The sequence below is a fragment of the Streptomyces sp. YPW6 genome, from assembly GCF_018866325.1.
GTDB lineage: Bacteria > Actinomycetota > Actinomycetes > Streptomycetales > Streptomycetaceae > Streptomyces.
In genome coordinates this window covers 6971143-7028813 of record NZ_CP076457.1, presented here as the reverse complement: position 1 = coordinate 7028813, position 57671 = coordinate 6971143, and the positions used below count along the sequence as shown (strand labels likewise).

General features: G+C 70.9%; 40 protein-coding genes and 3 pseudogenes (1 of these 43 running past the window's edge). 28 read left to right on the top strand and 15 right to left on the bottom strand.

Going from position 1 to position 57671, the window contains the following annotated elements; all coding sequences use genetic code 11:
- Positions 1 to 239: pseudogene (locus KME66_RS30840) on the bottom strand (transposase) (it extends 941 nt beyond the left edge of the window).
- Between the two features lie 278 nt (positions 240 to 517).
- On the bottom strand, positions 518 to 1039 hold the full coding sequence (locus KME66_RS30835; RefSeq protein ID WP_216328191.1) for a hypothetical protein: 522 nt from the start codon (positions 1037 to 1039) through the stop codon (positions 518 to 520).
- A 360-nt stretch (positions 1040 to 1399) separates the two neighbouring features.
- Between KME66_RS30835 and KME66_RS30830 the strand changes: the two genes are divergently transcribed.
- Together KME66_RS30830 and KME66_RS30825 are read left to right on the top strand one after the other, a co-directional pair.
- Positions 1400 to 5515: a polymorphic toxin-type HINT domain-containing protein gene (locus KME66_RS30830; protein ID WP_253208519.1), complete on the top strand. Its 4116-nt coding sequence runs from the start codon at positions 1400 to 1402 to the stop codon at positions 5513 to 5515.
- Between the two features lie 85 nt (positions 5516 to 5600).
- Positions 5601 to 6770: a DUF6183 family protein gene (locus tag KME66_RS30825; protein ID WP_216328189.1), complete on the top strand. Its 1170-nt coding sequence runs from the start codon at positions 5601 to 5603 to the stop codon at positions 6768 to 6770.
- A 7-nt stretch (positions 6771 to 6777) separates the two neighbouring features.
- On the opposite strand, the gene KME66_RS30820 is transcribed toward KME66_RS30825, so the two are convergent.
- Positions 6778 to 7911, bottom strand: a complete 1134-nt coding sequence (locus KME66_RS30820) for an IS630 family transposase (RefSeq protein ID WP_216328188.1) — start codon at positions 7909 to 7911, stop codon at positions 6778 to 6780.
- 4 nt (positions 7912 to 7915) lie between these two features.
- Complete coding sequence (locus KME66_RS30815) at positions 7916 to 8347, bottom strand: hypothetical protein (RefSeq protein WP_253208518.1); 432 nt, start codon at positions 8345 to 8347, stop codon at positions 7916 to 7918.
- A gap of 187 nt (positions 8348 to 8534) precedes the next feature.
- Between KME66_RS30815 and KME66_RS30810 the strand changes: the two genes are divergently transcribed.
- Positions 8535 to 9158: a helix-turn-helix transcriptional regulator gene (locus tag KME66_RS30810; RefSeq protein WP_216328186.1), complete on the top strand. Its 624-nt coding sequence runs from the start codon at positions 8535 to 8537 to the stop codon at positions 9156 to 9158.
- 40 nt (positions 9159 to 9198) lie between these two features.
- On the opposite strand, the pseudogene KME66_RS30805 reads toward KME66_RS30810, so the two are convergent.
- Positions 9199 to 10331: pseudogene (locus tag KME66_RS30805) on the bottom strand (IS630 family transposase).
- 325 nt (positions 10332 to 10656) lie between these two features.
- Here KME66_RS30805 and KME66_RS30800 point away from each other — a divergent pair.
- The 6 genes and pseudogenes from KME66_RS30800 to KME66_RS30775 all read left to right on the top strand — a co-directional run bounded on the left by KME66_RS30800 (position 10657) and on the right by KME66_RS30775 (position 19881).
- Positions 10657 to 12059 (top strand): annotated as a pseudogene (locus KME66_RS30800) (IS1380 family transposase).
- A gap of 145 nt (positions 12060 to 12204) precedes the next feature.
- Positions 12205 to 12822 (top strand): SMI1/KNR4 family protein, encoded by a 618-nt coding sequence (locus KME66_RS30795; protein WP_367303636.1) that lies wholly within the window; start codon positions 12205 to 12207, stop codon positions 12820 to 12822.
- 1039 nt (positions 12823 to 13861) lie between these two features.
- Positions 13862 to 16123, top strand: coding sequence for a transglycosylase domain-containing protein (locus KME66_RS30790; RefSeq protein ID WP_216328182.1), 2262 nt, complete (start codon positions 13862 to 13864; stop codon positions 16121 to 16123).
- 72 nt (positions 16124 to 16195) lie between these two features.
- Positions 16196 to 17482 carry a hypothetical protein gene (locus KME66_RS30785; protein WP_216328180.1) on the top strand — a complete coding sequence of 429 codons (1287 nt, stop codon included), beginning with the start codon at positions 16196 to 16198 and terminating at the stop codon, positions 17480 to 17482.
- A 148-nt stretch (positions 17483 to 17630) separates the two neighbouring features.
- Positions 17631 to 18809, top strand: coding sequence for an amidase domain-containing protein (locus KME66_RS30780; protein ID WP_216328178.1), 1179 nt, complete (start codon positions 17631 to 17633; stop codon positions 18807 to 18809).
- Positions 18810 to 19377: 568 nt separating this feature from the next.
- Positions 19378 to 19881, top strand: a complete 504-nt coding sequence (locus KME66_RS30775; RefSeq protein WP_216328176.1) for a hypothetical protein — start codon at positions 19378 to 19380, stop codon at positions 19879 to 19881.
- 289 nt (positions 19882 to 20170) lie between these two features.
- On the opposite strand, the gene KME66_RS30770 is transcribed toward KME66_RS30775, so the two are convergent.
- Together KME66_RS30770 and KME66_RS30765 are read right to left on the bottom strand one after the other, a co-directional pair.
- On the bottom strand, positions 20171 to 22045 hold the full coding sequence (locus tag KME66_RS30770; RefSeq protein WP_216328175.1) for a TerD family protein: 1875 nt from the start codon (positions 22043 to 22045) through the stop codon (positions 20171 to 20173).
- Between the two features lie 344 nt (positions 22046 to 22389).
- A complete protein-coding gene (locus KME66_RS30765) occupies positions 22390 to 22827 on the bottom strand; it encodes a secondary thiamine-phosphate synthase enzyme YjbQ (protein ID WP_073224838.1) in 438 nt (145 codons plus the stop codon).
- Between the two features lie 448 nt (positions 22828 to 23275).
- Here KME66_RS30765 and KME66_RS30760 point away from each other — a divergent pair, with 448 nt between their 5' ends.
- A complete protein-coding gene (locus KME66_RS30760; protein WP_253208516.1) occupies positions 23276 to 24406 on the top strand; it encodes an NAD(P)-binding domain-containing protein in 1131 nt (376 codons plus the stop codon).
- A 176-nt stretch (positions 24407 to 24582) separates the two neighbouring features.
- Here the strand turns inward: KME66_RS30760 and mltG are convergent, their stop codons facing one another.
- Positions 24583 to 25443 carry an endolytic transglycosylase MltG gene (mltG, locus tag KME66_RS30755; protein WP_216328173.1) on the bottom strand — a complete coding sequence of 287 codons (861 nt, stop codon included), beginning with the start codon at positions 25441 to 25443 and terminating at the stop codon, positions 24583 to 24585.
- 633 nt (positions 25444 to 26076) lie between these two features.
- Entirely contained in the window at positions 26077 to 27894 is a 1818-nt protein-coding gene (locus tag KME66_RS30750) for an ABC transporter ATP-binding protein (protein WP_216328170.1), read from the bottom strand.
- Between the two features lie 114 nt (positions 27895 to 28008).
- Here KME66_RS30750 and KME66_RS30745 point away from each other — a divergent pair, with 114 nt between their 5' ends.
- The 5 genes from KME66_RS30745 (at position 28009) to KME66_RS30725 (ending at position 37101) form a co-directional block, all read left to right on the top strand.
- Positions 28009 to 28551 (top strand): MarR family winged helix-turn-helix transcriptional regulator, encoded by a 543-nt coding sequence (locus KME66_RS30745; protein WP_216328168.1) that lies wholly within the window; start codon positions 28009 to 28011, stop codon positions 28549 to 28551.
- 51 nt (positions 28552 to 28602) lie between these two features.
- Positions 28603 to 31557 (top strand): FAD-binding and (Fe-S)-binding domain-containing protein, encoded by a 2955-nt coding sequence (locus KME66_RS30740; RefSeq protein WP_216328166.1) that lies wholly within the window; start codon positions 28603 to 28605, stop codon positions 31555 to 31557.
- Positions 31558 to 31822: 265 nt separating this feature from the next.
- Positions 31823 to 33307, top strand: a complete 1485-nt coding sequence (locus KME66_RS30735; RefSeq protein ID WP_216328165.1) for a Gfo/Idh/MocA family protein — start codon at positions 31823 to 31825, stop codon at positions 33305 to 33307.
- Positions 33308 to 33463: 156 nt separating this feature from the next.
- Positions 33464 to 35323 (top strand): ABC transporter ATP-binding protein, encoded by a 1860-nt coding sequence (locus KME66_RS30730; RefSeq protein WP_216328163.1) that lies wholly within the window; start codon positions 33464 to 33466, stop codon positions 35321 to 35323.
- A complete protein-coding gene (locus KME66_RS30725) occupies positions 35320 to 37101 on the top strand; it encodes an ABC transporter ATP-binding protein (protein ID WP_073224822.1) in 1782 nt (593 codons plus the stop codon). Before KME66_RS30730 ends, KME66_RS30725 begins: the two co-directional genes overlap by 4 nt.
- A gap of 129 nt (positions 37102 to 37230) precedes the next feature.
- Here the strand turns inward: KME66_RS30725 and KME66_RS30720 are convergent, their stop codons facing one another.
- Positions 37231 to 38811 carry a fused MFS/spermidine synthase gene (locus KME66_RS30720; RefSeq protein WP_216328161.1) on the bottom strand — a complete coding sequence of 527 codons (1581 nt, stop codon included), beginning with the start codon at positions 38809 to 38811 and terminating at the stop codon, positions 37231 to 37233.
- A gap of 388 nt (positions 38812 to 39199) precedes the next feature.
- Between KME66_RS30720 and KME66_RS30715 the strand changes: the two genes are divergently transcribed.
- Positions 39200 to 40561, top strand: a complete 1362-nt coding sequence (locus tag KME66_RS30715; protein WP_073224818.1) for an FAD-dependent oxidoreductase — start codon at positions 39200 to 39202, stop codon at positions 40559 to 40561.
- Positions 40562 to 40604: 43 nt separating this feature from the next.
- On the opposite strand, the gene KME66_RS30710 is transcribed toward KME66_RS30715, so the two are convergent.
- Together KME66_RS30710 and KME66_RS30705 are read right to left on the bottom strand one after the other, a co-directional pair.
- The gene (locus KME66_RS30710; RefSeq protein ID WP_216328151.1) at positions 40605 to 42140 is read right to left on the bottom strand and encodes an ATP-dependent DNA ligase; all 1536 of its coding nucleotides are present in this window, start codon (positions 42138 to 42140) and stop codon (positions 40605 to 40607) included.
- A gap of 206 nt (positions 42141 to 42346) precedes the next feature.
- A complete protein-coding gene (locus KME66_RS30705; RefSeq protein ID WP_073224814.1) occupies positions 42347 to 43138 on the bottom strand; it encodes a metal-dependent hydrolase in 792 nt (263 codons plus the stop codon).
- 147 nt (positions 43139 to 43285) lie between these two features.
- Here KME66_RS30705 and KME66_RS30700 point away from each other — a divergent pair, with 147 nt between their 5' ends.
- Positions 43286 to 45799: an RNA helicase gene (locus KME66_RS30700; protein ID WP_073225116.1), complete on the top strand. Its 2514-nt coding sequence runs from the start codon at positions 43286 to 43288 to the stop codon at positions 45797 to 45799.
- Positions 45800 to 45833: 34 nt separating this feature from the next.
- Positions 45834 to 46709 carry an acyl-CoA thioesterase II gene (locus KME66_RS30695; RefSeq protein ID WP_073224812.1) on the top strand — a complete coding sequence of 292 codons (876 nt, stop codon included), beginning with the start codon at positions 45834 to 45836 and terminating at the stop codon, positions 46707 to 46709.
- A 7-nt stretch (positions 46710 to 46716) separates the two neighbouring features.
- Here the strand turns inward: KME66_RS30695 and KME66_RS30690 are convergent, their stop codons facing one another.
- The gene (locus KME66_RS30690; protein ID WP_073224810.1) at positions 46717 to 46971 is read right to left on the bottom strand and encodes a DUF6011 domain-containing protein; all 255 of its coding nucleotides are present in this window, start codon (positions 46969 to 46971) and stop codon (positions 46717 to 46719) included.
- Positions 46972 to 47139: 168 nt separating this feature from the next.
- Between KME66_RS30690 and KME66_RS30685 the strand changes: the two genes are divergently transcribed.
- From KME66_RS30685 to KME66_RS30670, 4 genes are all read left to right on the top strand, one after another.
- Entirely contained in the window at positions 47140 to 48105 is a 966-nt protein-coding gene (locus tag KME66_RS30685; protein WP_216328149.1) for a DUF389 domain-containing protein, read from the top strand.
- Positions 48106 to 48263: 158 nt separating this feature from the next.
- Entirely contained in the window at positions 48264 to 48842 is a 579-nt protein-coding gene (locus tag KME66_RS30680) for an XRE family transcriptional regulator (protein WP_073224806.1), read from the top strand.
- Positions 48843 to 48913: 71 nt separating this feature from the next.
- Positions 48914 to 49438: a GNAT family N-acetyltransferase gene (locus KME66_RS30675; protein WP_073224804.1), complete on the top strand. Its 525-nt coding sequence runs from the start codon at positions 48914 to 48916 to the stop codon at positions 49436 to 49438.
- A gap of 38 nt (positions 49439 to 49476) precedes the next feature.
- A complete protein-coding gene (locus tag KME66_RS30670) occupies positions 49477 to 49965 on the top strand; it encodes a glutathione peroxidase (RefSeq protein ID WP_073225114.1) in 489 nt (162 codons plus the stop codon).
- A 117-nt stretch (positions 49966 to 50082) separates the two neighbouring features.
- Here the strand turns inward: KME66_RS30670 and KME66_RS30665 are convergent, their stop codons facing one another.
- Positions 50083 to 51309 carry an acyl-CoA dehydrogenase family protein gene (locus KME66_RS30665; RefSeq protein ID WP_073224802.1) on the bottom strand — a complete coding sequence of 409 codons (1227 nt, stop codon included), beginning with the start codon at positions 51307 to 51309 and terminating at the stop codon, positions 50083 to 50085.
- 185 nt (positions 51310 to 51494) lie between these two features.
- Between KME66_RS30665 and KME66_RS30660 the strand changes: the two genes are divergently transcribed.
- On the top strand, positions 51495 to 52169 hold the full coding sequence (locus tag KME66_RS30660; protein WP_073224800.1) for a TetR family transcriptional regulator: 675 nt from the start codon (positions 51495 to 51497) through the stop codon (positions 52167 to 52169).
- Positions 52170 to 52355: 186 nt separating this feature from the next.
- Here KME66_RS30660 and def read toward each other — a convergent pair whose 3' ends face one another.
- A complete protein-coding gene (gene def / locus KME66_RS30655) occupies positions 52356 to 52901 on the bottom strand; it encodes a peptide deformylase (protein ID WP_073224798.1) in 546 nt (181 codons plus the stop codon).
- A gap of 114 nt (positions 52902 to 53015) precedes the next feature.
- On the opposite strand from def, the gene KME66_RS30650 reads away from it, so the two are divergent.
- The 5 genes from KME66_RS30650 (at position 53016) to KME66_RS30630 (ending at position 57539) form a co-directional block, all read left to right on the top strand.
- On the top strand, positions 53016 to 54254 hold the full coding sequence (locus tag KME66_RS30650) for a MurT ligase domain-containing protein (RefSeq protein ID WP_073224796.1): 1239 nt from the start codon (positions 53016 to 53018) through the stop codon (positions 54252 to 54254).
- 34 nt (positions 54255 to 54288) lie between these two features.
- On the top strand, positions 54289 to 55014 hold the full coding sequence (locus KME66_RS30645; protein WP_216328142.1) for a type 1 glutamine amidotransferase: 726 nt from the start codon (positions 54289 to 54291) through the stop codon (positions 55012 to 55014).
- Between the two features lie 212 nt (positions 55015 to 55226).
- The gene (locus KME66_RS30640; protein WP_018516056.1) at positions 55227 to 56252 is read left to right on the top strand and encodes a 6-phosphofructokinase; all 1026 of its coding nucleotides are present in this window, start codon (positions 55227 to 55229) and stop codon (positions 56250 to 56252) included.
- 111 nt (positions 56253 to 56363) lie between these two features.
- A complete protein-coding gene (locus tag KME66_RS30635; RefSeq protein WP_216328141.1) occupies positions 56364 to 57314 on the top strand; it encodes a cytochrome c oxidase assembly protein in 951 nt (316 codons plus the stop codon).
- A gap of 66 nt (positions 57315 to 57380) precedes the next feature.
- Positions 57381 to 57539, top strand: a complete 159-nt coding sequence (locus KME66_RS30630; RefSeq protein ID WP_176734595.1) for a hypothetical protein — start codon at positions 57381 to 57383, stop codon at positions 57537 to 57539.
- The last annotated feature ends 132 nt before the right edge of the window (positions 57540 to 57671 follow it).

Below are 57671 nucleotides of genomic sequence, written 5' to 3'. Positions count from 1 at the left end.
CATCCCGACATCCGCGAGGCAGTCCCCGCCGCGACCGCGAGGGCCACGCCCAGCAGGACCTTCCCCGGATCGTGCACCGCCCGCGGACGTCGCCACGGCGCAAGCGCTGCCGATATCGCCTGGTCCAGCCCGGCCTTGCGGACGGTCTCGACCAGCAGCACGGCCCCGGCCTGGGACACCACCCCGCGGCCACCGCCCTCGATGCGGACGCGTGGATAGGACCCGATACGCTTCTTCACCTGAGAAGCCTCCGACGGTGGCAGGAACAAGGACCCCGGCAATTCTCATTCTTGCTGGTCAGAGGTACTTTTCGCTTACCTGACCACCCGCCGGACAGCCCGCTTCATGAAAGAGCGAGGCTAGATGGATGGCCGTCTCCCCGGCCGCCGTGAGGCGGCCGGGGAGACAGAACCCGGCGTACCGGTCGGCTCGTCTGCCATTCCCCCGCTTCAGCTGCCGAGCCCCTCCGGGCCGGCAGGCTGCTGTGCGAGGACGCCACCGGGACGGACCGGGAGCCTCAGCCGGTGACGCGGAGCTCGACCAGTACGGTGTCCGCCCCCTCGACACCCTCTCCGACGCCCTGGAGCGTGTCCTTCGCCACGTCCACGGTCTTCGTCTTGCCTGCGCTGGAGAGATCCGCGCTGACGGGGCGGTCCGACGTCTGGACGGCGAAGACCTGCGGTACTTCGAGCGTCAGGAAACCACTGCTCGCCGTCGCACGGAAACAGAACCTCGACCCCTCGTCGCCCTGACGGCTCCAAATCCGGATCTGATCGGGCGTCTCGTCGCAGGTGGCCAGGATGATGTGGCCGTCGCCCTTGAACAGCTTGAGCCCACGGGTCTGCTCGATCTTGTCGGCACCGGGGTAGGCGAAGTCCTCGATCGCGTACGGCAGAGCGTCCGCCGCGGCCGCTACGCCCTGCTGCGCCTTCTCGTCAGGAGACACCGCGTTGGCGACGGCGAGCGTCGAGAAGCCCAGTGCGGCGGTGGCGGCGCCCGCGAGCGAGGGGATCAGAATTCTTCGGAGGCGGAACGCCACGTTTTGTCCATTCGTCTGGCCGGGCGGTGCCCGGTTGGCGAGGTATCCCCAGGAATGCAGTTGGGGAGAATGTGAAGGAAAGGTATCCCATCGCGATGCAACGTCAACGTGACTGGAGTCACATTTTGGCCAATTGGCAGGTGAGGGCGAGTGGTTGCCGCAGGTAGTATACGCGGGATTGAGGGGGAAGGCCTTCCGGGGGATGGCAACACAACGCCTTTCAGGGCAGTTTGCTGCCTTTATGGCTCTGAACGGTCGTTGGTGTGCCTTGCGTGCGGTTCGCCATCTTCACGGGTGTGAGGAAAGTGTGCCAACCCTTTCGCTCCGTCACAATGCGAACCAATCGAAGGAGCACGTAAATTGATAGAGAGACAGCGAGGACCGGGCGAGGGCCGGGCGGCGCTCCCCGAGCCGGGCGGGGCCGCCGTCGGGCGGTCGGCGCGCGGTCGTGGACCGCGGGTCGGGCTCGGCGCCCTGTGCCTGAGCCTGCTGCTGGCGCTCCTTGTAGGACTCGTCGGTCCGAGTCCTTGGGCCGGGCAGGCGGTTGCCGCAGACAGCGGGGAGTCCCAGGAGTGGGACCACCTTCCCGCGACCGACCGCGGTCGGGTGATGGAGCTGTGGAAGTCGGGCGGGCCCGGAGTCAAGGCGGCCGCCGAGGTGGCCCTGCTCGGCTCGGACGCCGACGTACGCCAGTTCCTGGACCACGAGAACGAGATCGCCCGACTCAGCGACGCGCGCGTCGAGACGGTTCAGATCTTCTCGGCCGGAGGCCGCGCCGTACGTGAGGCCGCGCAGACAGCACTGGCCGGATCGCCCGCGGACCTGACCGCGTTCCTGACGGACGGTTGGAAGGCGCCGCTCGAGGAGGACCAGCGGGTCCGTGCCGTCCAGCTCGTCTCCGCCGGCGGACGGGGCGTGAAGACCGCCGGTACGAAGGCACTGAACGGCACCATCGAAGACGTGCGCGCGTTCATCGCCGAAGGGCAGTACGCGGCCCGGGATCAGGACGACCGTGTCCTCGTCGTCCAGATCCTGAGCACCGGCGGACCTGCCGTGCAGCAGGCGGCCAAGACCGCGATGAACGGTTCCATCCAGGACGTACGCGAGTTCCTGCTCGTGGGTCAGCACATCGCGCGCGGGCGTGACCAGGAGCTCGCCACCATCTCCGAACTGGTCGCGCTGGCCGAGGAAGCCGGCCGTCAGGCCAAGGCGGAGACCGAGGCGGCCAAGGAGGCCTCGGCGCGGGCGATCGCCGCCACCAAGCTCGCCAAGCAGGCTGCGGAGACCGCTGCGGCGGAGACCACAGCCGCCCGGGACGACGCGAAGCGGGCGTCCAACGCCGCAGGGCGCGCAGCGGACGCGGCGAACGGGGCCGCGAAGGCCGCGCAGGAAGCCATCAGTTCGGCGCGTGCCGCGAACACATCTGCTCGCATCGCCGCCAACGCCGCATCGCAGGCGGCGTCCGCAGCGGCCGCGGCCGCGCAGGCCGCGTCCAACGCCCGCAACGCCGCCGCCGCGGCAGCCACCGACGCCGGCAAGGCGTCCGCCGCACGTGCCGCGGCCGAGGGAGCCCTCAAGGCCGCGGAAGGAGCCAAGAAGGCAGCCAAGGCCGCTGAGTTCGCCGGAACCGCCGCAACCGAGGCGGGTAAGGCAGCGGATGCCGCCACCGGCGCCGGAGCGCACGCGGACGCCGCCGCAGCCGCCGCCGAGGCGGCCAGCGGCCACGCGAACGTGTCCAGCGCGCAGGCGCAGCGGGCGAAGGCCGCAGCGGCCGACGCGCGCCGTCAAGCGGCCGCGGCCAGCGCCGCCGCCGCGCGGGCGAAGTCTCTGGCGGCCAAGTCCGCCAAGGCCGCCTTCGAGGCTCGCGACGCTGCCAACGCGGCCGCCGACCACGCCGAGAAGGCAGCGGCCGCCGCCAAGAAGGCGGCCGATCACGCCGGGGACGCGGCCACCGCCGCCACCGAGTCGACCAAGCACGCTGCTGCGGCCAAGACCGCCGCAGACGCGGCGACGGCCGCTGTGGCCAAGGCCCGCGTCACCTTCGACCTTGCGCGCGAGGTGGAAGCCGCAGAACTGGCGGACCGGACCACCACCGCCCTGGAGGAGGCCAAGACGGCCAAGGCCGCCGTCGACGAGCGCAGGGCCGCCGCGCAGAAGGCGGTCGCCCAGGCCAAGGAGAACGACCGGGAGGCCGAGCAACTCGCCACGGAGGTCTCACAGCCGGACGTGGATGTCGCCGCCGCCGCGCCCAAGGCCCGCAAGATCGCCCTGCACATGGCCAGAACGGCACGCGCCGCGGGCGCCACGGCCGCAGAGGTCGCTCTGTCGGGCTCCGACAGCGAGGTCGTCGAGTACGTCCGTGCGGGCCGTGAACAGGCACGTCGGATCGATGAGTTCGACCGAGTCTCCCAGCTTGCCTGGGACTCGGAGTATGACGCGGTGCGGACGGCCGCACAGGCGGCGCTCGGCAAGGACACCTCCGCCGTCAGCGCCTTCCTGGAGACCGGACAGCACCAGGCGGCCGCCACCGACTACCGCATCAGGGTCGTCCAGCTCATGAACGGCGCCGGACCGGACGTCAAGAAGGACGCCCAGGCCGCTCTGGACGACGGCACGATGGAGGCGCTGCGGGACTTCGTCGCGAAGGGCTACTATAGCGCCCGGAGGACGGACGAGCGCGTGCGTGCCGTCCAGCTCATGGAGAGCGGTGGCCCCGAGCTCAAGGCCGCCGCCCAGATCGCCCTCGCCGGCCCCGCCGAAATGCTGCACGACTTCATCGAGGTCGGGCAGTACCGCGCGACGCGCGCGGACTTGCTGACGGTCACCCACGTGGGACGCGTCCAGCGGCTGATCGCGGGCGCCGCGAGCGTCGCCGCGACGGCGCAGAAGAACGCCTCGCTGGCCGCCAAGGTGGCCGCCGAGGCCCGCAAGGCCGCCGCGGAAGCGCAGGAACACGCGCGCAAGGCCTCGGAGTCGGCGTCGAAGGCCGGCCAGTACGCCGAGGACGCCCGCAAGTCCGCGCAGGATGCCGAGGCTTCGGCCGCGCAGGCGGCCAATTCCGCCAAGACGGCCCGCGACGCCGAGGCCCAGGCTCACAACGCCGCACAGCGGGCGACCAACTCAGCCGCCCAGGCAGAGAGGTCCGCCGCCGGCGCTCAGAGGTCCGCCAGCAACGCATGGGCCTCGGCCAATGCCGCGCGCGCCTCCGCGGAGGCCGCGGGCAAGGACGCCGCCGCCGCCGAGAAGGCGTGGAAGGACGCGCTGATCGTCGCGGTCCAGAAGAAGCAGGCCGAGGAGGAGGCCAAGCTCAAGAGCGAGGAGGCCCGGCAGTACCGGGAGGAGGTCAAGGACTTCAACAAGTGGCTGGCGGAGAGCGACGACATCGACTGGGGTGCGATCCTCTCCGAGGGCGGTCACTTCGCGCTCGACGTCCTCGGGCTCATCCCCGGCTTCGGTGAGATAGCCGACGGTGCCAACTGCGCCTGGTACGGGGGAGAGGCCGCGTCCGGCAAGTCGGACGCCCTGGGCGATGCCGCGCTGTCGTGCGCGTCCGCGATTCCGGGCCTCGGGTACGGTGCCAGCGCGGTCAAGTTCGGCAAGTGGGGCGACAAGGCCAGCGGCTTCTTCAAGGCGCTGTTCAGCAAGGGCAGCAAGGCCCTCCGCAAGTGCAACAGCTTCACTCCGCAGACACCCGTCCTGATGGGTGACGGCCGCACCAAGCCGATCAAGGACCTCCGTGTCGGGGACCGGGTCCTCGCCACGGATCCGGTCACGCAGAAGACCGGACAGCGCCCGGTCGACAACGTGTTCACCAGCAAGGGCCTGAAGAGCCTGGTGACCGTCACGGTGGACGAGGACGGTTCGGCGGGTGACGCCGTCGGCACGTTCACGGCCACGGCGGGGCACCCCGTCTGGGCCGCCAACCGCAAGCACTGGGTGAACGCCGGGGATCTCGTCGCCGGAGACCGGCTGCGCACGCCCGAAGGGAAGAACGCGACCGTCATGGGGACTCGGGGTGAGACCCGGGTCCAGCAGGTGTTCAACCTGTCGGTGCAGGACATCAACACCTACTACGTGCTCGCCGGTGAGACCCCGTTGCTCGTGCACAACGCGACCTGCCCCGTGGCCTTCGCCGACCTCGGCGACGGCAACTTCATGTCGCCTGGGGGCCTGATCTACGGTGCGGACAGGAAGCACGGGCACAAGATCGACCACATTCTCGCGCACACGGTTGCGGACCCGAACCGGCCGACGCACACCGTGTTCACCGAGATCGACCCGATCAAGCTCCTGGACCTCCTGGACGACGCGTGGATCAGGAAGGGGCGGGCCATCACGGACCCGAACGACTCCTTCAAGTTCACCATTCCGATGGACAAGGTGGTCGGCACGAAGGGAGAGGACCACATTCAGTTCGCCATCAATCCCGACACCAACCAGATTCTCAGTGCCTACCCGATCGCCGTAACGAAGTAGTCGCCGAATAGGCTCCGTTATACTTGGCCGACGCCTAGGCGTCGGCCAAGTCATCGGCGCATCAAGTGAAACGAGGTTCCTCGGGGTGAACACGGAACTGTCCCGGACGGTGGCCGGGTTGTCCGCGGCAGGCCCGGCGGACATCTCCGCCCTCGGCAGGGAAATCCGTTCGCGCGTCTCGGCAGGCGACTGCGGATGGGCCGGCGAATTGGGTGCCGAGCTCGCCACCCGGGCGTCCGGAGCGGACTCCCGCGAGAACTACGGGTCGGTCCTGGGCAACGTTCTGCGGGCCCTGGCCGCTGAACCGGGACCGGACAGCCTCCGTGAGCTGCTGCGGGTACCGGCGTCGCTGAGTACCGATGCGACGGAGCAGGTCCTCGCCGAGCGGCGACTCGCGTTGCTGATTGCCCACGGGCACCGGATCGAGGACGTCGAACGTACTGTCTTCGCCGAGGGGAACGCCTCGGTCCACTCCGGGGAACTCACCGCGTGCCTGGTTCATGAGTACGTGCTCACCGGGGCCCCGCTGGAGAGCTTTCCCGGATTCTCCGCCCGCGCGGCGTCGCTCGTCGCCGAAGGGCACCCGCTCGGCGCGCTCCCGCCGGCCCTGCTGCCCCTGGAGTCCGGGCTGCGTCGTCCCCCGAACGCGGGGCAGGGCTGGACCTGGACGATGCCGCCCTGGTACACGGCCCCCCTCGCCACGCAGCCGCTGAAGGCCTCCGCGTCGATGCGGCAGCGCACGGCAGCCGTCGACCTGACGGAGATCAGCGGCCCCGCCCATGCCGAGGCCGCGGGAGCCGCAGTACAGCACTGGTGCGCCCAGTCCAACGGGAAGATCGCGGCGCAGGAGTTCTGGACCCCGGACCCGGTCCGGGCCGAGGACTTCCCGGCGGTTCTGGAACGGCTGCCGCTCACCGCCTGGCCGGTGGAGGAGGGTCCTGCCGAACCGCACCCGGCCACACCGGACACAGTGTTCCGCATGCTCCTCACCGCCGCGGTGAGGGCACCCGCGTACGGCTCCGGCCTCCATGGGGCGTACGGGCGGCTCGCCGCCTGGCACTCGCTCGCCGGTCTGACCGGCGTCCCGGCGGACATGCCGCTCGCCCGGGTGGCGGAGGAGGCCGGGCGAACGACCTGGCTCCGTATCGCCCCGAGCTCCTCGTGGTTCCACGAAGTCGCATGGGACCTCGCCGTCGCCGCTCTGCACCCGGACGGGCAGGGGATCGCGGTGCTGGCAGCCACCGACACCGACTAGTGCCGCATCAGGCAACGTTCGCCCTGTCGACGATGGCGCGTAGGCGCCGGTCGTCGGCGTGGCGGTTTCGCCAGATGATGTAGCGGCGGATCATGCTGCCCTGTTCCTTGTGGTCGGCGTGGTCGGTGCCGTCGAGGGTGAAGTAGCGCAGGGCTGTGAACTGGGCCTCGATGCGGTTGAGCCAGGAGCTGTTCGTCGGGGTGTCGGCCATCTCGACGTTGTTCGCCGCTGCCCAGGTGGCGACGCGCTGGCACTTCTTCGTGGTCAGGTGCGGGGAGAAGTTGTCGCTGACTATCGCGATCCGCACCGTTGGTGGGTGAAGCGTGCGGAGGTAGCGGCAGAACTCCAGGAACTGGGTCCGCTTCTTGAGTGGCTTGATGTGGCCGTAGAGCTTGCCCTTGGTCAGGTCCAGGGCAGCGAACAGGTGCCGCACCCCGCCGTAGCGGTTGTAGGTCGCCCGGCGCCGTCGCCGGGGCTCGCGGTGGGGGTCCTTGTGTTTGCCTCCGCGTTCGGCCCACTGCCGGCCCGGGTGGGGCATCAGGTTGAGGGGTCCGAACTCGTCCATGCAGAAGATGACTTCGGGCTCACCGACCTCGGGTATGACCTCGCCGTCGGCGATCGCATAGAGGTGTTCGACGCGGGCCTTCTTGGTGGCGTAGTCCGGATCGCGGGAGGTCTTCCAGGTCTTCAGGCGTTGAAAGGAGACGCCTTCCTCGCGGAGCAGGATGCGCAGGCCCTCGTGGCTGATGTCGTCGACCACCCCCTCGGCGACCAGGAAGTCCGCCAGCTTGGTCAGGCTCCAGGTCGAGAACGGCAGGTCGTGCTCGGGCGGCTTGGACTTGGCGATCTTCTTGATCTCGCGTCGTTCCGGCAGCGTGAATGTCTTCGGCCGACCGCCGGAGTACTTCGGATACAGCGAGTCGAAGCCGTCGGTGTTGAAGTTGTGGATCACGTCTCTGACGCGATCGTCACTGGTGAACGACACCTCGGCGATTCTCGCCACCGGCATGCCCTGCGCGGACAGCAGCACCATCTGGGCCCGCCGCCAGGTCACCACCGACCCGGTGCCCCGCCGGATGATCCGCAGCAGCCGCCGGCCCTCGTTGTCATCGATCTCACGAACCTGTACACGTCCAGCCACGTGATCATTCTGGTCTGGACCGCCGCGCAGGGAACCACCCACGCGGCAGACAACACGAGGTAAACGCAGTCAGCGCCCGGGTCAGTTCGGCGTCGTACTGATCGGCGTCGAAGTGAAAGGCCGCAGGGCGCGCCTCATCAACGGGCACCTGCCAGTCGGACCACTCCACGATCCCGCCGTGACGCTGCACGAACACGGACAGGTAGCCACAGCATCCGCCCGTGCACTCGGGCTCACCCAGCACTACACGTCGTCCCTCGGCGGTCGCCCAGAGGGGACCCTGGCCATCGACCGGCAATGCCTCCTCGACAAACGGGCCGCGGCCGCCCTCTCCAATCGCGGCTGCCACCACTTCTTCACCATCGATCCGAAAAGACAATTGGGCAGCCCATCGGGGGCCTGGTGGCAACACGCTGATCTCAAGCCGATTGAACACCCAAGCACCCTACGCGAGTACTGGCCACCACAGTTCCGTTCCCACGACCACCAGATGTGGCCCTCTGGCCGACTATCAGTCGACCCCCAGAGGAGGCGAACGTTGTCTGATGCGGCACTAGTGCCGCATCAGACAACGTTTGCCTGGTCATGGGAGACTGCTCCGTCGACCGGGGGAGAGTGTGGCCGTGGAGACTGCCAATCGCGCGCTGACGGCGGACGTGATCGCGGCACTGAGGTACTGGCCCGGTGTCATATGGGGAGGTCAGAAGAATCCTCCGGACCCAGTGGACATGACCGTCCTGCCGCCCTTCTTCAACGAGGTGCTGCAGGACCTTCCGTGGTGGAACCGCGACTGGAAAGTCGACCGCGTCCAGCCGGGACTTCCCGCAGAGACCGGGGATCACCGCTGCGATCCCGCCGTAAGGTTCGCCGAGGTGTCGATCCCGGGAGCGGTAGCCTCCGGCAACGGTGAGAGCCTGCCGTTCGTCGCGAAAGTCGGGTTCACGGGCGACCGGCTGATCCGCTTCCAAGTCAAGATCGGTGACGTTGTCATCGGCCCGGCCGTTGCCCCTGCCGGGCGGTCGGAGCCACATCCGTTCGGACGGATGCTTACCGGCTTGATGGACCTGCGCGGGATTCCGGTCAGGGAGATGGCCAGGGCCACCGGACTGTCGATGTCCACCATCCACATGCTCCGCCGTGGGCACAACCCGAATCTGCTGCAGGCCCGCCTGATCGCCGGGATCCTGGACATGTCCGAAGCAGACGTCAGAGTCATCGCCGGACTCGACGACGGCAGTACGCAGTAGCTGATAGGCGGCGGCGTCACGATGCGGCCTTGGCGCTGCGTCAAGCTACGTTCGCCCTGGTAACCACTTCGCATAGGCGCTCGTCCGCGGCGTGCTTGTTCCGCCAGATGATGTAGCGGCGGATCATGCTGCCCTGGGCCTTGTGACTGGCATGGTCGGTGCCGTCGAGGGCGAAGTACCGCAGAGCCGTGAACTGGGCCTCGATCCGGTTGAGCCATGAGCTGTTGGTCGGGGTGTAGGCGATCTCGACGTTGTTCGCCGCCGCCCACGTGCCGACCCGCTGGCAGCGCTTGGTCGTCAGGTGCGGCGAGTAGTTGTCGCAGACGATCGCGATGCGCACGTCCGCCGGGTGCAGCGAGCGCAGGTAGCGGCAGAACTCCAGGAACTTGGACCGGTTCTTGGTCTTCTTGATGTGGCCGTAGAGCTGGTCCTTGGCGAGGTCGTAGGCGGCAACAGGTGCCTCACCCCGTGCGGGCGGGTGTAGGTCGCCCGTCGGCGGGGCCGGGGTTCACGCCCGGGGTCCTTGTGCCGTCCGCCGCCTTCGGCCCATTGCCGGCCGGGGTGCGGCATCAGGTTGAGCGGTCCGAACTCGTCCATGCAGAAGACGACTTCGGGCTCCCAGTCCTCGGGTATGACCTCGCCGTCGGCGATCGCGTAGAGGTGCTCGACACGGGCCTTCTTGGCCGCGTAGTCCGGGTCGCGTGAGGACTTCCAGGTCTTCACGCGTTGAAAGGAGACGCCCTCCTCGCGGAGCAGGACCCGAAGGCCCTCGTGGCTGATGTCGTCGACCACCCCCTCGGCGACCAGGAAGTCGGCCAGCTTGGCCGGGCTCCAGGTCGAGAACGGCAGGCCGTGCTCGGCCGGCTTGGACTTCGCGATCTTCTTGATCTCCCGGCGCTCGGGCAGGGTGAACGTCCTCGGCCGCCCACCCCTGTATTTCGGGTAGAGCGCCTCGAAGCCGTCGGCATTGAAGGTGTGGATCACATCGCGGACCCGGTCCGCGCTGGTGAACGTCACCTCAGCGATCTTCGCCGCCGGCATGCGCTGAGCGGACAGCAGCACCATCTGGGCCCGCCGCCAGGTCACCACCGACCCAGTGCCCCGGCGGACGATCCGTAGCAGCCGTCTTCCCTCGTCGTCATCGATCTCCCGGACCTGCACGCGTTCAGCCACGTGATCATTCTGGCCGTCCGGTGCCGCCCGGCGCAGCAACCGGGCGACACGTCACGACGGGGCGAACGTTGCCTGATGCGGCACTAGCCGGGCGTGCCGGTCACCGCCCCGACTGTCATGGGGCCTACCCTTGCAGAGATCAGAGGTACTTTACGCTCTCTCGATCACCTGCTGGACGGCAGCCCTCGTGAAAACCCGAGGTTAGCCTCGCCGTTTCTGTTGGGGTGAGGCCGGTTGCTGGCCGTGAACGCGAAAGTGCCTTCCGAGCTGGGACGATGAACCTTGTCGAGGGGTTCTGTCGGGCCAGGTGGAAGGCACTTTCTGCGTGCAGTGTATCGGTTTGCGTCCCAGGCTTCATGTCTCTGCTGACGGTGCGGGGGTGGTCGGTCATGCCGGGGCACGGCTACTGGCTGATCTCGCCGATGTCACTGGACTGACCAGCTCGTACTCCACCGCGCTCGGACCGCTCCGGCCACGAGGTACTGGTCATGACCCGGGCCGGATCGCGACCGACCTCGCGGTGATGGTGGCTGCCGGCGGCGAGACCATCACGGATCTGGCCACGCTGCGCGACCAGCGCGAGGTGTTCGGCCCCATCGCCTCGACACCGACTGCCTGGCGGCTCCTGGCCGCCGTCGACGAACGCGTACTGGACCGCCTGCGCTCAGCCCGCGCTCAGGCCCGGGAAGTGGCCTGGCTGCAGGCATCCGAGACCCGCTGCGGCATACCGGCGGCAAAGGCCGGCGGACGGGAACTGCCCGGCCTGGTCCTGGACATCGACGCCACCCTGATCACCTGCCACCCGAGAAGGTCCAGGCCGCACCCACCTACAAAGGCGGCTTCGGCTTCCACCCCCTGCTGTGTTTCCTGGCCAACACCGGCGAGGCCATGTCCGGGCGCCTTCGGCCCGGAAACTCCGGAGCCAACACAGCCGCGGATCACATCGCGGTGCTGGACGACGCTCTCGCACAAATCCCTGACGCCCACCGGCACGGCTCCGACATCCTGATCCGCACCGACAGCGCCGGATCCGCGAAAGCCTTCCTCACCCACATCCGAGACCTGCGAGCACGCGGAATCCGCACCTTCTTCTCGGTCGGATACGCGGTCACCGAGCCGGTCCGCCGCGCGATCCGGGCCCTGCCCGAGCAGGTCTGGCACCCCGCCCTGGACCAGGACGGCACCCTCCGTGAGTCCGCCGAGGTCGCCGAGCTGACCGGCATGACCGGCCTTGCCGGCTACCCGGCCGGCACCCGCATCATCGTCCGCCGCGAACGCCCCCACCCCGGAGCCCAGCTCTCGCTCTTCGACCAGGACGAGGGCCTGCGGCACCAGGTCTTCCTCACCGACACCCCGTTCACCGCCGGCTCGGCCCAGTTCCTGGAGGTCCGCCACCGCGGACACGCCACCGTCGAGGACCGCATCCGGTGCGGCAAGACCACCGGCTTCGGCCGCTCCCCCTCCCGCCGCTTCGGCGTCAACGCCGCCTGGCTCGAACTCAGCCTCGCGGCGATCGACCTCCTCACCTGGACCCGCATCCTCCTGCTGGACAGCCAACTCGCGGCTGCCGAACCCAAGAAACTCCGCTACCGGATCCTGCACGTCACAGCCCGAATCACCCGGGGCAGCCGCCGCCTCCGCCTCCGGATATCGGCGACCTGGCCCTGGCGACATGAACTCATGGCCGCATTCCACCGACTGGCCGCACTACCCCGCCCCGCCAGCTGACCCGCCGCCCCCGCCCACCTCGACCCAAGGACCTCGGAGAACCCGACCCCGCGTCGGGCCCTCACCATGCCCACCAGCCGACCCAGCCTCAAACAACCTCGCTCAGCCGCCCAGCAACCTCAACTGAAACAGCGAGGTCAGGCGCATGTCCCGCATCGCCCGCACTCCATCCGCCAGGGCCGCACGGCCTACCATCGGGCCGTTGCCGAATAATGCTGCCCACAGAGGTCATCAGGTGTACAACTCTCCGTTCCGTGAACTTCTGGGAGCCCCCCAGGTCAACAGGGAAACAGTCGCTGACTGGGAAGCTGTTGAAAGAATGAGCAACATCACCCTCCCCACCGACTACAAGGAGTTCGTCTCCGCCTACGGGCCGGGATGCATCAGCGAACAGGTCTATCTCTTTCACCCGCGGGCAGCGAGGGGAGACCACGGCCTGCGCCTCGAGTCACTGTGGGATCGGGCCTCCTCTTCCTACGGAGACCTGGCTCGCAGCGATCCCCACGCCTACCGGCACCCCGTGCACCCGGACCCGGGTGGATACTTCGCGGTCGCCCGGTCGATCTCCGGCAACCACATCTTCCTCGTTCCCCCTGACGGGAACAGAAGGCAGTGGCAGGTCGCGGTGGAAATGGGAGCGTGGTTCGTTTTCGACATGACCTTCACCGACTTCCTCCGGGCTGCACTGCGCGACGAGCTTGACGTTCCCGTCATTCAAGGAGAGCCGTCATTCGAGCGAATAGGGGGTGTCGATTTCGACTAGAACCAAGCGAAATCGACACCAGGTCTTTGCGTACGGCGGCACCATGGGGATTGCGGCTTCGCCCTGGCACAGAAGAGTCCCGAGAGGTCCGCGAGTCCTGTCTGCAACCCGTGCTTCTCTGTCTCCGGTTCGGATCGGGTCGCCCTCCTGATCGGGTCGCCCTCCTGACCGCGCAGAGCAGAGCCGCCACGGCACTTTCCCGGTCGGCGAGCGCCTGGTGAACCCCAGGAGCCGAAGGCACCCACGCGCAGACCAGGGCGAAGGCCGAGGAGGTTCGGGTGGAACGGCTTCATCGAGACCGGACGGCTGTCGGCCTCGGCGTGGCCGGTCATGATGATGCCGTCCGGATTGACGCACGATGTCACGACATCGGCGAAGCGCATGTCGTTCCCGCCGACCGACGGGGTGACCAGCATGGTGTGCTGGTCGGGGCCGCCCTGGCCGAGCCGGCCCGGTTCGCCGTTCCGGACGATGTGGTGGTGCCCGGCTCCGGAACGGGCGACCGACTGGCAGTCCAGTGCCGGGCCCCGGTGTCCGCCCGCCCCTCGATCGGCCTGGCTGCATCGGGCAGGGGCGCCTGCGCCGGTCGTACGGCCTCGGCAGCACGAGAGCCCGCCCGCCCCGGGTGGTGATACGGGCGGAACGTCGGCGTCGGTACCCGTCGACCGCATCCACTCTCCGGCCCCCGCCGCTCGCCGCAGAGGCGAAGAACGCGCGGCGAGGAACACACCACGGTCGGCGTCATGTGACGGATTCGCCCGACCACCGTGTGGAGATCCTGCGAACCACGCTGGTAATTTGAGAGCCGCGATCCCGTGAGGTCGGGGGGAAGTCAGGGTTTGCGACCGCCATATCGATTGCTGGGTCAAGCCCTCGTACGCCCGTACTGCCTGCACGCGTTGGGGAGTACGGAGAGAGGCTGATCGTGACCGAGGCAGGACAGGGAGCACATACTCAGGACGGCGGGGAAGAGCCTTCGGATTCGCGTTCCCCGGCCGACCGGCGTGCACTCGGACAGCGGCTCATACCCGACGAGACGATGCAGCTTCGCATATCCGGCGGCGGCATCCCCGGCGCCGGTCCCGAAGAGCCACCCGTATCCGGCGTGGAACGGCGGGAGATATCCGACGGCAGCACCGGCACACCCTCCGGCCCGGAGAAGGCCGGACGGACCGCACCGACCGGCGACCACCCCGCGCCCGCCTCCGGATCCCGCACGTCCCGCCGCGCGGAAGCCAGAGCCGCCGCAGCCGGTCGGCCCGGTAGCCGGCGCCGCAGGGCGCCCGCGTCGACGCCCGCCGCGCGCTTCACCGCTGCCGCCGGCGCCGCCACCGCTGCCGCCGTCGCCGTGCTCGGCCCCTGGCTCCGCCGCATCCGGCCGCACTACCCCCGACCCGGGCGCACCGGCTGGAAGCGCTGGTTGCCCAGCTGGCGGCAGATCGGCGGCACGGTCCTCGCCTCGTTCGGGCTGAGCGTCCTGACCCTGACGGTCGCCTACGCCGTCACCGACATTCCGGACGACCTCAACTCGTTCGCCACCCAGCAGGACAACGTCTACTTCTGGGCCGACGGCACTCCCATGGCCCGCGCCGGCTGGGTGCAGCGGCAGGAGATGGAACTGGACGACGTTCCCGAGGACGTGCGCTGGGCGGTGCTCGCGGCCGAGAACGAGAGCTTCTACAGCGACCCCGGCATCTCGGCCAAGGGGCTCACCCGCGCCCTCCTGCGTACCGTCGGACAGGGCAGCACCGAGGGTGGTTCGACCATCACCCAGCAGTACGTCAAGAACGCCTACCTGAGCCAGGAGAGGACCTACAGCCGCAAGTTCACCGAGGCCATCATGGCTCTCAAGCTCGACGACGAGATGAGCAAGGACGAGATCCTGGAGGGATACCTCAACACCAGCTGGTTCGGACGGGGCACCTACGGCATACAACGTGCGGCCCAGGCGTACTACGGCAAGGACGTGAGCGAACTCAACGCGAGCGAGGGCGCCTTCCTCGCCACCCTCCTCAAGGGCGCCGGGCTGTACGACCCGACGCTCAGCGCGGCCAACCGCACCCGGGCGGAAGAGCGGTGGCGGTGGACGCTCGACCGGATGGTGAAGATCGGCAAGATGTCGCCGGAGGAGCGTGCCCGCTACCGCACCTTCCCGAAGGTGCTGGAGAGCAACCCGCTCTACAGCACCGGCGAGCAGAGCGACTACCTGGTGGAACTCGCCACCCGGTACGCCAAGAAGACCGCCCACATCTCCGACAAGGACTTCGACCGGGGCGGTTACCAGATCTACACGACGTTCGACAAGAAGCGCGTGGACCAGCTCACCCGGGCCGTCGGCAAGGCCCGCGACAAGGCCCGCAAGGACAACCCCAAGGCCGCGAAGGACGTCCACTACGGCGCTGCCTCCATCGCCGTCGACGGGCGGATCGTGGCCATCCACGGCGGACCCGACCACCGCAAGCAGGGCTACAACGAGTCCAACGCGACGACCGTGCCCGCCGGCTCGGCGTTCCAGCCGTTCGTCTACGCCGCCGCGCTGGAGCACGGCGTACGCAAGAGCCGGGACGGCACCCGCGAGCCGGTGACGGGCGAGACGGTGTACGACGGCGACGACAAGGTGCCGGTCACCACGCCGGAAGGGCCCTACTGGGACCGCAGCGGCCGCAAGGTCGCCGCGAAGAACGACAAGGGCCGGTCCTACGGGCAAATCACCCTGCACCAGGCCCTCGCCTCCTCGGTCAACACCACCTTCATGCAGCTCGGCATGGACACCGGCCTGGACAAGGTCCGCTCCACCGCCCGGGCCAGCGGACTGTTGTCCTCCAGCCTCGGCGCCCAGGTCCCCGCACTGGCCGGCGGCAGCTCCAGGCCCAGCGCCATCCGGATGGCCAGCGGCTACACCACCTTCGCCGCCGAGGGCCGGCACACCGACCCCTACGCCGTCCTCAAGGTCACCCGCAACGGCCACGAGGTCCCCACGGACATCCCGGCCGCGCGCCGGGCCCTGGACGCCGACACCGCCGCCGAGGTGCAGTCCGCCCTGACGGACGCCTTCCGCACCGCCTACCCGGAGACCGCCGCGCAGGCCGGCGGGGAGGTCGCGGGAAAGCGGGGCACCACCGAGGACGACACCGCCGCCTGGTACGTCGGCACCGAGAAGAAGGTGTCCACCGCGGTCGTCGTCTACCGCATCGACCTGGCCGAGAGCCTCGAACCCCTACCGCTGGAGGGACTGGGCGGCACGATCGCCGACAGCGTCCCGTACGGCATCTGGTCGGAAGCCCTGAGACCGCTCGGCTGACCACCGGCACGACCGACATCGTCCCCTTCCGCGCCTCCGCGAGGCGGAGGACACCGAGAGATTGAGCCGCAGATGAACAAGCCGTCGGGCCGACGCCGCAAGGACCCCGCGCCCCGCCGTCTCCCCGCCCGCCCTCGGACGCTCGCCCTGGCAGCACTCGCCGTCGTCGCCTCCGCCCTCGGCGGCTACCTGGTCGTGTTCGGCACCGACGACACCACCCCGACCGCGTCCGCGACGAACCGCTCGCCGCGCCAGCCGCTGCCCCAGGACGCGGAGGAACTGGCCTGGGACGGCAAGGTCGAGGTGATCGGGGACGGCTCGACCTCCTTCACCGGCCCGCAGAAGGGGCAGCTCAAGCCCCGGCCGCTGAAGCCCGGTGAGAAGCCGCCGCAGTTCGTGGTGTTCTCCTGGGACGGCGCCCTCCAGGGCGATGACGGACTGTTCGCGCACTACCGGGAGATGGCCAATCGGCACGACGCCCACATGACCTTCTTCCTCACCGGCATCTACCTGCTGCCGAAGGGCCAGAGGGACCTGTACGACCCGCCGCAGCACCCCCGGGGAAGCGCGGCCATCAGCTTCCCCACCGACGAGCACGTCTACACCACCCTGGAGCAGCTCAGCGGGGCCTGGAAGGACGGCAACGAGATCGGCACCCACTTCAACGGGCACTTCTGCGGCCCGAAGGGGGGCGGCGACTGGAGCGTGTCCGAGTGGAAGAGCGAGATCGACCAGTTCTACGACTTCGTCGAGAAGTGGAAGACCAACACCGGCAGGACCGACCTCGAACCGCTGCCGTTCGACATACGCCGCGAGGTCGCCGGCGGCCGCGCTCCCTGTCTCGAAGGCCAGGCCAACCTCCTCAAGGCCGCCAAGAGCTACGACTGGCGCTACGACGCCAGCTCCGCCGGCGACTTCCAGATATGGCCGCGGAAGAAGAACGGCATATGGGACTTCCCGCTCCAGATGCTCCCGTACGAGGGGGGCAAGTACCAGGGCCTGTCCATGGACTTCAACTTCCTCTACAACCAGTCCGAGGGCAAGACCGACGGCGACCCGGCCATGTACCCGACGTGGCAGCAGGAGACCCTGAACACCTACACAGCCGGCTTCAACCGCGTCTACTACGGGAGTCGCGCGCCCCTGTTCATCGGTAACCACTTCGAAGAGTGGAACGGCGGCATCTACATGAAGGCCGTCGACCAGATGATAGAGAAGGTGTGCACCAAGAAGGACGTCAAGTGTGTGTCCTTCAAGGAACTTGCCGACTGGATGGACGTGCAGAAGCCCGCCACGCTGGAGCGGCTCCGCAGCCTCGACCCCGCCCAGTCCCCGGACTGGTCCACCGTCGTGAAGTGACGCCCAACGGCCGTCGCCCTCAACTGCGGTGACGGTTCGGACACCGCCTCGCATCAATCCCCTCGCCTCCTTCACACCGGCTGCACGAGGCGTGCAAAGATGCGGCTTGACTCGGCGGTCCATGCCGGGAAAAGAGGGAAGAACGCCAGTGAAGTCGAGAAAACTCAAGCACACACGACGCCGGGCGACGATACTCACGGCGGCCGCCGCATCGGCCGTCGCGGGGGTCGCGCTGCTGCCCACCTGGAACGCGGGCGCGTCCACGGCAGCCGAGCCCCAGGTCGACGCCAGGACCAAGGCCGCCTTCCAGAAACTGGCGGACGCGGTCTTCACCGACCGCACCAACGCGCTGATCGACCGGCCTCGCCACAGCGGCAGGAAGGCCAAGGCCGACGGCATGTCCGGCAAGGTGGAGCTCTCCTCCGGGATCGGCCGAACCGAGCACGCCGCCCGGAAGCAGCTCGACGACCGCAGGAACCGACTGGCGCGCAACGGCGAGAGGTACAGCGCCGGCAGCACCGAGGTCACCCTGGACCGCACCCAGGTCAAGGGCCGTACCGCAGTCGTCCGGGTCACCGAGAACACCACGCTGACCTACGCCAAGGTCACCGGCGGCGAGCCGGGCACCACCGGCTTCCAGGCTCACCACGAGCTGACCTTCAAGGCCGACAGGAACGGCTCCTGGAAGGTCACGAAGATCCGCGAGACCGCCGACGGCGGCCTCGCGGTCAACCAGCTCGCCGAGCCGAAGACCGTGTCCGCAGCGGCCAAGACCACGTCGACCACCCCGGCCGCGCCCCGCGCCGCCATCACGAGACGCCCGCCGGCCGCCCCCAAGAACCTCACCGGCGGCGAGTACGACTACCGGGCGATGGCCGCGTACGCGGAGAAGCACTGGACGAACTACAACCCTGCCTACCCCGACTTCAACGGGGCCGGTGCGGGCGGCGACTGCACCAACTTCGTCAGTCAGTCCCTCAAGGCCGGCGGCTGGAAGCACGTCCCCGGTTACGTCTACGACTACACGCGCTGGTTCGGCACCGCCGACATCCAGTCGCACTCCTTCGTCGGCGTCAACGAGTGGTCCTGGTTCGCGCAGAACTCCGAGCGCACCACCAGCCTTGCCAACGTCTACCAGATGGACGTCGGCGACGTCCTCCAGGTCGACTTCGACAAGGACGGGTCCAAGGACCACACCATGATCGTCACGTCCCGCCGCAACGGCGTGCCGTACCTGACGTATCACTCCACCAACACCCTGCGCCGTTCGGTGACGAGCATCATCTCGTCCTACCCGAACGCCGCGTACTACGCCTACCGCACCTGACGGTCGGCCGCTCCCGAGCCACAGCGCCCCTCGTCCGTGACGGACGAGGGGCGCTGTCGCGCCTCACCACCAGCACCCGTCCGCACGAGGACGTACAGCCCGAGAACCCGCCCGTCCGACGGTGCTCAATCCACCCCGCCGGGCCCGTCCGCTGTCGCCGAACTCCCCCGACCGGTCGCCCTCCGTCAAGAACCCCGTCTCATCCAGGGCCAGCACCGCGTCGACCTCGCCCGCACGCTCGACCCACGCGCAGGACAGCACCACATCGCGGACCCCGTCCACATCCCAGCAGGCAGCCCTCAGCAGCCGCTGCGTCGACCAGGGCCTCGCGGCACCTGCCTGCTCAGCCGCCTGCCACCCGTTCATGCCAGGCACGGCACGTCCGCCAGCGGCCGCCTCACCCGTCGCCCGTGCGAGGCGGCCGCTCGAAACACCCGGCGACCCGCGCCCCCGGCCCCGCCAGCTCCGCACCCCACAGCTCCACCTGATCTAACGTCACCACACGACGATCATTGCGGGCAGGATGACCCACGTGGCAAGTGCCGCCGCAGCACCAGGGAGACCCCGCATGGCTGACCACTATCCGTACCGCATCATGGCCGGGAGAGAGGACCTGGCGCTGATCTGGCGGCCTGGAGAGGGCGATGCCCCCGATGAGCTCGCCGTTGACGAACGCGGAGGTCTCCTCGCGTTCCCTGACCTCGAGGCGCTGCAGGAGCACTGCGATCGCAATGGCTGGGTGCTCGTCCGGGAGGGCGAAGGCACTCTCGATCTGGGCGTCGTACAGCGGTGGGTCGAGCACCCCGGCCATGGCTCGGTCCCGGCAGGACTGCTGCTGGAGGCGTGGAACTTCTTCGAAGATCTCTCTCACAGCCTGAAGGCCGGCCCATCCCTTCCCTCCCAAGGAACCATCCACGACAGCGCCTACGAAAAGATCTTCGGCGGCGAAGCTCTCGAACCGGCCGCTGGCGAGGGAGCCTGGACGGACGAGGAGACCGCGGCCGTGCGCGAACTTCTCCGCGCGGGAATGGACCTCTGGGAACAAGTCGCGCACAGGTCCAGCACCGGCTGACCGGCTCTACGGTACTTCTGTACGCACCCATTTCAACTGCCGCTGCAACACTGGCACTGGGCACACGAAGAGGCCGCCCGGCTGCCAAGAAAACAAGGACCAAGGACACAGACCCAAGGCCGTCCTGGTGACCACGTCCTGGTCCGGCCGGGCCGGCGAGGCATGCGCCAACGAGCACAGCCGCGGGAATCCGTGACGGTGACAGGCCGCCCTGATCCTGCAAGCGCCTCGGACGTTCGGTCGCTCAGGACGCTCCGCCGGTCCCATCAATTCTGGTCCTGCGATGCGGTCACTCGGCGACGTCGACTCCGTAGGACCGGGCGAAGTCGGCGAGAGCATGGTCGTATCCCTGCCCGACCGCCCGCAGCCGCCATCCCTCGCCCCGGCGGTAGATCTCGGCAAGGATCATGGTGCGCTCGGTGGTTGCGGCATCGAGGGTGGCACGGTGGGTCGGGGCCTCGCCGATTCCACGGGTGACGACGACCTCCACCGCGCCGACGTCGGAGAAGGTGACGTCGCCGTCGATCGCCGCCGCGACCACGACACTGGTCACCTCCAAGGGCAGCCGTTCCACAGCGACGCTGACGGCTTGCTCAGTCGGACCGTCCGTGGCGAGCCGCACCGTGCCATCAGGGTGTTCGGGTGCTCCGTAGAAGACGAAGTCCTCGTCTCCCGCGACCTGCTCCTGCGCGTCGAGCAGGAAGGTGACGACATCGACGTCGCATGCGGTGAGCTGCCCCCATGTGGCCGCCACCGTCCACGTAGCCCCGGCCTCAGGCAGGTCGACGACCTCTCCCCGGACCAGGATCTCTGCCGTGTCCCGCGACTCGGCGGCCGGGGCCTGATGCACAGAACCGAGTTCGGGTACAGGGGCCATGGCGGGCGGGAGAAGCCACTCGGCGCCATGGACGGGCAGGCCGAGCGAGGTGATGCGGCTCATACGCCGGTCCGATTCCCCGCCGGGGAGCAGCACGATGTCGGTGACTCTCGCCGAGAGGTTGACCGCTGCGGAGGCACCGAGCTCGACGACCTGGACGCGCGCCGCCCCGGCTTCCTCGTGGGTACCCCCCAACACCAGCACGCGACGCCCGGCGAGTGGTCGGTCCGCCCCGGCGGGACCGGTGCGTGCGACCGGTGGGGTGGTGCGCTGCGCGGGCACTGCGGGCGTGAGCGTGCGGGGCACGGCCGCCGCCTCCCCCGGCGTCGCTGTGGCACGTCGTAGGCCGGCAACTGCGGATCGGGCCACGCCCTTGGCCTCACCGGACCGTACATCGTCCAGCAGCCGCAGATAGGTCCGCTCGTCCACCAGAGGAACGCCTTCGGCAACGGCCCGGCGTAGTTTGGCGGTCCCCTCGCCGGAATCATTGGTGACCAGGAGGCTGGTCTGTCCGCTGATCGAAGTCATCATGTTGAGGCCGGCCGCCACCGAGCGGGCGATCAGCTCCTCGCGGGACATCAGGGTTTCGCCGGTGACAGCGACCTTCATCCCCTGTACCAGACCGTCTCCCGCCTGGAACCGGCCGGGATTCCGGTACGGACAGGGGGTCTTCGGGACGAAGGGCTTGTAGTCCTGTCGCGGCGGGCAGGCCAAGAGCGGAAGATCCAAGCCCAGACGTCCCGCGGCGTCCAGCGAGCCCTGCAAAATCCCCGTGAGCACCCGGACGTCGTCCTGTGCGTCGTGGGCCCGTTCCTGACGCACACCGTAGTGCGCGGCAAGCGTTGCCAGCTTGAGATTCGGCGTCGCGGGCGCGATCAACCTGTTGAGAGCCAGGGTGCAAAGACGTCTGCTCACAGGCACCCACGAGCGGACGCGGGCGAACTCGTGAGCTAGAAAGTCGTAGTCGAACTGCGCGTTATGGGCGACAAGAACGCGACCGCTCAGCAGCGCACCGAGCTGCGGCGCGATCTCCTCGAAAGGAGGTGAGCCTGCCAGGCGAGCGCGGGTGAGCCCATGAACATGCACAGGTCCCGGGTCGCAGCCCGGGTTGAGGAGTGTGGAGAACGCACCGGTCTGCCGACCGTACCCGTCCAGCGTGACGACCGCGAGGGACAGGACGCGGTCCCGGCCGGGCCTCAGCCCAGAAGTCTCCACGTCCACCAACGCCCAGTCGTGGAAATACTCGGGCAGCACGGGCCACTGCGGACCCGTTGGCAGCAGGGCCAACTCCGGCTCCCTTGAGGGTTCGGCAAGCGGCACGCAGCCTTCTCGCGCTCGTGGTCGATCAGGAGATCCTTCCACGCACAGCGGCTTCTTGCAGCGGATCTCGAACAAAGGCTCCGCCACCGCTCGGGAAACACCGTCTCCGGCGGCCCCCTGGGCCCAGTGGACCACTTCGCCCACCAGGGAGTCGGGCAGGTGGTCCGTCAGCCGGGCGGGCTCTACCTCCCGGGGACAACAGGGATACACCACGACCACACGTCGACGGCGGAGCCGGGGAGGGCGTGCATACTGCTGGGGCCTCCCACCATGGCCCCAGCAGCTGGTGCGGCCGGACCTAACCCGCACAGTCAGGCCCCGCCGACGCCGCCCAAAAACGACAGCCGCACCTGACGCTCCGGATTGTCCCGGTTCGTGTCGACCAAGCAGACCGACTGCCAGGTGCCCAGCTCCAGTCGGCCACCGATCACCGGCAGCGTGGCGTGGGGCGGGACCAGGGCCGGGAGGACGTGGTCGCGGCCGTGGCCGGGGCTGCCGTGGCGGTGTTGCCAGCGGTCGTCGGCGGGGAGCAGGTGGTGAAGGGCTGCCAGGAGGTCGTCGTCGCTGCCCGCGCCCGTCTCCAGTACGGCGATGCCCGCCGTGGCATGGGGAACGAAGACGTTGAGCAGGCCGTCGCGGCCAGAGGCAGCGCGGGTGAGGAACTCCTCGCAGGCACGCGTCAGGTCCGTGACCGTCTCGGCCGTACCCGTGGTGATGTTCAGGACCGTGGTGGTGAAGGAATCGGACATGCCCCCATCATCACCTCACCGGCGCGAACCGAGCTGTTCACGCTCCGGGACACACGTGACCGTGTCCCGACCCGGAAGGCTGCCTTCACCCGCCATGTCCCGATCAGCTCCGCCGGACTTCGCGCGATCACATCGGGGGCCTGCAGCGAGTGGCTTCCGCAGCCCGCTGTCGCGGCTGCTGACGTACTGACCGCGCCGCCGAACCCGCTGCAGGACATCTTCTTCGGCGTGGCGTCGGCGGCGGCGGCCGGGCAGATCGCCGCCGCGCACGCCCGATGTCTCTCTCGCAGGGGGCGAGACGCCGGTCGCCGTGCTGGCGAAGATCGACCGGATCCGCTCGCCGGCCGCCGCGGCGCCGGGCGCGTGGTCGCCGGAGGTCGCTGAGCCGTGCGGGAATGCCCGTCGGGCGTCCGGGAAGATCCGGGGCGCTTGGCGAGTTGGTAGAAGCGTGAACAACTCTGGGGTGCGCGAGCTGGACGTGGTCGTCATCGGCGCGGGTCAGGCGGGACTGTCCGCCGCCTACCACCTGCGCCGCGTCGGGATGGAGCCGGACGTCGACTTCGTCGTGCTGGACCACGCGCCCCGGCCGGGCGGCGCGTGGCAGTTCCGCTGGCCCTCGCTCACGTACGGCAAGGTCCACGGGATGCACGCGCTGCCGGGCATGGAGCTGACCGGAGCCGACCCCGACCGGCCTTCCTCGGAGGTGATCGGCGCCTACTTCGCCGCGTACGAGGACCGCTTCGGCCTGCGGGTCCACCGGCCCGTGGAGGTGAGTACCGTACGGGAGGGGAACGGCGGGCGGCTGCTGGTGGAGACGTCCGAGGGGGTGTACGCACCGCGGGCGCTGATCAACGCGACCGGCACCTGGGACCGGCCGTTCTGGCCCCGCTATCCGGGCCAGGAGACGTTCCGGGGGCGGCAGTTGCACACGGCGAACTACCCGGGGCCCGAGGAGTTCGCGGGGCAGCGCGTCCTCGTGGTCGGCGGTGGCGCCTCCGGTACGCAGCATCTGATGGAGATCGCCCCGTTCGCCGCCGGCACCTTCTGGGTGACCCGCAGTGAACCGGTCTTCCGCGAGGGACCGTTCACCGAGGAGTGGGGGCGGGCGGCCGTGGCGATGGTGGAGGAGCGGGTGCGCAACGGGCTGCCGCCCAAGAGCGTGGTCAGCGTGACCGGACTGCCGATGACCGACGCGGTGCGGCGGGCCCGCGAGCAGGGGGTGCTGGACCGGCTCCCGATGTTCGACCGGATCACGCCGACCGGTGTGGCCTGGGACGACGGCCGTACCGTCGAGACCGACGTCATCCTCTGGGCGACCGGGTTCCGGCCCGCTGTGGACCATCTGGCCCCGCTGAAGCTGCGCGAGCCGGGTGGGGGCATCCGGGCCGAGGACACCCGTGCTGTACGGGACGGGCGCGTCCACCTCGTCGGGTACGGCCCCTCCGCCAGCACCATCGGCGCGAACCGGGCGGGCCGTGCGGCGGTCCGGTCGGTCATGCGGCTGCTGCGGGAGACGGGCGGTGCGCGGGCCGGCGAGGAGGCCGCCGAGGTCGTCGCCGTGCCCGCTCCGGGGGCCTGAACCGGCGGTGGATCCGCTCGGCCCGTGGGTCTGATCGGCCTGGTCGTCGGTCCCGCCGATCCCGTCGGTGTCGTTGGTCCTGTCAGACCGGTCGGTCTCGTCGGACCCGTCAGAGCCGTCGGAGCCGTCAGTGCAGGAGGTCCCGTCGGTTCCGTCGGTCTCGCTGGTGGACTGGGTCAGTTCTTGGTGGCGGAGCCTCGGCCGCGGTTGAACTCCTCGACGTTTCTCTGCTGCTCGTCGTAGCTGTCGGTGAACCGCGTGTCGCCCGGACCGACGGTGACGAAGTAGAGCCACGGGCCGGGCGTGGGCCTGACCGCCGCGCGCAGCGCCTCCTCCCCCGGGTTGCCGATGGGAGTCGGCGGCAGGCCCTTGATCCGGTAGCTGTTGTACGGGCTGTCCAGCTGGGTGTCGGCGGTCGTCGTGTCCAGGGTGGAGCGCTTCAGGGCGTAGTTGATGGTGGAGTCCATCTGCAGCGGCATGTTCTTGAGCAGCCGGTTGTAGACGACCCGGGCCACCTTGCCCATGTCGGCCGGGGTGTCGGCCTCGGCCTGGACGATGCTGGCGATCGTGACGGTGTCGTAGACGGAGACGTTGTTGCGCCGGGCCCCCGCCGTGACGTGGTCCGCGGCGAAGTGCTTGCGGGCGGTGTCGGACATGTAGCGCAGCAGGCCCGCGGGCTCGGTCGCGTCGTCGATCGGATACGTGGCCGGGAAGAGGTATCCCTCGGGGTTGCCCTCGGCCTGGTCGGGCAGTTTCAGGTCCACCGTCGACGCGGCCTTCTGCGTGCTGCCGGGCTTCAGGTCGAGCGCCTCGTCGACCGCTTCGTACACCTGCGAGACGCGGCGGCCCTCAGGGATCATCAGGGTGCTCTGCGGGCTCTCCCGCTTCTTCGGCGGCTCGTCCGATCCGGTCAGGGACAGCGGGATCAGGACAGCCGCCGACGCGATGAGCAGGGCGCCGACGACCAGGACGATCTTTCCGCGGCGCGTCGGGCGGAGTCTGCGACGGGGGCGGGCGTCCGGGGACTCGTTCACCATGCGGGCACGTTAACCCGGGGCGTGAGCCGTGGCCGGTAGCCCGTCCACGGCGTCGGCTGTCGCGACACGAACGCCGTACGGCGAGACCGGAACGCCTGTAGCCGGAACACACGAACAGGGGATCGGGTGTTCGCTGGAACGCGTGATCGTCAGGGGATTCGTTGCTGTTCACCCGTCCGGGGCGTGATCATTGCAGAGCGCAGTCAACGGGCTGCAGACCGCTACTGCGCAGTCCCACAGATGCACCACGTACAAGGAGAAAGACCAGATGAACTTCCTGACCAACCTGCTTGCCGGCGTCGTCCACTTCGTGGGTTGGCTCGTCTGACCACAGCTCCACCCGGCGCCGTCGCTCCCTGTCCCACGGGAGCGGCGGCGCCGCCGTGCGTGCCCGCGGGGTCGGGCCGTTGTCCAAGGCGGTCGGGAGGTCCGGCGGCGGGTCGAGGAGGGGACGGCGACAGCAGGCCGCCGTGGTCGTTCCGCCGGGAGCCCGTGTCGACGCCGTGGCGACGGTGTGGCTGCCGTGGAGTTCCACCCCGAGGAGGGCTCGTGAGCGCGGCGAGCTTCGCCCTGCGCGCGTCACGCCGGTGATGTCAGGAGGGGCGGATCGTGGCCCGGCCCCGACGGGCCCGGTCAGGGAGCCGGGACCGGGACCGGGTGGGAGTCGCGGCGGATCAGGGCGGCGTAGCGGCCGTCGCGGGCGAGCAGTTCCTCGTGCGTACCGCGCTCGGCGACCCGGCCGTCCTCCAGGACGACGATCTGGTCCGCGTCGCGGACGGTGGAGAGCCGGTGCGCGATGGTGAGTGTGGTCCGCCCGGCGGACAGCGCGTCGATCGCCTCCTGCACGGCCTGTTCCGTACGGGTGTCGAGCGCGCTGGTCGCCTCGTCGAGGATCAGCACCGGAGGGTCGCGCAGGATCGTGCGGGCGATGGCGAGACGCTGCTTCTCGCCGCCCGAGAAGCGGTAACCGCGCTCGCCGACCATCGTGTCGTAGCCGTCGGGCAGGGAGGCGATGTGGTCGTGGATCTGCGCGGCGCGGGCCGCGGCCTCGATCTCCTCGTCGGTGGCCTCCGGCTTGGCGAAGCGCAGATTCTCGGCGACCGAGGCGTGGAAGAGGTACGTCTCCTGGGAGACGACGCCGACGGCCCGGGCCAGGGTGTCGAAGTCCAGGTCACGGACGTCGGTCCCGTCGAGTGTGACCCGCCCGCCGGTGACGTCGTACAGCCGGGGCACCAGGTAGCTGAGCGTGGACTTGCCGGAGCCGGTGGATCCGACGATCGCGAGGCTGCCGCCCGCGGGCACGGTCACGTCGATGCCGGTCAGCGTCGGGCCGCTCTTCTCGTCGTAGCTGAAGTCGACGCCCTCGAAGGCGATCTCGCCGCGGACCTTCTCCAGCCGGACCGGACTCTCGGGTTCGGTGATGTCCACCGTGAGGTCGAGGTATTCGAAGATGCGCTGGAACAGGGCGAGGGAGGTCTGCATCTGCACACCGGTGGAGAGCAGGCTGACCGCAGGGCGGAACAGCCCCTGCTGGAGCGTGACGAAGGCGACGAGCGTGCCGATGGAGACGGCGGCGGCTCCGGACGCGAAGGGGAGGCCGGCCGCCCAGTAGATGACGGCGGGCATGGCGGCCATGACGATGCCGATCGTGGACATCCGCCAGCGGCCGGCCATGCTGGAGCGCACTTCGAGGTCGACCAGGCGCTCGGACTCCTCGGCGAAGCCCCGGGTGAGGGAGTCGGACCGGCCCATCGTGCGGCCGAGGAGGATGCCGCTGACGGAGAGGGACTCGGTGACGGTCGCGGCCATCGCGGCCATCTGCTTCTGCCGCTGGGTGGTGATCTTCTTGCGTTCCCGGCCGACGCGGCGGCTGATCGCGACGAAGACCGGCAGCAGGAGCAGGGAGACGACGGTGAGCCGCCAGTCGAGGGCGAGCATGGCGACGACGGACGCGATGACGGCCGTGAGGTTGGAGACCAGGGAGGTCGCGGTGGAGGTGACCGTCGCCTGCATGCCGCCGATGTCGTTGGCGATGCGGGACTGGACCTCGCCCGTGCGGGTCCGGGTGAAGAAGGCGAGCGGCATCCGCTGGAGCTGGCTGTAGACGGCGGTGCGCAGGTCGTGCATGACGCGCTGGCCGACCGTGGTCGAGATGAGGGTCTGGAGCACGCCGAAGACGCTGGTCATCACGGCGGTGAAGATCATGCCGAGCGCCAGCAGAGTCAGCAGGCCCGTGCGCCCCTGCGGGATGGCCGTGTCGAGGATCTCGCGCAGCAGGAACGGGGAGGCGACCCCGACCAGGGAGGATGCGCCGACCAGCAGGCCGACGACGGCCAGGCGTCCGCGGTAGGGGCGGAAGAGGCGGAGGATGCGGCGCACCTCGGCGGGCGGCCGGTCGGCGGCGGGGCGGGTATCGGGCGGGGGCGTCCACGTGGGTTCGTCGGGTTTCATGGGCTCCTTCGTCGGGCGTGAGGCGGGGCCGGGCAGTCCCGGTCCCGCACGGTAAGAGCCTAGCTCATTGTTACCTCTACTCACAATGAACAAGGTCCTGATATTGTTCCCCGTATGGATGCCCCGGATTCCCTCGATGGCCCTGATGCCCCTGATAGCCCTCATAGCCCTCATAGCCCTGATGGGCGTTCCCGTGACTCCCGGGAGTCCGGAGAATCCCGGGAGTCACGGGACGGCGTGCTCGCCGAGCAGCTGCTGCGGCTGACCCGGCGGCTGCACCGCATCCAGCGCCGCCAGCTGGAGCCGATCGACATCACTCCGGCCCAGTTCCGGCTGTTGCGGACGGTCGCGAGTTACGACGCGGCCCCCCGGATGGCGGATCTCGCCCGACGGCTCGATGTCGTCCCGCGTGCCGTGACCACGCTGGTCGACGGACTGGAGGCGAGCGGCCGGGTGCGCCGCGCCCCGGATCCCGACAGCCGCCGGGTGGTCCGCATCGAGATCACCGACGAGGGGCGCGCCACGCTGCGGTCGCTGCGCAGCGCGCGCCGGGCCGCCGCAGAGGAGATCCTGGCCCCGTTGACCGCCGACCAGCGCGAGGTGTTCGGTGAGCTGCTGTCCGCCCTGGTGGACGGAATGCCGGAGCGCCACTGCTGAGCGCCGTCGTCGCGTACCACCGCTGAGCACCGAGCCGAGGGGAAGGCCGACATGCCGCTGCTGGAGCCCGACCCGGAAGCCCTGCGCCCCGGAACGGCGCGGGCCCCCGCCCCCGACCGGGTCACCGACGGCAGCGCGGGCGGCACCCCGGAGCCGCTGCGGAGCGAGCTGACCGCCCTGCTCGGCGCGGACAAGGTGCTCTGGAAGATCTCCGACCTCGTGCGGTACGCCTCCGACGCCAGCCCCTACCGCTTCCTCCCCCGGGTCGTGCTGGTCCCCGAGGATCTCGACGACGTGTCCGCGATCCTGTCGTACGCCCACGGCAAGGGCCGTTCGGTGGTCTTCCGGGCCGCGGGCACCAGCCTCAACGGCCAGGCGCAGGGCGAGGACATCCTCGTCGACGTCCGTCGGCACTGGACGGGCGTGGAGGTGCTGGACGACGGGGCGCGGGCCCGGATCCTGCCGGGCACCACCGTCATGCGGGCCAACGCCACGCTCGCCCGGTACGGCAGGCTGCTCGGCCCCGATCCGGCCAGCGCCATCGCCTGCACCCTCGGCGGGGTCGTCGCCAACAACGCCTCGGGCATGACGGCGGGCACCACCCGCAACTCCTACCGGACGCTCGCCTCGCTCACCTTCGTCCTGCCCAGCGGCACCGTCGTCGACACCGCGGACCCGGCCGCCGACGAGGAGCTGGCCCACGCCGAACCGGAGCTGTGCGCGGGGCTGATGGAGCTGAAGGCGGAGATCGAGGCGGACGCGGAGCTGACCGCCCGGATCCGCGCCAAGTACACGATCAAGAACACCAACGGCTATCGCCTGGACGCCTTCCTCGACGGGGCGACGCCGGCGCAGATCCTGCGGGGGCTGATGGTCGGTTCCGAGGGGACGTTCGGCTTCATCTCGGAGGTCGTCTTCGACACGCTCCCGCTCGACCGGCGGCTCTCCAGCGCCCTGCTGTTCTTCCCCTCCCTCACGGCCGCCGCGGCCGCCGTGCCCCGGTTCAACGAGGCGGGCGCGATCGCCGTGGAGCTCATGGACGGCAACACCCTGCGCGCCTCCGTCAGCGTGCCGGGCGTCCCGGCGGACTGGGCCGCGCTGCCCCGGGAGACGACCGCGCTCCTGGTGGAGTTCCGGGCGGCCGACGAGGCGGGCCTGGCGGGGTTCGAGCGGGCGGCGGACGCCGTCGTGGCCGGTCTGGAGCTCGTCCGTCCGGCGGCATCCGTGACCAACGCGTTCACCCGGGACGCCGGGACGATCGCGGGGTACTGGAAGGCCCGCAAGGCGTTCGTCACCGCCGTCGGCGGCTCCCGGCCCTCGGGCACCACCCTGATCACGGAGGACTTCGCGGTGCCGCCCGCCCGGCTGGCGGACGCCTGCGCGGCGCTCCTGGAGCTCCAGTCGCGCCACGGCTTCGACGCCGCCGTGGCGGGGCACGCAGCGCACGGCAATCTGCACTTCCTGCTGGCGTTCGACGCGGCGAAGCCCGCGGACGTGGCCCGGTACGACGCGTTCATGCAGGAGTTCTGCGCGCTGGTGGTGGACCGGTTCGACGGGTCGCTCAAGGCGGAGCACGCGACCGGCCGCAACATCGCGCCGTTCCTGGAGCGCGAGTGGGGGCCGCGCGCCACCGAGCTGATGTGGCGGACCAAGCAGGTCATCGACCCCGCTGGGGTGCTCGCCCCGCGGATCGTGCTGGACCGCGATCCCCGGGCCCATCTGCGCGGCCTGAAGACCATTCCGCAGGTGGAGGCGGTCGCCGACCCGTGCATCGAGTGCGGCTTCTGCGAACCGACCTGCCCCAGCGGGGATCTGACGACCACGCCGCGCCAGCGGATCGTGCTGCGCCGGGAGATGATGCGCCAGAGCGACGGCTCACCGGTGGAGACGGGCCTTCTCGACGCGTACGGCTACGACGCCGTGGACACCTGCGCCGGGGATTCCACCTGCAAGCTCGCCTGCCCGGTCGGCATCGACACCGGGGCGATGATGAAGGGCTTCCGCCACCGCCGTCACACCGACCGCGAGGAGCGGATCGCGGCGCTCACCGCACAGCACTTCCGGGCGGTGGAGGTCTCGGCCCGGCTGGCCGTGGCGGCGGCCGGCGCCGTCGGCGACCGGGTGGGGGACGGCCCGCTCCAGGCCGTGACGCGGCTCGCCCGCAGGGCCGTACGCCCCGATCTCGTACCGGAGTGGCTGCCGCAGATCCCCGGTGCGGCGGCCCGGCGGCTGCCGGACACGGCGCGCGTCGGGGCGAGCGCCGTGTACTACCCGGCCTGCGTCAACCGCATCTTCGCCGGGCCGGACGACGCCGGCACCGGTCCCGGGCCCTCCCTGGCCGAGGCGGTGGTGGCCGTGTCCGGGCGGGCCGGAAGGCCGGTCTGGATCCCCGAGGACGTCGCGGGCACCTGCTGCGCGACGATCTGGCACTCCAAGGGGTACGGCACGGGCAACAGGATCATGGCGAACCGGATCGTGGAGGCCGCCTGGGGCTGGACGGCGGGCGGGACGCTGCCGCTCGTGGTCGACGCCTCCTCGTGCACGCTCGGCATCGCCGAGGAGGTGGTGCCCCATCTCACCGAGGACAACCGGGCGCTCCACCGCGAACTGACCGTCGTGGACTCGCTGGTGTGGGCGGCCGAGGAGTTGCTGCCGCGTCTGACGGTGTTCCGGACGGCGGGCTCGGCTGTCCTGCATCCGACCTGTTCGATGGAACACCTGGGTGACGTGGAGCAGTTGCGTGGGCTGGCCGCGGCCTGTGCGGAGGAGGTCGTCGTCCCGGACGACGCGGGGTGCTGCGCCTTCGCGGGCGACCGGGGCATGCTCCACAAGGAGTTGACCGACGCGGCGACGGCCGCGGAGGCCGCGGAGGTCGGCCGCCGCCCCTACGACGCCTATCTGTCGGCGAACCGGATGTGCGAGATCGGTATGGAACGCGCCACCGGGCACCCGTACCGCTCGGCCCTGATCGAACTGGAACGCGCCACCCGCCCGACTCTGCCGTGAGCCGGTGACCGTGGGCGGCAACACCCCCTGCGGCCTGCACAATTGAGCGTTTCGTGGCCCCGATTGGTTGCACCAGTCGGGGCTTCGGCGAGCCGTGAGAAAAAGTCCAAGGTTTGAGAACGAGAGTCCACATACTTCCCTTGCGCACCATCAGCTTCACCCTCCAGGGTCCTTACCGAGCCCCGGCCCCGCCGCCCGTACCCGTACGGCGGGACCGGGCTCGCTCGCGCACCGTCTGAACCCCCACACCCCACCTGGAGGCTCGATGAACGACGACGCCCGGCCCGTACCGGAACCGCAGGACATCCCCCCGCACAGCGGCGCGGCCGACGAGGTGAACCGGCGCGATCCCAGCCGCCGTTCGGTGCTGTGGACCACGGCGGGCGTGGCCGGGGCCGGACTCGGCCTCGGCGCACTGGGCGGAGGCACCGCGTCGGCGGCCGGGACGGACGCCCCGGCCGCCGTAGCCGCCGCGGAAGCCGTGGCCGCCGCCCCTCCCCGCAAGGGCCGCACCATGGCGGGCGTGCCCTTCGAGCGGCGCTCCACGGTCCGGGTCGGCATCATCGGCCTCGGCAACCGCGGCGACAGCATGATCGGGCTCTTCCTCGCCGTCCCGGGCGTCCGGGTCGTGGCGGTGTGCGACCCGGTCCGGGACAAGGCGGAGAAGGCCGCCAGGAAGGTGACGGCCGCCGGTCAGCCCGCCCCGGCTGTCTACGCCAAGGACGAGCACGACTACGAGAACCTCTGCAGGCGCGGGGACATCGACTTCGTCTACGTGGCCACGCCGTGGGAGCTGCACTTCCCGATGGCGAAGACGGCGATGCTGAACGGCAAGCACGTCGGGGTCGAGTGCCCGATCGCGATGCGCCTGGAGGAGCTGTGGCAGCTCGTGGATCTCTCCGAGCGCACCCGGCGGCACTGCATGCAGCTGGAGAACTGCTGCTACGGCAAGAACGAGATGCGGGTGCTGCGGATGGCGCACGCCGGTCTCTTCGGCGAACTCCAGCACGGCGCGGGGGCCTACAACCACGATCTGCGCGAGCTGATGTTCGACCCCGACTACTACGAGGGCCCGTGGCGGCGGCTGTGGCACACCCGGCTGCGCGGTGACCTCTACCCCAACCACGGGTTCGGTCCGGTCGCCACCTACATGGACGTCAACCGGGGCGACCGCGTCGTCAGCATCAGCAGTGTCGGCACCACCGCCCTGGGGCTCGCCGCGTACCGCGAGGAGCACATGGAGCCGGGTGACCCGAGCTGGAAGGAGTCGTACATCGGGGCCGACCGGACGATCAGCCTCGTGCGGACCGCCAAGGGCCGGGTGATCCGGCTGGAGCACGACGTGTCGTCGCCGCACCCGTACTCGCGGATCAACAGCCTCGGCGGGACCCGGGGCGTGTTCGAGGACTACCCGCCGCGGATCTACCTGGAGCCCGCCAACACGAACCACCAGTGGGACGACTTCACGAAGTACGCCGAGTGGGACCACTGGCTGTGGAAGGAGCACGCGAATCCGCCGGGCGGCCACGGCGGGATGGACTACATCATGGTGTTCCGCCTCATGCAGTGCATGAGGCTCGGCCTGGTGCCCGACTTCGACGTGTACGACGCGGCGGTCTGGACGGCGCCGGTGCCGTTGAGCCATCTGTCCGTCAAGGCCCAGGGCGTGCCCCTGCCGATCCCGGACTTCACCCGGGGCGAGTGGAGGAAGGCCCGGTCCGGCATGGACTCGGAGAAGCCGGCGGAGTGACGTCTCCGGGGTCCCGGGCCTGCTCGGCCCGGGACCCCGCAGGGCGGGGCGGCCGGGAAAAACCGGTTGCCCCGGAACGGGACGAACAGGGACTCTTGCACGTCACCCCGTCTTCGAGGTCTGTCCGGACCTCTGTTTCACGAGCCCTGGGACGTCATGCAGATTCGCGACCTTCCGTATTCGGATCCCGGCGACCCCGATGTACGTTCGGGCCCCCGCTTCCTGTTCTGGCTCGGGCGCAATCAGCTCGGCGGGCAGCTGAAGTCCCTCTCCTGGGGGCTGCTGCACCAGCTGGGCATCGCCGGTCTGCCGGTCACCGTGGGGCTCGCCGTGCAGGGCGTCATCGACGGCTCCGGTGGACGGCTCGCCCTGGCGGGCGGACTCATCGTGGCCCTCGGCGTGCTGATCGCCGTCGGCGACACGATGCTTCACCGGACCGCCGTGACCAACTGGATCACCGCCGCCGCGCGGGTGCAGCAACTGCTCGCCCGCAAGACCGCCGAGCTGGGCTCCGCGCTGACCCGCAGGGTCGCGGCCGGTGAGGTCGTGGCGGTGTCGACCGGTGACGTGGAGAAGATCGGCTGGTTCGTCGAGGCGCTCTCCCGGTTCGCCGCCGCGGCCACCGCCCTCGTGGTGATCTGCGTCGGCCTGGCGGTCTACCTCCCGTCCCTCGGACTGATGGTGGCGCTCGCCATGCCGGTGCTCGCCCTGGCGGTGCTGCCGCTGCTGCCGCGCGCCACCCGCCGCGCCGACGAACAGCGCGAGAAGGCGGGCAAGGCCACCGAACTGGCCTCGGACACCGTCGCCGGGCTGCGGGTGCTGCGCGGCATCGGCGGCGAGGAGCTGTTCCTCGGCCGCTACCGCCGCGCCTCCCAGGAGGTCCGCCGCGCCGCCGTGCGCAGCGCCAGGATGTGGGCCCTGATCTCGGCCGTGCAGGTGCTGCTGCCGGGCGTTCTGCTGATCTCGCTGGTCTGGTACGGGGCGACGCTCGCCCGGGACGGCCGCATCGACGTCGGCCAGCTCGTCACGGTCTACAGCGCGGCCACCCTGATGCTGTTCCCCTTGCGCCACTTCGAGGAGATCGCCATGGCGTACTCCTTCTCGCGGCCGTCCGCCCAGCGTGCGGTGCGGGTGCTGTCGCTGCACCGCAGTGCCCGGGAGGCCACGGTGGAGGGGGTGTCGCCCACGGGCGACCTGTACGACCCGGCGACCGGGCTGATGGCCCCGCAGGGGCGGTTCACCGCCGTCGTCTGCGGCGACCCGGACGCGGCGGGACGGCTGGCCGACCGGCTCGGCGGGCACGCGGAGACCGGCGAGGAGGACGGCGAGGCCGCCGCGGCCCCGTCGGTGCTGCTCGGCGGGGTGGCCCTGGACGAGATCCCGCTGGACGCCGCACGGGCCGCGGTCCTGGTCCAGGACAAGGACCCGGTGCTGCTGTCCGGCCCGCTCCGGGAGCTGCTGGACGTCCCGTCCTCGGGCCTGGTGCCCGCGGACGCGGCGCTGGAGGCGGCCCAGTGCGGTGATGTGCTGAGCGCCCTGGCCCAGGCGTCCGCCGACAGCGGCGGGGACCCGATGCGGACCCGGATCACCGAGCGCGGCCGGTCCCTGTCCGGGGGCCAGCGCCAGCGCCTCGCGCTGGCCCGGTCCCTGGCCACCGACCCGGAGGTGCTGGTGCTGGACGAGCCGACCTCCGCGGTCGACTCGCACACCGAGGCACGGGTGGCCGCCGGTGTCGCGAAGCTGCGCCAGGGGCGTACGACGGTGGCCTTCGCCTCGTCGCCCCTGCTGCTCGACGCCGCCGACCGGGTGGTCCTCGTCCACGAGGGCACGGTGGTCGCCGTGGGGAGCCACCGCGACCTGCTGCGCACCGAACCGCGCTACCGGGCGGTCGTCACCCGCGAGACCGACGACGAGGCGGCGGCGAGCGCGGTGAACGGCGGCGGGGACGTCCCCGCGCCGACGCGCGACACCGCGCCCGCCATGAAGAGCATCGAGGAAATCGAGGAGAGGGCATGATCGGCGTCGCACCCCCGGCGTACGACCCCGCGGCACCGGAGTCGGCGACGACGCTGCCCGTGGGCACGCCGACGACCGTGCGGAGCTACGTACGGAGTCTGCTGCGCCGGCACCGCAGGGCGTTCAGCATCCTGATCGCGGTCAACGCGGTGGCGGTGATCGCCTCCATCACCGGACCGTATCTGCTGGGCGGTCTGGTCGAGGACCTCTCGGACGGGGTCACCGACCTGCATCTGGAGCGTACGGCCGCGATCTTCGCGGTGGCGCTGGTCGTCCAGGTCCTGTTCACCCGTTCCATGCGGCTGCGCGGCGCGATGCTGGGCGAGGAGATGCTCGCGGATCTGCGTGAGGACTTCCTCGTCCGGTCCGTCGGGCTGCCGCCCGGTGTGCTGGAGCGGGCCGGGACCGGCGATCTGCTGTCCCGGATCACCACCGACATCGACCGGCTGGCGAACGCGATGCGGGAGGCCGTGCCGCAGCTGGCGATCGGCGTCGTGTGGGCGGGTCTGCTGCTCGGCGCGCTGACGGTGACCGCTCCCCCGCTGGCGCTGGCCGTGCTGATCGCGCTGCCGGTGCTGATCGTGGGCTGCCGCTGGTACTTCCGCCGGGCCCCCTCCGCGTACCGCTCGGAGGCCGCCGGTTACGCCGCCGTCGCCGCGATGCTCGCGGAGACCGTGGACGCGGGGCGGACCGTGGAGGCGCACCGCCTCGGCGACCGCCGGGTGGCGCTGTCGGACCGGCGCGTTTCCGAATGGACCGCGTGGGAGCGGTACACGCTGTTCCTGCGTTCGGTGCTGTTCCCCGTCGTCAACGCCACGTACGTGACGATCCTCGGCGCGGTCCTGCTGCTCGGCGGCTGGTTCGTGCTGGAGGGCTGGCTGACGGTCGGGCAGCTGACGACGGGGGCGCTGCTGGCCCAGATGATGGTCGACCCGATCGGTCTGATCCTGCGCTGGTACGACGAGCTCCAGGTCGCCCAGGTGTCGCTGGCCCGGCTGGTCGGCGTCCGGGACATCGAGCCGGACGCGGGGGACGCCGAGGTCGGTCCCGACGGCCGGGACGTACGGGCGGACGAGGTCCGCTTCGGGTACCGGGAAGGCGTCGACGTCCTGCACCGGGTGTCCCTCGACGTCGCTCCCGGCACCCGGCTCGCCCTGGTCGGGCCGTCCGGTGCGGGCAAGTCGACGCTGGGCCGGCTGCTGGCGGGCATCTACGCCCCGCGCACCGGTGAGGTGACGCTCGGCGGGGCGGAGTTGTCACGGATGACGGCGGAGCGCGTCCGTGAGCATGTGGCCCTGGTCAACCAGGAGCACCATGTCTTCGTCGGTTCGCTCCGGGACAATCTGCGTCTGGCCCGGGAAGGGGCGAAGGACGCGGAGCTGTGGGCGTCGCTGGCGGCGGTCGACGCGGACGGCTGGGCGAAGGCGCTGGAGGAGGGGCTGGACACCGAGGTCGGTTCGGGCGGGTTCGCGCTGACCCCGGCGCAGGCGCAGCAGATCGCGCTGGCCCGGCTGGTGCTGGCCGACCCGCACACGCTGGTGCTGGACGAGGCGACCTCGCTGCTGGACCCGCGGGCCGCCCGCCATCTGGAGCGTTCCCTGGCCCGGGTGCTGGAGGGCCGTACGGTCGTGGCGATCGCGCACCGGCTGCACACCGCGCACGACGCGGATGTGATCGCGGTCGTGGAGGACGGCCGGATCAGCGAGCTGGGCAGCCATGACGAGCTGGTGGCGGCGGGCGGCGCGTACGCGTCGCTGTGGCGGTCCTGGCACGGCTGAGGCGTCCGGTCCTGACGCACCCCGGTGCTCCGGCCGGGACATACCGGTGCTCCGGCCGGGACGGCCCGGTGACCCCGCCCGGACGGCTGGGGATCACCGGGCCGTCCGGCGTCACGAGGCGTCCGGACGTCACCGGGGCGCTGGAACGGGGTGGGGCTGGAGGAGCTGGTCGACGGGTGCGTGGTCGTCGGTGAGCACCCGGGCGTTCCCCGTCCAGGCGGTCAGGGCGTCGCCGGTGGCGATCCGCCAGCCGACGTCCCGGGCGTCCAGGGCCTTTTGGAGTGCGGGGACGTCGAGCGGCCGGCCGGAGGCGACGATCACCATGTTGCCGCCGATGCCCGGGGCCGTGGCGTCCAGGCCGATGTCCGCGGGCTTCCCGAGCAGCGCGACATGCGGGAAGACCGCGGCGAGGGTGGCGGCCTCGGCGCGGGCGAAGGCGAGCCGGCCGTGGTCGATGAGGTTGGCGATGTACAGACCGTCCGCGCCGAGTGCCCGGCGTACGTCCTTCAGCGCCTGGGACGTCGTCAGGTGCCAGGGCGCGCTGACGCCTCCGAAGGCGTCCCCGACGACCAGGTCGTGGCTGCCCGGGGCGAGCCGGCGCAGGCCGAGCCGCCCGTCCTCCACGCGTACGTCGATGCCGTTCGAGGCCGGTGGGCCCAGGCCGAGCCGGTCGCGGTCGATGCGGACGACCCCGGGGTCGATCTCGGAGACGAGGCTGCGGGTCCCGGGGCGGGCGGCGGCGAGGTAGCGGGGGAAGGTGAGGCCGCCGCCTCCGATGTGGTGAGCGGTCAGCGGCTCGCCCTCGGGGAAGGCGGTGTCGACCACGGAGGCGAAGGCGCGGACGTAGGCGAACTTCAGATACGCCGGGTCCTCCACGTCGACGTAGGAGTGGCGCAGTCCGTCCAGGACGAGCGTACGGCCGCCGTCCCGCTCGGGGTCCGCGACGATCCGGGCGCAGTGGTAGCGGGTCTCCGCGTCGCAGCCGCCGGGGGCGAACCCGGTGGCGAGGGTGCCCGCGGCGACGGTGGCGAGGGCCACGGCCGTGGCGCGCCGCCACCGCCGGGCCCGCCACCCGACGAGGGCGGCCCCGAGCACCAGCAGGGTGCCGAGGCCGATCAGGATGGAGCTGACGGGCAGCCTCGTGACCAGCACGAATCCGGTGAGCACGGTCCCGACGATGGCTCCGAGGGTACCGACGCCCGACAGCCGCCCGACGACGGTCCCGGTCTCGGCGAGGCTGGTGAGGCGCAGCTTCGTCACGAGGGGGGTCACCGCGGAGAGCAGCGCGCCGGGCACGAGGAGGGTCGCCGACGCGACCAGCAGGAGCAGCGCGGGAGACCACTCGGCGGTGGTACGGAGCAGGAGCGGGGTGAGCGCGACGACCACGCCCGACACCCCGAGCGCGGGGGCGATGAGCCGGTGCGGGTCGACCTGGTCCGCGACGCGCCCGCCCAGCCAGGAGCCCAGGGCGATGGCGGTCAGCGCGATGCCGATCACCAGTGTGCTGGTCTCCAGGGTGAGGCCGAGGTAGGGGGCCAGCAGCCGCAGGGCGACGATCTCGACCACGAGGACCGCCGCCGAGGACCCGAAGACGAGGACCGCGGCGGCACGGGAGCCGAGCCCCGGGTCGCGGGGCGGGGCGTCGCCCGCGGGAGCGTCGTCCGCCCCGGGAGAGTCGTCGGCCACGGGCGAGGAGGGCGAGGTGGTCACCGCTGCATCCTCGCACGGGGTGGACGGCTGAACTCCCCTTGTTCCGGCGGGCAGTGGGGAGGAGACAGCCGATCCGGGCAGGGCGGGAACGTGTGTTCCCGGACATTGCGGTGCGCCCGCACCGGGTCCGGTGTTCCCCTGACCGGATGCGCGCAGACGAGATGCCCGGGTCCGAAGCGGCCGCGGATGCCCCGCCCACCACTGCCGTGACCGGAACGGACGCCGCCGGGACCGACGCCGTCAAGTCCGCTCCGCCCCTCTGATCGGGCCCCGTTTCACCCTGTCAGGAGGCGGATGCCGGAGCCTCCGGTGAGGATGAGGGGTGAATCACCCGGTAAACGGGGCAGGCGAGCGCAGAACCACGCAAGCCCGAGAAGGGACGCAGACCGTGGCACCACCCAGGATTCTCGTCGTCGGCGCCGGTTTCGCAGGCGTCGAGTGCGTACGCCGTCTGGAGCGCAGGCTCGCTCCGGGCGAGGCCCAGATCACGCTCGTCACGCCGTTCTCCTACCAGCTCTATCTGCCGCTGCTCCCCCAGGTGGCATCCGGAGTCCTCACACCGCAGTCCGTGGCGCTGTCACTGCGCCGCAGCCGCCGCCACCGGACCAGGATCGTGCCGGGCGGGGCGATCGGCGTGGACCCGCAGGCGAAGGTCTGCGTGATCCGGAAGATCACGGACGAGATCGTGAACGAACCGTACGACTACCTCGTGCTGGCCGCGGGCAGCGTCACCCGCACCTTCGACATCCCCGGGCTGCTGGACAACGCCCGGGGGATGAAGACGCTGGCCGAGGCCGCCTACGTACGGGACCACGTCATCGCCCAGCTGGACCTGGCGGACGCCAGCCACGACGAGGCGGAGCGGGCCTCCCGGCTCCAGTTCGTGGTGGTCGGCGGCGGATACGCGGGGACGGAGACGGCCGCCTGCCTCCAGCGCCTGACCACCAACGCGGTGAAGCACTACCCGCGGCTGGACCCGCGCCTGATCAAGTGGCATCTGATCGACATCGCGCCCAAGCTGATGCCGGAGCTCGGCGACAAGCTCGGGCAGGCCGCGCTGGAGGTGCTCCGCAAACGGGACATCGAGGTGTCGCTCGGGGTCTCGATCGCCGAGGCGGGGCCGGAGGAGGTCACGTTCACCGACGGCCGGGTGCTGCCCTGCCGGACGCTGATCTGGACCGCCGGCGTGGCGGCGAGCCCGCTGGTCGCCACGCTCGACGCGGAGACGGTGCGCGGGCGGCTCGCCGTCACCCCGCAGATGAAACTGCCGGGCGTGGACGGGGTGTTCTCGCTCGGCGACGCGGCCGCGGTGCCCGATCTGGCGAAGGGCGACGGGGCGGTCTGCCCGCCCACCGCACAGCACGCGATGCGCCAGGGCCGGGTGCTGGCGGACAACCTGATCGCCTCGGTGCGCCACGAACCGCTCAGGGACTACGTGCACAAGGACCTCGGGCTCGTCGTGGACCTCGGCGGCAAGGACGCCGTGTCCAAGCCGCTGGGTGTCGAGCTGCACGGGCTGCCCGCGCAGGCGGTGGCCCGGGGATATCACTGGTCGGCGCTGCGGACGAACGTGGCGAAGACCCGGGTCATGACGAACTGGCTGCTCAACGCGGTCGCCGGGGACGACTTCGTACGGACCGGGTTCCAGTCCCGCAAGCCGGCGACGCTGCGGGACTTCGAGTACACGGACGTGTATCTGACGCCCGAGCAGATCAAGGAGCACACGGCGGCGACGGTCATCAAGCACTGAGCCGCCGGTCGGTGTGAGCGCGTCCCGGATGTCCGGGGCGCGCTCACTGCTGCCGGGACAGGACCGTCTCCACGGTGTCCGCCTCCTGGGCGGTCTTGTCCTCGCGGTAGCGCAGGACGCGGGCGAAGCGGAGGGTGACCCCGGCGGGGTAGCGGGTGGAGCGCTGGAGACCGTCGTAGGCGATCTCCACGACGAGTTCGGGGCGTACGGTGACGACGTGGCCGTCGTCCTCGGTGGCCAGCTCGCCCAGGCGCCGGGTCTGCCAGTCCAGCAGGGCGTCCGTGAGCCCCTTGAAGGTCTTCCCGAGCATCGCGAACGTACCGTCGGGCCGGCGCGCGCCCAGGTGCAGGTTGGAGAGCTTGCCGGTGCGTCGGCCGCTGCCCCGCTCGACGGCCAGCACCACGAGGTCCAGGGTGTGGACGGGCTTCACCTTCAGCCAGGACGCGCCCCGCCGGCCCGCGCTGTAGGCGGCGGCGAGGTCCTTGACGACGACGCCCTCGTGGCCGCGCTCCAGGGTGTCGGCGAGGAACGCGTCGGCCGCCGCGCGGGCCCGCGGGTCCTCCGCGTCGCGGACGAGGGTGCGGCGGACCCGCAGGTCCTCGGGAAGCAGCCGGGCCAGGGCCGCGTGACGGTCGGTGAGGGGCAGGTCGAGGAGGTCCTCGTCGTCGATGAGGAGCGCGTCGAAGAAGACCGGGACGACGGGCACCTGCGCCGCCGTCTCCGCGACGTCCCGCCGGGAACCCACCCGCGAGGCGGTCTCCTGGAACGGGCGGGGCCGGCCGTCCGCTCCGAGAGCGATCACCTCGCCGTCCAGGATGAAGCGGCCGGCCGGAAGCGCGGTGACGGCGGCGGTCAGCTCGGGCAGCCGGTCGGTGATGTCGTCGAGGGTCCGGGTGTAGGCGCGGATGCGGTCGCCGTCCCGGTGGACCTGCACCCGGATGCCGTCGAGCTTCTCCTCGACGGCGCACGCGCCCAGGGTGTCGAGGGCGTCACCGACCGAGGCGGCGGTGTGCGCCAGCATGGGCTGTACGGGCCGCCCGACCGTGAGCCGGAAGGCGGCCAGCGCCTCGGCGCCTTCCGCGAGGAGGACCCCGGCGACCGCCTGGAGCGATCCGGCGAGCATCACGGCCCGCCGGACGTCGGCGGGCGCGGCGTCGGCCGCGCGGGCCAGGGCGTCGGCGGCGACGGCGTCCAGGGCCCCCTGGCGCACCTCGCCGGTGAGCAGGGCCCGCAGGAAGCGCTGTTCGTCCTCGGTGGCGGCGGCGAGCAGAGCGCGCAGGTGCTCCTTGCGCCGGGCCTGGGAGCCGGGCCCGGCGACGGCGGCGAGGGCGGTCAGCGCGGCGTCCACGCCGGTGACGGTCAGGGTGGGGTGCGCCGCGGGCTCCACCGGGTCGCCGAAGGAGCGCCACCCGACGCCGATACGGCCCTGGGGCAGCCGTCCGGCGAGGTAGGGGATGACGACGGGGACGTCCTCGGGTCCGGCGTCCCGGAAGAGGCCGGCGAGGAGCGCCACCTTCCGGGACCGGGCCGAGGTGGCGGCGACCTCCAGGGACACCTGGGCGAGCTCGGCGAGCAGCATGCGTTCATGGTGCTACGGGGCGGGGCGCGCCGCCCGCCGGAAGGGCGCCGGACCGGCACCTCGCCGGTGGGCGCCGGACGCCGGGCCGACCGGGCACGCGCTGCACCCGCCCCGACCCGGCGGGCAGCGGAGGCGTCCCCTGGGGCGCGGCACCGGACGGGTCGCCCACCGGCCGGCCGGGCGAGGCGCCCCGGGGAGGGGTCACGTCATATGTAGTTGAGCGCGGCTGCCCCGCCCACTCCCCCGAGGACCATGAAGGCGGGCATCAGCACCTTCACCTCCACCCAGCTGCCGGCCCGGAAGCGCAGGGCCTTCGGCGGGCCGACCGGGTACCAGCGCTTGCGGCCGATCGGGATGGGCCACAGGATCGGGCAGCCCGAGACGGTCAGGGCGTCGCCGATGTCGTGGACGAGGGCGCCCAGCACGATCGGCAGGCCGAGCCAGAGGTACTCCTGGCCGGGGGCGTCGAACAGCCAGTCGGCCCCGTGGCCGGGCTTGTCCAGGACACCGGCCAGGATCCAGGCGCTGGTCGCGCCGAGCAGCCACACGAGGACGTCGCTGGAGACGCGGGCGGCCCGCCACAGCAGGCCCTCGACGGCGAGCACGAGGTGGACGAAGAGGATCGCGAGAACGGCCCAGCGGCCCCCGGTGACCGCGGCCACGGAGCAGCCGCCGCCGATGAGGGCGGCCCAGAGCCAGGTGTGGGTGAGGGTGCGGTGCCCGCCGGTCCTGCGGGGGTCCCCGGCGCTCTTGGTGGCCTTGTAGACGGCGTAGGAGAGCTTGTCGACGATCTCGCAGAGGGCTTTGGAGACCGGGCCGAAGGCACGTGAGATCGTCGCGGACTTGTGGTCGAGGTCGGGGGCGAGCGCGGCTCCCGCGCAGATCAGCGCCCCGACGACGAGGACGGGCCAGGGCATCGTATGGCCCGCGGCGGCGGCCGCCGCGCCCACCCCCAGCCAGGCCGCTGCCCCTGACAGAGAGTGTGCCGGTCCCATCATGGTCTGTCCCGCCCCCAGTGGTTCGTGGTGGTTCGTGCGCCCATCACCGGTACGGAGCGGGCAGGTTGAGACCGCAGCGTACCGTCCGTGATCTTCGTGCCGTCCGCCGGTTCCCTCATCCGGGCGGAAGACAGGCAAGATGGGGGCGTGACCCTCATCGACCAGCTTCCCCAGACCGCCGACCCGGACGCCCTCTTCGAGGCATTCTCCTCATGGACCGAGAGCCAGGGCATCACGATGTACCCGGCTCAGGAGGAGGCGCTGATCGAGGTGGTCTCCGGGGCGAACGTCATCCTGTCCACCCCGACCGGCTCGGGCAAGAGCCTCGTGGCGGCGGGCGCGCACTTCGCGGCGCTGGCCCAGGACAAGGTCACCTTCTACACGGCGCCGATCAAGGCCCTGGTCTCGGAGAAGTTCTTCGACCTGTGCAAGCTCTTCGGCACCGAGAACGTCGGCATGCTCACCGGTGACGCCTCGGTCAACGCCGACGCCCCGGTGATCTGCTGTACGGCCGAGGTCCTGGCCTCCATCGCGCTGCGCGACGGGAAGTACGCCGACATCGGCCAGGTCGTGATGGACGAGTTCCACTTCTACGCCGAACCGGACCGGGGCTGGGCCTGGCAGATTCCGCTGCTGGAGCTGCCGCAGGCGCAGTTCGTGCTGATGTCGGCGACGCTCGGCGACGTCTCGATGTTCGAGAAGGACCTGACCCGCCGTACCGGCCGCCCCACCTCGGTGGTGCGCTCGGCGACCCGCCCGGTGCCGCTGAGCTACGAGTACCGTTTCACACCGATCACCGAGACGCTCACCGAGCTGCTGGACACCCGGCAGTCACCGGTCTACATCGTGCACTTCACCCAGGCGGCGGCCGTCGAGCGGGCGCAGTCGCTGATGAGCATCAACATGTGCACGAAGGAGGAGAAGGAGAAGATCGCCGATCTGATCGGCAGCTTCCGCTTCACCACCAAGTTCGGCCAGAACCTCTCCCGTTACGTGCGCCACGGCATCGGGGTGCACCACGCGGGGATGCTGCCCAAGTACCGCCGCCTGGTGGAGAAGCTGGCCCAGGCGGGGCTGCTGAAGGTGATCTGCGGGACGGACACACTCGGCGTCGGCGTCAACGTCCCCATTCGTACGGTGCTGTTCACGGCGCTCACCAAGTACGACGGGAACCGGGTGCGGACGCTGCGGGCCCGGGAGTTCCACCAGATCGCGGGCCGGGCCGGGCGGGCCGGGTTCGACACGGCCGGGTTCGTCGTGGCGCAGGCCCCCGAGCACGTCATCGAGAACGAGAAGGCGCTGAAGAAGGCGGGCGACGACCCGAAGAAGAAGCGCAAGGTGGTCCGCAAGAAGGCCCCCGAGGGCTTCGTCGCCTGGTCGGAGTCGACGTTCGACAAGCTGATCCAGTCCGAGCCGGAGCCGCTGACCTCACGTTTCCGGGTCACCCACACGATGCTGCTCGCGGTCATCGCGCGCCCGGGCAACGCGTTCGAGGCGATGCGGCACCTGCTGGAGGACAACCACGAGCCGCGCCGGGCGCAGCTGCGGCACATCCGGCGGGCCATCGCCATCTACCGCTCCCTGCTGGACGGCGGGGTGGTGGAGCAGCTGGACACGCCGGACGCCGAGGGCCGGATCGTGCGGCTGACGGTCGATCTCCAGCAGGACTTCGCGCTGAACCAGCCGCTGTCCACGTTCGCGCTGGCGGCGTTCGACCTGCTGGACGCCGAATCGCCCTCGTACGCCCTGGACATGGTCTCGGTCGTCGAGTCGACGCTGGACGATCCCCGGCAGATCCTGGCCGCCCAGCAGAACAAGGCGCGCGGCGAGGCCGTGGGGCAGATGAAGGCGGACGGGGTCGAGTACGAGGAGCGGATGGAGCGGCTCCAGGAGGTCACGTACCCCAAGCCGCTGAGCGAGCTGCTGTGGCACGCGTACGACGTGTACCGCACGAGCCACCCGTGGGTGAGCGACCATCCGGTGTCGCCGAAGTCGGTGATCCGGGACATGTACGAGCGGGCCATGACGTTCACGGAGTTCACCTCGCACTACGAGCTGGCCCGGACCGAGGGCATCGTGCTGCGGTATCTCGCGAGCGCGTACAAGGCGCTGGAGCACACGATCCCGGACGACGTGAAGTCGGAGGATCTCCAGGACCTGATCTCCTGGCTGGGCGAGATGGTGCGTCAGGTGGACTCCAGCCTGCTGGACGAGTGGGAGCAGCTGGCCAACCCGGAGGTGGAGACCGCCGAGGAGGCCCAGGAGAAGGCGGACGAGGTCAAGCCGGTCACGGCGAACCCGCGGGCCTTCCGGGTGCTGGTGCGCAACGCGATGTTCCGGCGGGTGGAGCTGGCCGCGCTGGACCGGGCCGGTGACCTCGGTGAGCTGGACGGCGAGTCCGGGTGGGACGAGGACGCGTGGGGCGAGGCCCTGGACGCGTACTGGGACGCGCACGAGGAGATCGGGACCGGCCCGGACGCGCGGGGCCCGAAGCTGCTGAAGATCGAGGAGGACCCGGCGCACGGACTGTGGCGGGTCTGGCAGGCGTTCGCCGACCCGGCGGGCGATCACGACTGGGGCATCAGGGCCGAGGTGGACCTGGCGGCGTCCGACGAGGAGGGCCGGGCGGTCGTCCGGGTCACCGAGGTCGGTCAGCTGTGAACCGGGCCCCGACGCGATACGGGAGAGGTGCGGCATGACGAATCCGGCCGAGCGTCTGGTGGGCCTGCTCGACCTGGAGCGGATCGAGGTCGACATCTTCCGCGGCCGCAGCCCCGAGGAGTCCCTCCAGCGGGTCTTCGGCGGGCAGGTCGCCGGCCAGGCGCTGGTGGCGGCGGGCCGGACCACCGACGGGGAGCGGCCCGTGCACTCGCTGCACGCCTACTTCCTGCGGCCGGGGCGTCCCGGGGTTCCCATCGTCTACCAGGTGGAGCGGGTGCGGGACGGCCGCTCCTTCACCACCCGCCGGGTGACGGCCGTCCAGGAAGGCCGGACGATCTTCAATCTGACGGCGTCCTTCCACCTTCCGGAGGAGGCGGGTTTCGAACACCAGCTGCCGCCCGCCCGGATCGTTCCGGACCCGGAGGAGCTGCCGACGGTCGCCGAGGAGGTGCGCGAGCATCTGGGCGCGCTGCCGGAGGCGCTGGAGCGGATGGCCCGCCGCCAGCCCTTCGACATCCGTTACGTCGACCGGTTGCGCTGGACGAAGGACGAGGTGAGGGACGCCGATCCGCGCAGCGCGGTGTGGATGCGGGCGGTGGGCCCGCTGGGGGACGACCCGCTGGTGCACACCTGCGCGCTGACGTACGCGAGCGACATGACGCTGCTGGACGCGGTCCGTATCCCGGTGGAGCCGCTGTGGGGTCCGCGCGGCTTCGACATGGCGTCCCTGGACCACGCCATGTGGTTCCACCGGCCGTTCCGGGCGGACGAGTGGTTCCTGTACGACCAGGAGTCGCCGGTCGCCACGGGCGGGCGGGGCCTGGCTCGGGGCCGGATCTACGACCGCTCGGGGCAGCTGCTGGTGTCGGTGGTGCAGGAGGGGCTGTTCCGGCGCCTGGACCGGCCGTAGGGCTTGCTCACGTGCCCGGCAGCGGGTCCTGGTCGACCTCGTGGCGGCGGGTGCGGATGTCCGGCGGCGCCGGGTGCAGTTTGGCGTCGCAGGACGGGCCGAGGCCGGCCCGCCGCGAGTCGGTGCCGGTCAGGGGCCGGCCGCAGAGGCGGCAGCGGACGAGGCGGCGGCCCGTCGGCGTCCCCTCGTCGGCGGGCGGCTCCGTGCGGACCGCTTCGTCGGCTCCGGGCAGCGGTTCGGAAAAGGCGTCGGGTGTGTCCACTCCTCGATGATCCCAGTCCGCGTGGGCTGCCGTCCGCGTCGCCGGGGGCTTCCCGGCCGGGGCGCCCGGTTTGCCGAACGGTGCCGGGGCCGCGTTACTGGAGTGGTCCCGGGCCGTCTGCCGGGCGCGGCTCCGTGCGACGGGGCCGGAAGCCGCGGAGGTGCCGGGATGGACATGATCCACATCCGCGCGGTGAGCCCGCCGGACCTGACCGGCGAGGTCGTCGGCCTGCTCTCGGCCGACCCGTGCGTGCTCAATCTGATCGTCCAGCGCGACGCCGCGCGCCGCCCCGACGGGGACGCCATCGCCTGCGACGTGCTGACCGGGGCGGCCAACGACGTGCTGTACCGGCTGCGCGCCGTCCACCTCGACCGGCGGGGCTCCCTCGTCATCGAACCCGTCGACATGGCCTTCTCCGGCGCGGCCACCGAAGGCGGGCAGCGCGAGCTGGGCCCGCTGAGCCGGGCCCCGGTCTGGGAACAGGTCGAGGCACGCATCAGGTCCGGGGGCCGGTACCCGCCGAGCTTCTATCTGTATCTGGTCATCGCCGGGCTGATCGGTTCGGTCGGCATCGTCACCAACTCGCAGATCCTGATCGTCGGGGCGATGGTCGTCGGTCCGGAGTACGGGGCGATCGTCAGCGTGGCGCTGGGCATCGACCGGCGCCACCGGTCCATGGTGACCAGCGGGCTGGCCGCGCTGGGAGCGGGCTTCCTCCTGACCATGGTGGTCACCTTCCTCTTCGCGCTCCTCATCCGCGGTTTCGGGCTGGAGTCACCGGCGTTCGACCGGGGGCTGCGGCCCGTCTCCAACCTCATCAACACGCCGAACTTCTTCTCCGTCGCCGTCGCCACCCTGGCCGGGATCGTCGGGATCGTGTCGCTCACCGAGGCCAGGACCGGCGCCCTGCTCGGGGTGTTCATCTCCGTGACGACGATCCCGGCCGCCGCGGACGTCGCCGTCTCCACGGCCTTCAGCGGCTGGTCCGATGTGCGGGGCTCGGCCATCCAGCTTCTGGTGAACATCCTGGTGCTGATCCTGGTGGGCGCGGCCACGCTCAAAGCCCAGCGCGCGGTCTGGCGGCGGGTCCGGCTGCGGCGCGACCGCGACCGCCGACGTGCCGAGGCCCCCTGAGGGAGGGGAGGCCCGGGGAACACCGGACGGGTCACCGCATGAACCGGAAGGCGAGGCGCCGCCGCGCGCCGCGCCGCACGAGCCGCCGGCCCACCGGGGCGAGGCACGGGCCAGGGACCGCCTGGCGTCTCTCCCATATCAGGGATAGGCTCCCGGATATGGGAGAAGGGATCGAGGAGCCGGATCCGATGGGCGTCCGGCTCGCCGTACGTCTGGCGGACCTGCGCACCGAACACGGCTGGTCCCTGGACGAGCTGGCCCGCCGCAGCGGGGTGAGCCGGTCGACGCTCTCGCGGCTGGAGCGCTGCGAGGTCAGTCCGACCGCAACCTTGCTCGGGCGGCTGTGCACGGTCTACGGCCGGACGATGTCCCGGCTCCTGATGGAGGTGGAGGCCGAGCCCCCGCCCCTGGTGCCCGCCGCCCGGCAGCCGGTCTGGCGCGACGAGGGGGCCGGGTTCGTCCGGCGGTCGGTCTCTCCGCCGCATCCCGGGCTGCGCGCCGAGGTCGTCGAGTCCGTCCTCGAAGCGGGCGCGTCGATCGCCTACGAGAACGCGCCCGTGCCCGGTGTCGAGCAGCACATCTGGGTAGTGGAAGGCACGGTGGAGGTGACGGTCGCCGAGGTCACGCACACCGTGCGCACCGGGGACTGCCTCCGCTTCCGGCTGCACGGCCCGTCCCGCTTCCACTGTGCGGGGCCGGAGCGGGCCCGGTACGCCCTCCTGATCGTCCTGCCCTGACCCCGACTCCGCACCCCGCCCTTTTCCGCTCCCCGCCGCTTCGACCGCTCCGCCGCGAAAGGACCCCGCCCATGACCGAGATCGTCCACGTGTCCGCCCCCGAACTGGTCACGTACGCCGACGACCTGGCCGGCCTGCTGGTCGAGACCGTCGAGGAGGGGTCCTCGGTGGGCTTCCTGGCCCCGCTGGACCGGGAGGCGGCCGCCATCTGGTGGCGGGAGCGGGCCGCCGCCGTGGAGGCCGGGAGCATCGGCATCTGGATCGCCCGCGAGGGCGGCCGGGTCTCGGGGACGATCGCCCTGGTACGCGCCCCGCTGCCGAACGCCCGCCACCGCGCGGAGGTCGCCAAGCTGATGGTCCGGCCCTCCGCCCGCGGCCAGGGGCTCGGCGGCGCGCTGCTCGCGGCGGTGGAGGCGTACGCGGCCACCGAGGGCATCACCCTGCTGATCCTGGACACCGAGAGCGGCAGCCTGGCCGAGCAGGTCTACTGCAAGGCAGGGTGGCGGGAGGTCGGGAGCGTGCCGGGATACGCGGCCGATCCGGCGGGCAGCCTCAAGCCGACGACCTTCTACTACAAGGAGCTCGCCGCCGCGTGAGCGGCGAGCGGCACCACGCAATGACCAGGGAGAGCTTCATGACGCTGCACGACATTCCGCTGCGCACCCTCGCGGGCGAGCCGACCACGCTGGGCGCCTACAGCGGCCGGACCGTCCTGGTGGTGAACGTGGCCTCCAAGTGCGGGCTCACCCCGCAGTACGAGGGCCTGGAGCGGTTGCAGCAGAACTACGGGGACCGGGGCCTGACCGTGCTCGGCGTCCCGTGCAACCAGTTCGCCGGACAGGAGCCGGGCAGCGCCGAGGAGATCCGGACGTTCTGCTCGACGACGTACGGGGTCAGCTTCCCGCTGCTGGAGAAGACCGACGTCAACGGCGGCGACCGGCACCCGCTCTACGCGGAGCTGACCCGGCTGGCCGACGCGGACGGGGAGGCCGGGGACGTCCAGTGGAACTTCGAGAAGTTCGTGATCTCGCCGGCCGGTGTGCCGGTGGCGCGGATCCGTCCGCGCTCGGAGCCGGAGTCCACGGAGGTCGTGGCGGCGATCGAGGCGCATCTGCCGGGCTGAGCGCGCGGGGAGGGGGCGGCCGGGGCACGCACGTCCCCAGCCGCCCCCCTCCGCGGGTCCGCCGTCCGCCTCTCCGCTGCCCTGAGGGCTGTGCCGCCATTCCCGGCGGGACAGCCCTCAGCGGATGGGCACGCCCGAGAGCGTGCGGGCGATCACCAGGCGCTGGATCTCGCTGGTGCCCTCGAAGATGGTGTAGATGGCCGCGTCGCGGTGCATGCGCTCGACGGGGTACTCGCGGGTGAAGCCGTTGCCGCCGAGGATCTGGATCGCCTGCGCGGTGACGTCCCGGGCGGTCTCGCTCGCGTACAGCTTCGACATGGAGCCCTCGGCCGAGGTGAACGGCTTGCCGGTGGTGGCCATCCAGGAGGCGCGCCAGACCAGGAGCCGGGCCGCGTCGATGCGGGTGCGCATGTCGGCGAGCTGGAAGGCGATGCCCTGGTTGTCGATGATCGGGCGGCCGAACTGGCTGCGGGTCTTCGCGTAGTCGAGGGCGACCTCGTAGGCGGCGCGGGCGGTACCGACGGCCATGGCGCCGACGGCCGGGCGGGACGCCTCGAAGGTGGCCATCGCCGCGTTCTTGACCCGCTCGCCGCCCGCCTTGGCGCGCTCCCGGGCACGGGCCAGGCGCTCGTCCAGCTTCTCCTTGCCGCCGAGCAGGCAGTGTCCGGGGACGCGGACGTCCTCCAGGACCACCTCGGCGGTGTGGGAGGCGCGGATGCCGTGCTTCTTGAACTTCTGGCCCTGGGAGAGGCCGGGGGTACCGGGCGGCACGATGAAGGAGGCGTGGCCCTTGGAGCCGATGTCGGGGTCGACGACGGCGACGACGACGTGGACATTGGCTATGCCGCCGTTGGTCGCCCAGGTCTTGGTGCCGTTGAGGACCCACTCGTCCTTGGCTTCGTCGTAGACGGCCCGCGTGCGCATCGAGGCGACGTCGGAGCCGGCGTCGGGCTCGGAGGAGCAGAAGGCGGCGACCTTCACGTCGTCGGCGTCGCCGTACATCTGCGGGATCCAGGTGCCGATCTGCTCCTCGGTGCCGTTGGCGAGGACGCCCACGGCCGCCAGGCCCGTACCGACGATCGACAGGGCGATGCCCGCGTCCCCCCAGAAGAGCTCTTCCATGGCCATGGGGATGCCCAGCCCCGTAGGGTCGAAGAACTGCTGGGCGTAGAAGTCCAGGGAGTAGATGCCGACCTTGGCCGCTTCCTGGATGACGGGCCAGGGCGTTTCCTCACGCTCGTCCCACTCGGCGGCGGCGGGGCGGATGACATCCGCCGCGAAGCCGTGGAGCCACTCCTTGACCTGCTTCTGGTCGTCGTTGAGCTCAAGCGTGAACTCGGCCATGTTTCCCCTCCAGGCACTGCGGCGAAAACCATGCGTTACTTGCGGTAACAACAGTCTGTTACCGGCAAGTAGGTACTGTCAACCGCCCTGGAGCCGATCCGGCGCCCGCTCCCTGGAGTGTTACGTTGCGCGGGCATGCAGGAGTGATGCGACGTCATCGCGTGGCCAGGGGTGGGAGTAACGACATGGAGACCGCACGAAGCTCCGAGCGACAGCGGACCGCGGCCGAGCGCCGCCGCCGTGAGTTGCTGGAGGCGGCGGACCGGGTGGTGCTCAGGGACGGACCGCATGCCTCGATGAACGCCATCGCCGCCGAGGCCGGGATCACCAAGCCGATCCTGTACCGCCACTTCGGGGACAAGGGCGGCCTCTACCGCGCGCTGGCCAAGCGCCACACCGACGCGCTGCTCAGCGCGTTGCGCGCCGCGCTGGACGCGCCCGCCGAGCGGCGTGCGCGGGTGGAGTCCACGCTCGACACCTATCTCGCCGCGATCGAGGCCCGCCCGCAGGTCTACCGCTTCCTGATGCACCCCGACGACTCGGCGGCCGACGCCGCCGACGCCGCTCCCTCCGCCGATCAGGGCTTCGACGTCGGCCGGCACTCCGCACCGCTGCTGCGCCGTCTCGGCGAGGAGCTGGGCCAGGTGATCGTCGAGCGGGTCGACCTGGGGCCGGAGGCCGAGCAGACGGCCCGGATCTGGGGCCACGGCATCGTCGGCATGATGCACGCGGCGGGTGACTGGTGGCTCGCCGACCGGCCCTGCTCCCGCGAGCGGCTGGTGCGCACCCTCGCCGACCTGCTGTGGGGGCGGCTGGCGGAGGCGGGCGACCGCGACGTCAAGGGCGGCCCGGGGTTCTGAGGCCCGGGACGGCGAGCCCGACGTCCCGGACACCCGGCCGGGCGGGGCGGGCGCCGAACCGGACACCGGCCCCGCACGGGCTCAGCGGCGGGCGGCCACCCGGACACCGGTCCCGGCGGGCATCACCCGGACGCCGGCCGCGACGGGCCCGCCGCCGGCGGCCACCCGGTCTGCGCCCCGGCGGGCTCAGCCCCGCCGCGCCCAGGGCGCCCGGCGCGCCGCGCGCAGCACCCGGGACCGCCGCAGCCCGGTCAGCCGGTCCGGGTAGACGGTGCCCTCCAGGTGATCGCACTCGTGCTGGAGGCACCGGGCGAACCACCCCGTGCCGGCGATCCGGACCGGATCGCCGGTCATCGTCAGCCCCTCCACGACCGCGTGGTCGAAACGTTCCGTGCCCGCTTCCAGACCCGGAAGTGACAAACAGCCCTCCGGCCCGCGTACGGTGAGTCCGTCCGCCTCGACCAGTTCGGGATTGACCACGTGTCCCAGATGGCGGACATCGTCGTCGTCCGGGCAGTCGTAGACGAACACCTTGAGCGGGACGCCGATCTGGTTGGCGGCGAGCCCGACACCCTGTGCGGCGTACATCGTGGCGAACATGTCCTCGACCAGCTTCGCCAGTGACGGGCCGAAGTCCGTGACGTCCTCGCAGGGCCGGTGGAGCAACGGGTCACCGAGCAGACTCATCTCACGGACGAGTCCGGAACTGCCGGGGATCGGGCGGTTTCGCATGGCGGCAAGCGTACGTTCCGCCGGGGCCGGGGAGTTCCCGTGGTGCCGCGATGCGGTCGATGCGGCGGACATCGATAGGCTGGGCGCGGACCGATGCAAGGAGGATCTAGGACGATGGCAGGCAACACGGAGCCGTTGTCGCCGCGGGCCAAACTGGCCGTGACGGCGGGCAAGGCCGCGGCGGCGGTGTCACGCGCCGCGGGGCGGGGCAGCGGATCGGTGATCGGCGGCCGGGTGGCGCTCAAACTCGACCCCGACCTGCTGGGGCGGTTGGCGCAGCACCTGGACGTGATCCTCGTGTCGGCGACGAACGGCAAGACGACCACCACCCGGCTGATCGCCGAGGCGCTGCGGGCCGCCGGGCCCGTCGTGTCGAACGCGCTCGGCGCCAACATGCCCGCGGGCATCACCTCGGCGCTGGCCGGCGGATCGGACGCGAAGTTCGGCGTCATCGAGGTCGACGAGAAGTATCTGGCCGGCGTCGCCCGTGACACGACCCCCAAGGCGATCGCACTGCTCAACCTCTCCCGCGACCAGCTGGACCGCGCGGCGGAGACCCGCATGATGGCGGAGCACTGGCGCGAGGGCCTGTCCGGCTCGAAGGCCGTGATCATCGCCAACGCGGACGACCCGCTGGTCGTCTGGGCGGCCTCCTCCGCGGCCAACGTGGTGTGGGTGGCGGCCGGTCAGGCGTGGAAGGACGACGCCTGGTCCTGCCCGTCCTGCGGCGGCGTGATGCAGCGACCGGGCGACGACTGGTTCTGCGGGCAGTGCGGGTTCCGCCGCCCCGCCCCGAGCTGGGCGCTGAACGGCGACTACGTCCTGGACCCGCACGGTTCGGCGTGGCCGATCCACCTCCAGCTGCCCGGCCGCGCCAACAAGGCGAACGCGGCCAGCTCGGCCGCCGTGGCCGCCGTCTTCGGCGTGCCGCCGCAGGTCGCGCTGGAGCGGATGTACCAGGTGCAGGCGGTCGCCGGGCGCTACGACGTCGTCACCTTCCAGAACCGCGAGCTGCGGCTCCTGCTGGCGAAGAACCCGGCCGGCTGGCTGGAGACGTTCTCGCTGATCGACCCGCCGCCGACGCCGGTGATCCTCTCGGTGAACGCCCGGGGTGCGGACGGCACGGACACCTCCTGGCTCTGGGACGTGGACTACACCCAGCTGGCCGGACACCCGATCTTCGTGCTCGGCGACCGGAAGCTGGACCTCGCGGTCCGCCTCGAAGTGGCCGGTCTCGACTTCCGGGTCTGCGAGAGCCTCGACGAGGCCGTGGCACAGGCCCCGCCCGGCCGCATCGAGGTCATCGCCAACTACACCGCCTTCCAGGACCTGCGCCGCCGTGTCGGCAACTGACCCCGGCCCCGGCCATCTCCGGAAAGGACGAAGTATGAACAACGGTCTGCGTCTGGTCTGGGTCTACCCCGACCTGCTCAGCACCTACGGCGACCAGGGCAACGCCCTGGTCGTGGAGCGACGGGCCCGGCAGCGCGGTCTGGACGTGCAGCGCGTCGACGTGCGCAGCGACCAGCCGGTACCGACGTCCGGTGACATCTATCTGATCGGCGGCGGTGAGGACCGGCCGCAGCGCCTCGCCGCGGAGCGGCTGCGCCGCGACGGCGGGCTGGCCCGGGCCGCCTCCAACGGCGCGATCATCTTCTCGGTCTGCGCCGGCTACCAGATCCTCGGCCACGAGTTCGTCAACGACCTCGGTGAGCGCGAGCAGGGCCTCGGCCTGCTCGACGTGGTCTCCACCCGCGGCGAGGGCGCGCGGTGCGTCGGCGACGTCCTGGGGGACATCGACCCGCAGCTCGGGCTGGAGCCCCTGACCGGGTTCGAGAACCACCAGGGCGTCACCCATCTCGGCCCGACGGCACGGCCGTTCGCCCGGGTCCGGTTCGGCCGGGGCAACGGCACCGGCGACGGCACGGAGGGCGCGTACAACGACACGGTCTTCGGGACGTATATGCACGGTCCGGTGATGGCACGCAACCCGCAGATCGCCGATCTGCTGCTGAAGCTGGCCCTCGACGTGAACGCGCTGCCGCCCACCGACGACAGCTGGTACGAAGCGCTGCGCAACGAGCGGATCGCGGCCGCGACACAGCCCGCCTGAGTCGCCCTCCGCTCGCATGAGCAAAGACCCGCCTGAGGGGTTTGGCGCTCGGCTGAGCGGAGCCCGCTTGAGGGGTTTTCCGCTCGGTTGAGCGAAGTCCATTGGGCGGACGGCCGGTTCGGTCCCGCCACCCTGCGCCGGTAGGGTGGCGGGGATCCAGCCGGACGGTGTGGTCCGGTCGTCGACTTACACGTTGCAAAGGTTTCCGGGCCATGCGCATTGGCGTACTCACCTCCGGCGGCGACTGCCCCGGCCTCAACGCCGTCATCCGTTCCGTCGTGCACCGCGCGGTGGTGGACCACGGCGACGAGGTCATCGGCTTCCACGACGGCTGGAAGGGCCTGCTGGAAGCGGACTACCGCAAGCTCGACCTCGACGCGGTGGGCGGCATCCTGGCCCGCGGCGGCACGATCCTCGGCTCCTCCCGCGTCCAGCCCGCGCACCTGCGCGACGGGGTGGAGCGGGCCCGCGGCCATGTCGCGGACCTGGGCCTGGACGCCATCATCCCGATCGGCGGCGAGGGCACGCTGAAGGCGGCCAACCTCCTCTCAGAGGCCGGGCTGCCCATCGTCGGCGTCCCCAAGACCATCGACAACGACATCGCCTCCACCGACGTCACCTTCGGCTTCGACACCGCCGTCGGTGTCGCGACCGAGGCGCTGGACCGGCTGAAGACCACCGCCGAGTCGCACCAGCGGGTGCTGATCGTCGAGGTCATGGGCCGTCACACCGGCTGGATCGCCCTGCACTCGGGCATGGCCGCCGGCGCCCACGCGATCGTGGTGCCCGAGCGCCCCTTCGACATCGACGAGCTGACCGAGCTGGTCGGCAAGCGGTTCTCGGCGGGCAAGAAGTTCGCCATCGTGGTGGTCGCCGAGGGCGCCAAGCCGCGTGAGGGCTCCATGCAGTTCGAGCAGGGCGTCAAGGACATCTACGGCCACGAGCGGTTCGCCGGGGTGGCCACACAGCTCTCCGGCGAGCTGGAGCAGCGGCTCGGCAAGGAGGCCCGCCCGGTCATCCTCGGCCACGTCCAGCGCGGCGGCACGCCGACCGCGTACGACCGCGTCCTGGCGACCCGGTTCGGCTGGCACGCGGTCGAGGCGGCGCACCGGGGCGAGTTCGGGATGCTGACCGCACTGCGCGGCACGGACATCGTGATGGTTCCGCTGGCGGAGGCCGTCGAGACGCTGAAGACGGTCCCGGCCGAGCGCTACGCCGAGGCGGAGTGCGTCCTGTAGGGACACGCCGTCATAGAACTGCCCCCGGCCGCGGTCGCGGCCGGGGGCAGTTCTACTCTGGACCGGACAACCGGCACGAAACGGGGACGTGTCCCCATCGGGAGTGAACAGATGGATCACAGCGGGCACGGCATGAACATGGATCTGCCGCCGTTCACGCTGGGACGGGGGCTGGAGCTCTCCGTCGAACCGTTCTTCCTGACCGGCTGCGCCCTGGCGCTGGCCCTGTACGGGTACGGCGTCGTGCGGCTGCGTCGGCGCGGGGACGACTGGCCGGTGAGCCGCATCGTCTTCTTCACGGTGGGCGTGCTGAGCATCGCGCTGATGATGTGCACCAAGCTCAACGACTACGGCATGGTCATGTTCAGCGTGCACATGGTGCAGCACATGGTGATCAGCATGCTCTCGCCGATCCTCCTGCTGCTGGGCGCCCCGGTGACGCTGGCGCTGCGCGCGCTGCCGCCGGCCGGCCGGGGGCGGACCGGGCCCCGCGAGCTGCTGCTGAAGCTGCTGCACAGCCGGTACATGAAGATCATCACGCATCCGGTGTTCACGATCCCGCTGTTCATCGCGAGCCTCTATGCGCTCTACTTCACGCCCGTCTTCGACTTCCTGATGGGCTCCAAGCCGGGCCACATCGGGATGATGGTGCACTTCCTCGCGGTCGGCCTGGTCTTCTTCTGGCCGATCATGGGGGTGGACCCGGGTCCGCACCGCCCCGGCTACGTGATGCGGATGCTGGAGCTGTTCGCGGGGATGCCGTTCCACGCCTTCTTCGGGATCGCGCTGATGATGGCCTCGACGCCGATGGTGAAGACGTACGAGAATCCGCCCGCCTCGCTGGGGATCGACGCCCTGAGCGACCAGAACTGGGCGGGCGGCATCGCCTGGGCGTTCAGCGAGATCCCCTCGGTGCTCGTGCTGATCGCGCTGGTCTACCAGTGGTACAACTCCGAGCAGCGTGCCGCCCGGCGCTCGGACCGGGCCGCCGAGCGGGACGGGGACAAGGAGCTCGCGGCGTACAACGCCTATCTCGCGTCTTTGCAGGCGCGCGGGCAGTAGCGCGGAGGCCGCGTACGGGGTGACCATGGGGACAACGGCCGCGCGGCCGACGAGGAGCGTGCGCGCATGTCCGGATCGACGAAGACCATGGGATACCTGACCGTAGGGGCGCTGGTCGTGGTGACCGCGTACACGGTGGCGCTGGGAAGCAGCGGCTGGCTCTGGTTCGGCTGGGTGGTGCTGGGACTGTGCACCATCGGCATGCTGGCCACGCAGGACACCTGAGACGTCACGGCGGGTGACCACGCCTGACGTGCTCGCGGGCGGGTACGCGTCGGAAGACCGGTTCGCCACGGTCGCGTGGTGGTGCCGGGGCCCGGACCGCCGGGTCCCGGCACCGCCACGACCTGGTAGTAC

Bases quoted from the DNA above. Each gene is read 5' to 3' on its own strand.
- def (WP_073224798.1), bottom strand. From the start codon at position 52,901: ATGCGAAACCGCCCGATCCCCGGCAGTTCCGGACTCGTCCGTGAGATG.
- KME66_RS30730 (WP_216328163.1), top strand. From the start codon at position 33,464: ATGCAGATTCGCGACCTTCCGTATTCGGATCCCGGCGACCCCGATGTA.
- KME66_RS30695 (WP_073224812.1), top strand. From the start codon at position 45,834: ATGACGAATCCGGCCGAGCGTCTGGTGGGCCTGCTCGACCTGGAGCGG.
- KME66_RS30785 (WP_216328180.1), top strand. From the start codon at position 16,196: ATGAACAAGCCGTCGGGCCGACGCCGCAAGGACCCCGCGCCCCGCCGT.
- KME66_RS30725 (WP_073224822.1), top strand. From the start codon at position 35,320: ATGATCGGCGTCGCACCCCCGGCGTACGACCCCGCGGCACCGGAGTCG.
- KME66_RS30635 (WP_216328141.1), top strand. From the start codon at position 56,364: ATGGATCACAGCGGGCACGGCATGAACATGGATCTGCCGCCGTTCACG.
- KME66_RS30645 (WP_216328142.1), top strand. From the start codon at position 54,289: ATGAACAACGGTCTGCGTCTGGTCTGGGTCTACCCCGACCTGCTCAGC.
- KME66_RS30680 (WP_073224806.1), top strand. From the start codon at position 48,264: ATGGGAGAAGGGATCGAGGAGCCGGATCCGATGGGCGTCCGGCTCGCC.
- KME66_RS30660 (WP_073224800.1), top strand. From the start codon at position 51,495: ATGGAGACCGCACGAAGCTCCGAGCGACAGCGGACCGCGGCCGAGCGC.
- KME66_RS30765 (WP_073224838.1), bottom strand. From the start codon at position 22,827: ATGTCCGATTCCTTCACCACCACGGTCCTGAACATCACCACGGGTACG.
- KME66_RS30685 (WP_216328149.1), top strand. From the start codon at position 47,140: ATGGACATGATCCACATCCGCGCGGTGAGCCCGCCGGACCTGACCGGC.
- KME66_RS30665 (WP_073224802.1), bottom strand. From the start codon at position 51,309: ATGGCCGAGTTCACGCTTGAGCTCAACGACGACCAGAAGCAGGTCAAG.
- KME66_RS30750 (WP_216328170.1), bottom strand. From the start codon at position 27,894: ATGAAACCCGACGAACCCACGTGGACGCCCCCGCCCGATACCCGCCCC.
- KME66_RS30710 (WP_216328151.1), bottom strand. From the start codon at position 42,140: ATGCTGCTCGCCGAGCTCGCCCAGGTGTCCCTGGAGGTCGCCGCCACC.
- KME66_RS30630 (WP_176734595.1), top strand. From the start codon at position 57,381: ATGTCCGGATCGACGAAGACCATGGGATACCTGACCGTAGGGGCGCTG.
- KME66_RS30705 (WP_073224814.1), bottom strand. From the start codon at position 43,138: ATGATGGGACCGGCACACTCTCTGTCAGGGGCAGCGGCCTGGCTGGGG.
- KME66_RS30675 (WP_073224804.1), top strand. From the start codon at position 48,914: ATGACCGAGATCGTCCACGTGTCCGCCCCCGAACTGGTCACGTACGCC.
- KME66_RS30790 (WP_216328182.1), top strand. From the start codon at position 13,862: ATGCAGCTTCGCATATCCGGCGGCGGCATCCCCGGCGCCGGTCCCGAA.
- KME66_RS30745 (WP_216328168.1), top strand. From the start codon at position 28,009: ATGGATGCCCCGGATTCCCTCGATGGCCCTGATGCCCCTGATAGCCCT.
- KME66_RS30795 (WP_367303636.1), top strand. From the start codon at position 12,205: ATGTCCCGCATCGCCCGCACTCCATCCGCCAGGGCCGCACGGCCTACC.
- KME66_RS30735 (WP_216328165.1), top strand. From the start codon at position 31,823: ATGAACGACGACGCCCGGCCCGTACCGGAACCGCAGGACATCCCCCCG.
- mltG (WP_216328173.1), bottom strand. From the start codon at position 25,443: ATGGTGAACGAGTCCCCGGACGCCCGCCCCCGTCGCAGACTCCGCCCG.
- KME66_RS30670 (WP_073225114.1), top strand. From the start codon at position 49,477: ATGACGCTGCACGACATTCCGCTGCGCACCCTCGCGGGCGAGCCGACC.
- KME66_RS30650 (WP_073224796.1), top strand. From the start codon at position 53,016: ATGGCAGGCAACACGGAGCCGTTGTCGCCGCGGGCCAAACTGGCCGTG.
- KME66_RS30775 (WP_216328176.1), top strand. From the start codon at position 19,378: ATGGCTGACCACTATCCGTACCGCATCATGGCCGGGAGAGAGGACCTG.
- KME66_RS30740 (WP_216328166.1), top strand. From the start codon at position 28,603: ATGCCGCTGCTGGAGCCCGACCCGGAAGCCCTGCGCCCCGGAACGGCG.
- KME66_RS30640 (WP_018516056.1), top strand. From the start codon at position 55,227: ATGCGCATTGGCGTACTCACCTCCGGCGGCGACTGCCCCGGCCTCAAC.